Annotated in this window: 55 protein-coding genes and 1 pseudogene (1 of these 56 cut by a window edge); 22 read left to right on the top strand and 34 right to left on the bottom strand. The window is 66.7% G+C overall.

Annotation, left to right across the window (positions count from 1 at the left end; translation table 11 throughout):
* From EV652_RS32595 to EV652_RS32585, 3 genes are all read right to left on the bottom strand, one after another.
* Window positions 1-293: the 5' portion of a hypothetical protein gene (locus EV652_RS32595; protein WP_132213136.1), read on the bottom strand. The gene continues 61 nt to the left of window position 1, outside the view; 293 of the gene's 354 nt are visible here — the first part of the coding sequence; it begins with the start codon at window positions 291-293; its stop codon lies off the left edge, out of view.
* Between the two features lie 495 nt (window positions 294-788).
* Entirely contained in the window at window positions 789-1,640 is an 852-nt protein-coding gene (locus EV652_RS32590) for a rod shape-determining protein (RefSeq protein ID WP_132213135.1), read from the bottom strand.
* Between the two features lie 385 nt (window positions 1,641-2,025).
* Entirely contained in the window at window positions 2,026-2,340 is a 315-nt protein-coding gene (locus EV652_RS32585; RefSeq protein ID WP_132213134.1) for a TraR/DksA C4-type zinc finger protein, read from the bottom strand.
* Between the two features lie 482 nt (window positions 2,341-2,822).
* Between EV652_RS32585 and EV652_RS32580 the strand changes: the two genes are divergently transcribed.
* Together EV652_RS32580 and EV652_RS32575 are read left to right on the top strand one after the other, a co-directional pair.
* Window positions 2,823-3,251, top strand: coding sequence for a TraR/DksA family transcriptional regulator (locus tag EV652_RS32580; RefSeq protein ID WP_132213133.1), 429 nt, complete (start codon window positions 2,823-2,825; stop codon window positions 3,249-3,251).
* A gap of 139 nt (window positions 3,252-3,390) precedes the next feature.
* The gene (locus EV652_RS32575; protein WP_242002142.1) at window positions 3,391-4,335 is read left to right on the top strand and encodes a slipin family protein; all 945 of its coding nucleotides are present in this window, start codon (window positions 3,391-3,393) and stop codon (window positions 4,333-4,335) included.
* Between the two features lie 265 nt (window positions 4,336-4,600).
* On the opposite strand, the gene EV652_RS32570 is transcribed toward EV652_RS32575, so the two are convergent.
* Window positions 4,601-5,569 (bottom strand): universal stress protein, encoded by a 969-nt coding sequence (locus EV652_RS32570; protein ID WP_132213132.1) that lies wholly within the window; start codon window positions 5,567-5,569, stop codon window positions 4,601-4,603.
* A gap of 325 nt (window positions 5,570-5,894) precedes the next feature.
* Between EV652_RS32570 and EV652_RS32565 the strand changes: the two genes are divergently transcribed.
* From EV652_RS32565 to EV652_RS32550, 4 genes are all read left to right on the top strand, one after another.
* A complete protein-coding gene (locus tag EV652_RS32565; RefSeq protein ID WP_132213131.1) occupies window positions 5,895-6,602 on the top strand; it encodes a hypothetical protein in 708 nt (235 codons plus the stop codon).
* Between the two features lie 526 nt (window positions 6,603-7,128).
* Window positions 7,129-7,887, top strand: coding sequence for a DUF6345 domain-containing protein (locus EV652_RS32560; protein WP_132213130.1), 759 nt, complete (start codon window positions 7,129-7,131; stop codon window positions 7,885-7,887).
* A 23-nt stretch (window positions 7,888-7,910) separates the two neighbouring features.
* On the top strand, window positions 7,911-8,735 hold the full coding sequence (locus EV652_RS32555) for a hypothetical protein (protein WP_132213129.1): 825 nt from the start codon (window positions 7,911-7,913) through the stop codon (window positions 8,733-8,735).
* A gap of 403 nt (window positions 8,736-9,138) precedes the next feature.
* On the top strand, window positions 9,139-9,648 hold the full coding sequence (locus EV652_RS32550) for an FAD-binding protein (protein WP_199238518.1): 510 nt from the start codon (window positions 9,139-9,141) through the stop codon (window positions 9,646-9,648).
* A gap of 294 nt (window positions 9,649-9,942) precedes the next feature.
* On the opposite strand, the gene EV652_RS32545 is transcribed toward EV652_RS32550, so the two are convergent.
* Window positions 9,943-10,254, bottom strand: coding sequence for a TraR/DksA family transcriptional regulator (locus EV652_RS32545; RefSeq protein ID WP_132213128.1), 312 nt, complete (start codon window positions 10,252-10,254; stop codon window positions 9,943-9,945).
* Between the two features lie 343 nt (window positions 10,255-10,597).
* Between EV652_RS32545 and EV652_RS32540 the strand changes: the two genes are divergently transcribed.
* The 4 genes from EV652_RS32540 (at window position 10,598) to ctaD (ending at window position 14,813) form a co-directional block, all read left to right on the top strand.
* Complete coding sequence (locus tag EV652_RS32540; protein ID WP_132213127.1) at window positions 10,598-11,554, top strand: HAMP domain-containing sensor histidine kinase; 957 nt, start codon at window positions 10,598-10,600, stop codon at window positions 11,552-11,554.
* Window positions 11,551-12,216, top strand: coding sequence for a response regulator (locus EV652_RS32535; RefSeq protein ID WP_132213126.1), 666 nt, complete (start codon window positions 11,551-11,553; stop codon window positions 12,214-12,216). Before EV652_RS32540 ends, EV652_RS32535 begins: the two co-directional genes overlap by 4 nt.
* Window positions 12,217-12,453: 237 nt before the next feature.
* Complete coding sequence (locus tag EV652_RS32530) at window positions 12,454-12,963, top strand: TraR/DksA family transcriptional regulator (protein WP_132213125.1); 510 nt, start codon at window positions 12,454-12,456, stop codon at window positions 12,961-12,963.
* Window positions 12,964-13,118: 155 nt separating this feature from the next.
* Window positions 13,119-14,813 carry an aa3-type cytochrome oxidase subunit I gene (gene ctaD / locus EV652_RS32525; protein ID WP_439649107.1) on the top strand — a complete coding sequence of 565 codons (1,695 nt, stop codon included), beginning with the start codon at window positions 13,119-13,121 and terminating at the stop codon, window positions 14,811-14,813.
* Window positions 14,814-14,870: 57 nt separating this feature from the next.
* On the opposite strand, the gene EV652_RS32520 is transcribed toward ctaD, so the two are convergent.
* The gene (locus tag EV652_RS32520; protein WP_132213124.1) at window positions 14,871-15,563 is read right to left on the bottom strand and encodes a helix-turn-helix transcriptional regulator; all 693 of its coding nucleotides are present in this window, start codon (window positions 15,561-15,563) and stop codon (window positions 14,871-14,873) included.
* An 88-nt stretch (window positions 15,564-15,651) separates the two neighbouring features.
* On the opposite strand from EV652_RS32520, the gene EV652_RS32515 reads away from it, so the two are divergent.
* Window positions 15,652-16,083, top strand: a complete 432-nt coding sequence (locus tag EV652_RS32515; RefSeq protein ID WP_132213123.1) for a DoxX family membrane protein — start codon at window positions 15,652-15,654, stop codon at window positions 16,081-16,083.
* A 37-nt stretch (window positions 16,084-16,120) separates the two neighbouring features.
* The gene (locus EV652_RS32510; protein ID WP_132213122.1) at window positions 16,121-17,353 is read left to right on the top strand and encodes an NAD(P)/FAD-dependent oxidoreductase; all 1,233 of its coding nucleotides are present in this window, start codon (window positions 16,121-16,123) and stop codon (window positions 17,351-17,353) included.
* Between the two features lie 10 nt (window positions 17,354-17,363).
* Here EV652_RS32510 and EV652_RS32505 read toward each other — a convergent pair whose 3' ends face one another.
* Together EV652_RS32505 and EV652_RS32500 are read right to left on the bottom strand one after the other, a co-directional pair.
* Window positions 17,364-17,741, bottom strand: coding sequence for a hypothetical protein (locus tag EV652_RS32505; protein WP_206752105.1), 378 nt, complete (start codon window positions 17,739-17,741; stop codon window positions 17,364-17,366).
* 108 nt (window positions 17,742-17,849) lie between these two features.
* Window positions 17,850-18,554, bottom strand: coding sequence for a helix-turn-helix transcriptional regulator (locus tag EV652_RS32500; protein ID WP_132213120.1), 705 nt, complete (start codon window positions 18,552-18,554; stop codon window positions 17,850-17,852).
* A gap of 95 nt (window positions 18,555-18,649) precedes the next feature.
* Here EV652_RS32500 and EV652_RS32495 point away from each other — a divergent pair, with 95 nt between their 5' ends.
* Together EV652_RS32495 and EV652_RS32490 are read left to right on the top strand one after the other, a co-directional pair.
* The gene (locus EV652_RS32495) at window positions 18,650-19,375 is read left to right on the top strand and encodes a DUF2249 domain-containing protein (RefSeq protein ID WP_132213119.1); all 726 of its coding nucleotides are present in this window, start codon (window positions 18,650-18,652) and stop codon (window positions 19,373-19,375) included.
* Window positions 19,368-19,775, top strand: a complete 408-nt coding sequence (locus EV652_RS32490; RefSeq protein ID WP_199238517.1) for a hypothetical protein — start codon at window positions 19,368-19,370, stop codon at window positions 19,773-19,775. Before EV652_RS32495 ends, EV652_RS32490 begins: the two co-directional genes overlap by 8 nt.
* Window positions 19,776-19,821: 46 nt before the next feature.
* Here the strand turns inward: EV652_RS32490 and EV652_RS32485 are convergent, their stop codons facing one another.
* From EV652_RS32485 to EV652_RS32410, 16 genes are all read right to left on the bottom strand, one after another.
* Window positions 19,822-20,187: a DUF488 domain-containing protein gene (locus tag EV652_RS32485; RefSeq protein ID WP_132213118.1), complete on the bottom strand. Its 366-nt coding sequence runs from the start codon at window positions 20,185-20,187 to the stop codon at window positions 19,822-19,824.
* Window positions 20,184-20,621 carry a MarR family winged helix-turn-helix transcriptional regulator gene (locus EV652_RS32480; protein WP_132213117.1) on the bottom strand — a complete coding sequence of 146 codons (438 nt, stop codon included), beginning with the start codon at window positions 20,619-20,621 and terminating at the stop codon, window positions 20,184-20,186. The genes EV652_RS32485 and EV652_RS32480 overlap by 4 nt, the downstream gene beginning before the upstream one ends.
* A gap of 153 nt (window positions 20,622-20,774) precedes the next feature.
* Window positions 20,775-21,806: a TerC family protein gene (locus EV652_RS32475; RefSeq protein WP_132213116.1), complete on the bottom strand. Its 1,032-nt coding sequence runs from the start codon at window positions 21,804-21,806 to the stop codon at window positions 20,775-20,777.
* Complete coding sequence (locus EV652_RS32470; RefSeq protein WP_132213115.1) at window positions 21,806-23,224, bottom strand: V-type ATP synthase subunit B; 1,419 nt, start codon at window positions 23,222-23,224, stop codon at window positions 21,806-21,808. Before EV652_RS32470 ends, EV652_RS32475 begins: the two co-directional genes overlap by 1 nt.
* Complete coding sequence (locus tag EV652_RS32465; RefSeq protein WP_199238516.1) at window positions 23,221-24,957, bottom strand: V-type ATP synthase subunit A; 1,737 nt, start codon at window positions 24,955-24,957, stop codon at window positions 23,221-23,223. Before EV652_RS32465 ends, EV652_RS32470 begins: the two co-directional genes overlap by 4 nt.
* 56 nt (window positions 24,958-25,013) lie before the next feature.
* Complete coding sequence (locus EV652_RS32460) at window positions 25,014-25,355, bottom strand: V-type ATP synthase subunit F (protein ID WP_158441334.1); 342 nt, start codon at window positions 25,353-25,355, stop codon at window positions 25,014-25,016.
* 28 nt (window positions 25,356-25,383) lie between these two features.
* Entirely contained in the window at window positions 25,384-26,391 is a 1,008-nt protein-coding gene (locus EV652_RS32455; protein ID WP_132213113.1) for a V0D/AC39 family V-type ATPase subunit, read from the bottom strand.
* Window positions 26,388-26,951 (bottom strand): V-type ATP synthase subunit E family protein, encoded by a 564-nt coding sequence (locus EV652_RS32450; RefSeq protein ID WP_132213112.1) that lies wholly within the window; start codon window positions 26,949-26,951, stop codon window positions 26,388-26,390. Before EV652_RS32450 ends, EV652_RS32455 begins: the two co-directional genes overlap by 4 nt.
* Entirely contained in the window at window positions 26,951-27,175 is a 225-nt protein-coding gene (locus EV652_RS32445; protein WP_130383213.1) for an ATP synthase subunit C-like protein, read from the bottom strand. Before EV652_RS32445 ends, EV652_RS32450 begins: the two co-directional genes overlap by 1 nt.
* A gap of 13 nt (window positions 27,176-27,188) precedes the next feature.
* Entirely contained in the window at window positions 27,189-29,126 is a 1,938-nt protein-coding gene (locus tag EV652_RS32440; RefSeq protein ID WP_132213111.1) for a V-type ATP synthase subunit I, read from the bottom strand.
* A complete protein-coding gene (locus tag EV652_RS32435) occupies window positions 29,123-29,503 on the bottom strand; it encodes a hypothetical protein (protein ID WP_132213110.1) in 381 nt (126 codons plus the stop codon). Before EV652_RS32435 ends, EV652_RS32440 begins: the two co-directional genes overlap by 4 nt.
* Entirely contained in the window at window positions 29,500-30,168 is a 669-nt protein-coding gene (locus tag EV652_RS32430; protein WP_132213109.1) for a V-type ATP synthase subunit D, read from the bottom strand. The genes EV652_RS32435 and EV652_RS32430 overlap by 4 nt, the downstream gene beginning before the upstream one ends.
* A gap of 179 nt (window positions 30,169-30,347) precedes the next feature.
* On the bottom strand, window positions 30,348-31,064 hold the full coding sequence (locus EV652_RS45510; protein ID WP_242002141.1) for a hypothetical protein: 717 nt from the start codon (window positions 31,062-31,064) through the stop codon (window positions 30,348-30,350).
* 112 nt (window positions 31,065-31,176) lie between these two features.
* Window positions 31,177-32,121 carry an NAD-dependent epimerase/dehydratase family protein gene (locus tag EV652_RS32420; RefSeq protein ID WP_132213108.1) on the bottom strand — a complete coding sequence of 315 codons (945 nt, stop codon included), beginning with the start codon at window positions 32,119-32,121 and terminating at the stop codon, window positions 31,177-31,179.
* A gap of 25 nt (window positions 32,122-32,146) precedes the next feature.
* Window positions 32,147-34,876 (bottom strand): pyruvate dehydrogenase (acetyl-transferring), homodimeric type, encoded by a 2,730-nt coding sequence (gene aceE / locus EV652_RS32415; RefSeq protein WP_132213107.1) that lies wholly within the window; start codon window positions 34,874-34,876, stop codon window positions 32,147-32,149.
* Window positions 34,873-35,847 (bottom strand): universal stress protein, encoded by a 975-nt coding sequence (locus tag EV652_RS32410; protein WP_255512659.1) that lies wholly within the window; start codon window positions 35,845-35,847, stop codon window positions 34,873-34,875. The genes aceE and EV652_RS32410 overlap by 4 nt, the downstream gene beginning before the upstream one ends.
* 195 nt (window positions 35,848-36,042) lie before the next feature.
* Here EV652_RS32410 and EV652_RS32405 point away from each other — a divergent pair, with 195 nt between their 5' ends.
* The 3 genes and pseudogenes from EV652_RS32405 to EV652_RS45880 form a co-directional block, all read left to right on the top strand.
* Window positions 36,043-37,287: a PucR family transcriptional regulator gene (locus EV652_RS32405; protein ID WP_132213105.1), complete on the top strand. Its 1,245-nt coding sequence runs from the start codon at window positions 36,043-36,045 to the stop codon at window positions 37,285-37,287.
* Between the two features lie 258 nt (window positions 37,288-37,545).
* Complete coding sequence (locus EV652_RS32400) at window positions 37,546-38,226, top strand: hypothetical protein (protein WP_132213104.1); 681 nt, start codon at window positions 37,546-37,548, stop codon at window positions 38,224-38,226.
* A gap of 53 nt (window positions 38,227-38,279) precedes the next feature.
* Window positions 38,280-38,675: pseudogene (locus EV652_RS45880) on the top strand (transaldolase family protein); the annotation flags it as partial.
* Between the two features lie 15 nt (window positions 38,676-38,690).
* Here the strand turns inward: EV652_RS45880 and EV652_RS45500 are convergent.
* The 6 genes from EV652_RS45500 to EV652_RS32365 are packed head-to-tail and all read right to left on the bottom strand — an operon-like array spanning window position 38,691 to window position 43,656.
* On the bottom strand, window positions 38,691-39,701 hold the full coding sequence (locus EV652_RS45500) for a cyclase family protein (protein WP_132213103.1): 1,011 nt from the start codon (window positions 39,699-39,701) through the stop codon (window positions 38,691-38,693).
* Window positions 39,695-40,024: a hypothetical protein gene (locus EV652_RS32385; RefSeq protein WP_132213102.1), complete on the bottom strand. Its 330-nt coding sequence runs from the start codon at window positions 40,022-40,024 to the stop codon at window positions 39,695-39,697. The genes EV652_RS45500 and EV652_RS32385 overlap by 7 nt, the downstream gene beginning before the upstream one ends.
* Window positions 40,021-40,839 (bottom strand): ABC transporter permease, encoded by an 819-nt coding sequence (locus EV652_RS32380; RefSeq protein ID WP_158441330.1) that lies wholly within the window; start codon window positions 40,837-40,839, stop codon window positions 40,021-40,023. The genes EV652_RS32385 and EV652_RS32380 overlap by 4 nt, the downstream gene beginning before the upstream one ends.
* Window positions 40,840-40,853: 14 nt before the next feature.
* A complete protein-coding gene (locus EV652_RS32375; RefSeq protein ID WP_132213100.1) occupies window positions 40,854-41,687 on the bottom strand; it encodes an ABC transporter permease in 834 nt (277 codons plus the stop codon).
* Window positions 41,684-42,547 carry an ABC transporter ATP-binding protein gene (locus tag EV652_RS32370; protein WP_132213099.1) on the bottom strand — a complete coding sequence of 288 codons (864 nt, stop codon included), beginning with the start codon at window positions 42,545-42,547 and terminating at the stop codon, window positions 41,684-41,686. The genes EV652_RS32375 and EV652_RS32370 overlap by 4 nt, the downstream gene beginning before the upstream one ends.
* Window positions 42,548-42,561: 14 nt before the next feature.
* Window positions 42,562-43,656 carry an ABC transporter substrate-binding protein gene (locus EV652_RS32365; RefSeq protein ID WP_132213098.1) on the bottom strand — a complete coding sequence of 365 codons (1,095 nt, stop codon included), beginning with the start codon at window positions 43,654-43,656 and terminating at the stop codon, window positions 42,562-42,564.
* A 176-nt stretch (window positions 43,657-43,832) separates the two neighbouring features.
* Here EV652_RS32365 and EV652_RS32360 point away from each other — a divergent pair, with 176 nt between their 5' ends.
* From EV652_RS32360 to EV652_RS32345, 4 genes are all read left to right on the top strand, one after another.
* Entirely contained in the window at window positions 43,833-44,711 is an 879-nt protein-coding gene (locus EV652_RS32360) for a fumarylacetoacetate hydrolase family protein (RefSeq protein WP_132213097.1), read from the top strand.
* A gap of 135 nt (window positions 44,712-44,846) precedes the next feature.
* Window positions 44,847-45,740, top strand: a complete 894-nt coding sequence (locus EV652_RS32355; RefSeq protein ID WP_132213096.1) for a beta-keto acid cleavage family enzyme — start codon at window positions 44,847-44,849, stop codon at window positions 45,738-45,740.
* Between the two features lie 85 nt (window positions 45,741-45,825).
* Window positions 45,826-46,614 (top strand): IclR family transcriptional regulator, encoded by a 789-nt coding sequence (locus EV652_RS32350; RefSeq protein ID WP_132213095.1) that lies wholly within the window; start codon window positions 45,826-45,828, stop codon window positions 46,612-46,614.
* A 34-nt stretch (window positions 46,615-46,648) separates the two neighbouring features.
* Window positions 46,649-49,474 (top strand): FAD-binding and (Fe-S)-binding domain-containing protein, encoded by a 2,826-nt coding sequence (locus tag EV652_RS32345; RefSeq protein ID WP_132213094.1) that lies wholly within the window; start codon window positions 46,649-46,651, stop codon window positions 49,472-49,474.
* Here EV652_RS32345 and EV652_RS32340 read toward each other — a convergent pair.
* Together EV652_RS32340 and EV652_RS32335 are read right to left on the bottom strand one after the other, a co-directional pair.
* On the bottom strand, window positions 49,468-50,544 hold the full coding sequence (locus tag EV652_RS32340; protein WP_132213093.1) for an SDR family oxidoreductase: 1,077 nt from the start codon (window positions 50,542-50,544) through the stop codon (window positions 49,468-49,470). The two genes, EV652_RS32345 and EV652_RS32340, sit on opposite strands and share 7 nt — an antisense overlap.
* 51 nt (window positions 50,545-50,595) lie before the next feature.
* Window positions 50,596-51,492, bottom strand: a complete 897-nt coding sequence (locus EV652_RS32335; protein WP_132213092.1) for a carboxymuconolactone decarboxylase family protein — start codon at window positions 51,490-51,492, stop codon at window positions 50,596-50,598.
* Window positions 51,493-51,616: 124 nt separating this feature from the next.
* On the opposite strand from EV652_RS32335, the gene EV652_RS32330 reads away from it, so the two are divergent.
* On the top strand, window positions 51,617-53,041 hold the full coding sequence (locus EV652_RS32330; RefSeq protein WP_206752104.1) for an amidohydrolase family protein: 1,425 nt from the start codon (window positions 51,617-51,619) through the stop codon (window positions 53,039-53,041).
* A 39-nt stretch (window positions 53,042-53,080) separates the two neighbouring features.
* On the opposite strand, the gene EV652_RS32325 is transcribed toward EV652_RS32330, so the two are convergent.
* Both EV652_RS32325 and EV652_RS32320 read right to left on the bottom strand, forming a co-directional pair.
* Window positions 53,081-54,112, bottom strand: a complete 1,032-nt coding sequence (locus EV652_RS32325) for a nuclear transport factor 2-like protein (RefSeq protein ID WP_132213090.1) — start codon at window positions 54,110-54,112, stop codon at window positions 53,081-53,083.
* Window positions 54,109-55,122 (bottom strand): 2-hydroxyacid dehydrogenase, encoded by a 1,014-nt coding sequence (locus EV652_RS32320; RefSeq protein WP_132213089.1) that lies wholly within the window; start codon window positions 55,120-55,122, stop codon window positions 54,109-54,111. The genes EV652_RS32325 and EV652_RS32320 overlap by 4 nt, the downstream gene beginning before the upstream one ends.
* Window positions 55,123-55,357: the final 235 nt, after the last annotated feature.

Below are 55,357 nucleotides of genomic sequence, written 5' to 3'. Positions count from 1 at the left end.
AGTTCCGTCTGCTGGTCAAGATTTCCGAGACGGACAATGCCGAGTTCCAAGCGTGCTACAGCCAGACCTCCGTGTGGGCACGCCGCCATGACAACCATCCCGAAACGATCTACACCCCGCCGACGGTCGACGAGCTGGCTGATGCCCTGAAGAAACCCGAGGCTTGGAGACAGCGGGTCAACAAGTATCGCAACTAGGCGACTCCATACCGGCTCGGCCTGTAGCACTAGGAACAGCCTCGTCCCGAAACGTATGTACGCCGTCTCGAAGGCCGTGAACAACACGAAGAACAACGGCTCCGAGTTCCTCGATCGTCTCCCGCTGATTGATCGATGATCGGTCGGGTGTGCGGGTGCCAGGCTTGCAGGCAGGTCAAGAGACCATTAGACGCAGGACAGCCTGGATCGGATCTCCACATTCACTGTCCTCGGCGGAGAGAACGATCTGGATTCGACCAGCACGGCGGAGCGAAATGAGGTGTAGCGCGGGCAGACCCGGTTGGACCTGGAACGTCGAGACTGGGCGTCTTTCCTCGAGATCGGTTCCGGCGGATTCCTCGGCCTCGGAGACAAGAAGCGCCTCGTGCCGGCCGATGCCATCAGCCGGGTGGACGACGACGTCGTACAGATCACGGCGGCGCGCACGCGCATTGCGGGCGGTCCGGCGCACGACCCGGAGGTAGTACCCGAGGCTCAGTACTACGAGGACGTGTACTGGTACTACGACTTTCCGCCGTTCTGGGAGCCGGGCTCAGATATCCGGGGTCCTCTCGCGGTGTCCAAGTTGATTCAGGGGCCTTGGTGGCGACGTGATAGGTCGGTGGAAACGACGTCGCATGCATCGAGCCGCCTGTCCGGATGGAGCGCGGTACTCGGGTGGCGGTCGGCGGCGAGTACGGCCCCGCACGCGCCGCGGACGGCGACGGTTTGTGGTGCCGGCGCTGTTTGGATTGGGGTGGATAGTCGTTTGGCGATTCGGTAGGTGATGGCCGGGCGCATAGCGCCGCCGCCAACGAGGAGGGGGCCTCTGTCGAGTGCGTCGACGACCTGGGGACCACAATCCTCGCGCAAGAGGTCGGTCACCATTTCGCCAATGGATGCGACGAGATCGTCGACCGTGATTGAGCTGCCGAAGTCGCTGATGCCGAGCGGGGCTCGACGCGCTTGGACCAGCGAGCCGTTGCTCAGGACTGCCACCTCGGTCAGGTCGGCTCCGAGGTCGACGACGAGGAGCGGTCTGACGAAGTCGGCACCGGCTCCGAGAGCAGCAGCTTTGACGCTCTCGATGGTCAGTACAGTGCGCGGCTGGAGGATTTCGACCGCGGTCAGGGCGGCGCTTCGATCAGCCTCGGCCGATAGGACAGGAATGGTCATGACGACGAGCGCTGGTCGATACCCGGGAGTGCTGCGGCTGTTGACTAGGCGATCGAGCATGCGCGTCGCGCCGGCGACGTCGACGATGCTGCCCCGATGAACGGGATAGCCGACCTCGGTGGGCGTGATGGTGGGCGCGTCAAGGACCAGGCCGAGGTTGGGCATCCACGCGCGGGTGCGCGCACTGCCGAGGTCGAGTGCGAGGCATGAGCGGCTGGACGGGCCGCCATAGCGTCGCCTTGTTCCGAGCTGCAGACGCCCGATCATGGTGTTGCTCTCATGACCTGGTGACAGTGGGTGCAATAGGCGGCCTGCGGGTAGCTCCACAGGAGTTGGATGCTGATGGCGTGACCGCACCGACTGCACCTGCCGTACCGTCCTGTGTTCATTCTGGCCAGTGCAGCCTCCGTTGCTTCGAGTGCCGTACGTGCCGCCGCTGCGAGTTTCTGGCTGACTTCGATGTGCGCTGGGGAGTCCACCCCAGCGGCCCCCTCGGTGCCTCCTCGGGCGATGTCGCGGAGCTGTTGGAGCCGGAACCGCCGATGATCTTGCAGGCTCGCACGTAGCGCAACCAGGTCAGCGTCCCCAAGGAGCTGGTTGTCTGCAAGATTCACATCTACGCCCTCTGTAGAGACAGTGGGGGAGTTGATTGTCATATCGCGCGTTCCTGGCAGGCGACGCAGAGGGCGACGTAGGGGAGGATCTCCAGCCGTTCGACCGGGACGGCCCTTCGGCAGCGCTTGCACGTTCCGTAGGAGCCGTGCGCAAGGCGCTGCCCTGCTGAGTCGATCTCCTCGAGAACGCGTTGGATCGACGCGGTGTGCGCCGGCTGCAGCTCATCTTCTGTGTGCGGCGCGCCGTCTTCGATCGCTCGGAGTTGGGTGAGTCGTGAGTTGCGCTCGTGTTCCAGGCGCTGTCGTGCCTCGGGCTCGGAGGCGTGCTGGGTCCGGCCCACATCCGTGGTCATCTGGATCCGGGTCCTTTCGACTGCTAGGAATGATGACAGCCGGCGTGCGCCTAGGAGGCATCGCGCACGCCGGCTGAGTAGGACGCTGGTCGGTCTGGGTGACTGCGTCTTACCACCACGATGACCGAAGCTTTGGGTGGAGACCATCGGGCCTGACACCCATTTGTGCAGGGCCAGGGCGGCCACGCACCGGACATCGAACCTTGCCGGACGGCGCAGACGGCGAGACCCAGCCCTCGCACCCAGCCGCACTCGACCAGTGCGCCGTCGCAAGCAAGGCTCGCTTCGACAATATGTCGTACTACGATAGAAACCAACGTCTCCCAGCGAGATTGCCGCTACTCGGCAACCAGAGCGTTCGACATTGGCCGACCGGACCCGTACTGAGTCCGTGCGTTCGGCGCGATGGTTGGCTTTGTACAGACCGGAAGCTCGTCACAGGTGTCCGCGGCTCAGCGATCTGTCGCCCCGAGGAGGTTTCGATGAGTCATCTGGATCAGGCAGCGCCGCCCAGCGGACCACGTGGCCGACACGCCATCGATGTGCAGTGGTTCCGCAAAGAGCTCGAGCAGCAACGTGGATTTCGTCTCGACCAGCTCACCGACCTGTCGTACGAAGCGGCAGGCGTTGCTGACGATGTCCAAGGCGAGGTGATCACAGCGCTGATGACCGGAGCCCGAACCGCCCTGGCGGACATCGATGCTGCTCTGTTCCGCCTCGCGATCGGTGCCTTCGGCGTCTGTCAACGCTGTGGCCGCGCCATCCCCGCAGACCGGCTGGAGGCCATCCCGATGGCCGGCCTCTGCCTGCCGTGCCAGTACGCCAAGGAATCTCACCGGCCGGCCCCGGACATCGTTGAGGTGTGGGGCATCGACTCCTTCCCGGCCAGCGACCCGCCGGCGAACTGGTGAGCCGACGCCTGGAGGCATCCAGGCCAACGACGATCCGCGTAGTCCGCCGACGTGCAGCGACCAGTGGAGGAGTCGGTTCGCAAACGCCCGCGGGCTTGGCGGTGACCGCACCGCGGGTGCCTCATCTAACGGAGCAGAAATGATCGTCATGAATGTGGTGTTGGTTGCGTTGGTCGTGGGCCTGGTCGCGATCGCGTCGAGTGTGCGTGTGGTCAGGCAGTTCGAGCGTGGTGTTGTGTTTCGGTTTGGGCGGGTGCGTCCGGAGGTCCGGCGGCCTGGTCTTGCGTTGCTGGTGCCGGTCGTGGATCGGTTGCAGAAGGTGAACATGCAGATCATCACGATGCCGGTGCCTGCGCAGGACGGTATTACTCGGGACAACGTGACGGTTCGTGTTGACGCGGTGGTCTACTTCAGCGTGATCGATCCGGTCCGCGCGGCCGTCGATGTTCAGGACTACGTCTCGGCTATCGGGCAGGTCGCGCAGACGTCGCTGCGCTCGATCATCGGTAAGAGCGACCTGGATGATCTGTTGTCGAACCGGGAGCGGCTGAATCAGGGGATGGAGTTGATGATCGACAGTCCGGCGTTGGATTGGGGTGTTCATATCGAGCGGGTGGAGATCAAGGATGTTGCGTTGCCGGAGTCGATGAAGCGGTCGATGTCGCGTCAGGCCGAGGCGGAGCGGGAGCGTCGGGCTCGCATCATCACCGCGGACGGCGAACTGCAGGCATCGGAGAAGCTGGGCCAGGCGGCCGAGGTGATGTCGGAACACCCAGCAGCTCTGCAGTTGCGGCTGCTGCAAACGGTCGTCGAGGTCGCCGCGGAGAAGAACTCGACTCTGGTGCTGCCCTTCCCGGTCGAGCTGCTCCGGTTCCTAGAACGATCAACTCCGCCGGAGACCGTCAGGTCGTCTGCCGCCAACGTGCCGGAGACCATCGAGCCGGCGGCCGACAACGCAGTACTGGCCACGACGATCACAGCACACGGAGCGGCATTGGCCGCCTCCCCGAAGACGGCCGGGTCGGCACAACCACAGTGGGTCGCACTACCCCCAGGTTGTGCCGACCCGGCGTGGCAACCCTGACGGGGGTCGTCCGGCTCTCGTTGCCTGGGGCAATGAGAGTCGGCTGGTGAACCTCTAGAGCTGAGCTGCGGTACTTGGCCAGCTGGTCAGTACCGGCAGCGGCCTGGTGGCCGAGACTCCCCTCGAGGGGGCTTGAGGTCATCAGCCTGGGGTGGTCACAGATGCCGGCATCAGTCTGGCGACGCTCGGCGTCGCCCCGAGGATCACGCGGGAGTCCAGGGCATCCTCAAGCTGCGGGGGCGCAGCTCAACACGCGACGTAGACGTCATGGCAGATCCTTGAGATCCGGCAAACGCTGGGATGTAGTGAGTTGGAGCTGCGGCCCGCGCGCGGGCAGGCGGTTGACGCTCGTCACCGGGCGGGGGCGGACAACGGCTACTGGACAGTCGGAGTGGTGCAGCACGGCCTGGCTTACCGAGCCGAGCAGCAGGTCGGCATTGCCGTCCGAACCGACCACGACCAGTCCAGCGCCGGCCGACGCCTCGATCAGCGCCTGAGCTGGATGAGCGTGCACAAGCCTTGTCTGCAAGTCGATGCCGGACACTCGCATGCGATCCAGTGACTCGGCGAACAGTTGTTGGTCGATCGCTTCGGCGACGCGGGTAGGACACCGGTGCCGACGCGGTGGCGCCACGGCGTGCACGGCGGTGACGCCGACGTGGCGACGTGCCGCCTCCTGGAGCGCGAACCGGATTGCCGCGGTCGAGACGTCAGAGCCGTCGACGCCGACCACGATCCGGCCTGTCGGCGTGGCCGGGAATGCGCTGCCGTCGGGTCGGGGCCGGACGACGATCACGGGGCACGGAGCGTGCGCGGCTACCGCAACGCTCACGGACCCGACGAGCAGACCATGGAACCCGCCGAGGCCACGGCTGCCCACGACCACGAGTTCGGCATCACGCGCCTCGCGCAGCAACATGGGTGCGGCGGTGGCTACGAACATCTCACCAGTGATCCTGATGCCGGGAGCCAGTCGCCGCGCATAGTCCTCCGCCTCCCTGACGATCCATTCGGCCGCCGACAGGACGCCCTCGTACACAGGTCCGACGAAGGCCATGTCCACTGGACTGCTGGTCGTCGGCGAGCTGAAGGCGTGGACGATGCGCAACGAACTGTGCCGGTACGAAGCCTCCCCGGCGGCCCAAGACAGTGCGCCCTGGGCGGACACAGAGCCGTCGACTCCGACGAGGACCGCACGACGGCCCTGATTCCTCCCTACAATTCTGCTCGCCATGCCGCCTCTCCGCGTGCGTGCTCGCTACCTGAGGGCACCGACCGTGTCATCCGGGCTGGCTGACGAGTAGTGGCGCGCTCGGCGAACCTGTGACTGGCCTTGTGGCCGACCACCGGCAACGTTCGTCTACTCGCAACCGTCCCGAGCTCGCATCTGTCCAGCACGGACGGGAAGCGGGTCCGTGACATGCCTGGCTGAGGTGGTCTGGTTTGCCGGGTGTCGGCAGCCAGAGCGGCCCTGGATTGGCCGGTCGTGGCCGTAGGCTCCGGCGCTCAACAGCGGCACAGTGGTAAGGACACGAAGATTGGATGCGGAAGGACGAGCGATGAGGGCGTACCGGGTTGCGTGGCTGGGCTTCTGCGGCATCGTCGGGATGACAGGTGCCCTGGCCGCGTCCACTTGGTCGGTTGCGACGATCGCCTTCTTCTTCGGCGTCGGAGCCTTCACCGGCAGCTTCGCTGCCATGGTCGCGCTCACGCCCAAAGACGAGTCCCCGCTCGGGCGGGATCGGTGGAGAACAGTGTTCAAGAGCACGGTCCTTGCCGGAGCGGGGACGGTCGCGTTCGGCGGCCTCGGGACGTTGCTCGGTGCACCGATGGCGGTGCTGGTGCTCGTGTTGACGGCCGGTGGCTCGCCGTACGTCGCTCGCCGCTGGTTCGGCTGGCTCAGAGATCACGAAGATCTGCCACATCCCGCGAGCGCTGGTGAGCGCAACATGGTGCCCACCCATGAAGCTGCGATCCGCGAGTTGGCGTCGGCTGTCGAGCCGGAGGTCGAGGCTGCTGAACTGAGCGACGACGCCTTGTGCCTGGCCTGGAGGGCCAGCTTCTCTGCCCTGCAGAGAGCCAACTCGCCGGCAGAACGCTCACGTATCGTCGAAGCGCGCCTTGCGTATCTCGTTGAACTGGAGCGGCGCAATCCGCACGGAGTCGCAGCCTGGCTTGCTTCAGGAGCCAGAGCCGCCGGCGACCCGAGCAGGTTCGTCCTGGGAGACGCCGCCTCGGGCCGCTCATCTATCGATGGAACGGTCTGATCCAGGGCACGGACAAATAGGTTCGCGGCGGGGCCCAAGGCGATGCCGCCGATGCGCATCTGCTTCCGTTGCGTGCTCCGCTGGCAGCTATTGCCCCACCTTGGTACACCCCAATCCTGGGGCGCGTGTTTCTGCGTCGGCCGCTTGATCGACTGGGATGTGGACGCGCGTCGGCGTTGATGCAGCGATTGATGGCGATCGCGCTTAGTTGTACTTGGCCCGGACGATCCTGAGCGTGGCTTCTTCGTGCCCGCGGTGGCCAGCGCCGGGAGCCATTCGGAGACCAATGTGACGCCGCTCGGATGAGCTACCTCGAACTCTCGAGAGACGCTGGCGGTTGGTCCAGCGCGTTCTGCTCGTCCGTCTGCGCGGGTGTGCGTTGTCAGGCGACGCAGTACAACTCGGATGGAGACGCGCATCGCCTAGGAGGTCTGGATCCACGACAGAGTCCAACGGAGCGGATGGTCTCTTGCGCCGTTGTGCTGTGGGCGTGATGCTGTGAGAAGGGCAGCATCTGTGGGGAGGCATGATGCGCTATTCGACCGGGGGTGTCCGGGACTACGTTCCCAACGGGTGTGGTGGTCCGGACTTGCCTGAAACGATTACCGAGGTGCGTGCGTTTCAAGCGTGGTACGGGCTCGCTGGTCACTCGTCGGTGTCCACATGGGAGAACGGCGACGTGTGGGGGTCGGATTTCCGCGATGACGGCGGAGACCTTGATCCTTCCGGGGGGAGCGAACTCCCTGATGTGTATCTCTTCGCGGGGCACGGCAGCTGCCAGAATCCGCCGGCCGCGACAAGCCCGGATTTCCTTGTTGTCTGTGGCAACTTCGGTACGCCGAACACCGTCAATATCGGCAACTCGTCGCGGTGGGGCAACGGCAGGGGCACCCTGCAGTTCATGTTCGTCGATGCTTCGTGCCCGATGGACCTGGTGTCCTTGGCGAACAATTGGTTTCCAGTGTTCCAGGGTCTGCATGTGGCGACGGGGCATTCAGGGACGTCGAGGGCGGATGCACTCGACAGCGCCGCCCGCGGGTCCCAACTGGCCGCTCGGACGGCCGGACTCCCCGGGGTCCTGTCCTGGCTGTTTCCGCAGCAGAGCGTGGGAGACGCCTGGATGGACGTTGGCACAATCGACGTCCAGTCCGGCTGCTCGGCGGTGGCGCTGGCGGTCGGTGCCACGCAGGCCGACGCCATCGACCGTCGCGAGAACGAGCGGGTGACCGACAACAGGGCAGACCCGGTGGCGAACTGGGCCGCCTGGCGATGGCGTACTGGCTGAGATCGGAGAGTTCGATGCCTGACATGACCGCTCAGCAGCGACGTTTGTCTCGAGTGGTCCGGACGGACCTAGTGGATGCCGCTGCCTCGATTGCCGGCTTCAAGTTCGCTCGTGCCGAGTTCGGCTCGGCAGCGAATATCTCCGGGATTCGCTCCAAGAATCTGACGTTCAGCCAGCGACACGACAGCCGGACGTTGTTCGCCACGGATACACGGTATGGTCACCTGCGCGCGTTGGGCGCCTGGACAGGCGCAGACCGGACGCCGATTGCCGCTTGCCGTCGCGTGCTCCGCGCGGCGGAGATTCCGCTGCGGGAGATCGCGAGCCTCGAGATCCTTGCGGAGTACGGGCAAGTGGCAGAGCGTGTTTCAGATGAAGAGTTCCGTCTCCATGACCCGTTGGTGATCCGGAAGTTGGCGCGGGCGAGGCGCACCGTGGACGGCGTTGTGGTTTGGTCGTCTCATGCGACCGTTGGCCTGACCGCAAAAGGTGACATCGGCAATGTTGAGGTGCATTGGCCGGAACTGTCCGTGGCCGTACTCAAAGAGGCGCAGGTCCTGGGCAGCCTGGTACGACGAGGCTTCGAACCGCCTGAGTTGCCGGGCGCACGGCCTGAGTTCGCTGAAGCGGGAGTCATCCACTCACCTGCGATCGGCCTCTTCATGGATGTCGTCGCGGCCGTACGTGTCGTCTATGCCAGCGAGGATCCGAATCTTGGCCGCAAGGCAACCCTCTACCTCGACCGCCACGGCGAGCCGGTGGCACGACCGCGCGACATCGAACCAGCCAAGCCCGACACGGTCGACCGTCCCGAACCAGAAGCAACGCCAGCCGTTCGCGGCGCTTGAGCGAACCTTCGCTGCTTGACCATGATTCGGACGTCTGCGGCCTGGTGCGGCCGACGACGTAGAGAACCGGCGACAGGCCCGCTGCCTCCCGATGGGTCGGTTCACCGTGCAACTTCGTTGCTGGATCAAGCATCGAGTGGGTGACGACCTTTCGAAGAGGTTGTCCCTCGGTCGACAGTGCTGGGGCTCAGGCCCAGGTTTTGCCGTACCACCGTTACGTGCTGACGGTGGCCAGCACAGCAAGGAGTTGACGTGAGTGATCAATACGGGGCGGAACAGCCTGGCTATCCTCGGCGTCCCCAGCAAGTGTGGCAGCCGTCCCAGCCGTTTGCGCGGCCGCCGTCCCAGCAGTTCCCGCAGCCGACCGGATGGCGTCCGGTCGAGCCACCGCCGCCGTTCCACCGTGCCCAGGTTCGATCGCTACTTCGGTGCCTTCTATCCCCGGCTGGGCAAGAACTCGCCCGACGCGCGGTTCCCCGCTGCCACCGCGAAGGCTCGGATGGGCATAGCCGCGGTGATCGGACCGGTCGCGAGCAGGCTCGCGGGACGGGTGGCGAGAAAGAACGATCCCGAGCGCGTGCGTTCCATCGTGGTCGGGCCCCTGGCGAAGATCATCCGACCTGTGCTGAAGAGCCCGAAGTCGAGCGTGCTGGGGCCGGTCGACACCGCGCCGTACTACGCGCTCAAGGTCGCGGCCAGCGCGCTCGGTACTGTGGGAGGTCCGAAGACCGACGCACTCGGGCGCGCGCTGGACACCGAGGGCGAGGTCATTCCGGGCCTGTACGCCGCCGGCAATGCGGGAGGGGCACCCACCAAGGGGTTCTACGGAGGTGTTGGAGCGACGATCTCGCTGGGGCTGGTGTTCGGCTACCTGGCGGGACGGGAAGCAGCGCGGCTGCAGGATGACAATTGACTCATCTCGTTGGTCACCCCGACCGTGAGAAATCGGGGCCGAGCGGCCGCGGGGACGGAACTGCACCCACTTGGTGAACCCGCTCAGCCCTGCATGGCGAGGAATTGTTGACACCGCGTGCAGTAGCGCGCCTGCGGGTGGACGGATAGGCATTCGAGGCTCGTGCACCGACCGCACCGACCGCACCGACCGCACCGACCGCACCGACCGCACCGACCGCACCGACCGCACCGACCGCACCGACCGCACCTGCCGTACCGCCCCGCGTCCATTCGGACCAGGCGGCGTGGGTGGTCACGCTTGTTGCTGGCAGCTGACACAGAAGCGCACATAGGGCAGGATCTCGAGGCGTTCGACGGGAATAGCGGTTCGGCAGTTGACGCACGTCCCGTAGGAGCCGTCTGCCAAACGACTTCCGGCTGCGTCGATCTCTTCGAGCACCCGTTGAATCGCGGCGGTCTGCGCGTCCTGCAAGCCTCGGTCCGCATGTGGCGCGGAATCCTCGATCGCCCTGAGCTGGGCGAGGCGGGAGTTGCGCTCGTGTTCCAAACGCTGGCGAGCTTCGTGCTTTGTGAGTTGCTGGGTGCGGCCCATGTCGGTGGTCATCTGAGTCGGGTCCTTTCAAGGGGACGGCAAACGGGAGGCCGGCGTACGTCCTGGGAGGTCACCTGCGTACGCCGGCTGCCTGCGTCGCCCGTCTTGAGGCTCGTGATTAGGTTCTGTCTCCACCATCGGCGATGCTGCGATCGAAGACCATTGGGCCTGACACCCATTTCGGGTCATGGCGGGCTGCATGCGGCGGTTGGTGGATGAGGGTCAGGCCGGATCGACTTGCGGTGGGGGAGCAGGCAGTCTGGATGGCGTGCACCATCTACCGGCCGCTCGCGCATCATCCGCTCTGTATCTGCCGGGCCAGGAAACCGCTCCGGCGAAGAAAGGGGGGCTTGCGGTGCCATTGTTCTGGCGCATCTTCGCGCTGAATGCGGTGGTGCTTGCTGCTGCGACAGCTTTGTTGCTGTGGGCGCCGGTGACGGTCTCTGTTCCAGTGGTGTTCACCGAGGCCCTGGTGCTGCTCGGCGGATTGGTGGTCATGCTGGTCGCCAACGCCGTACTGCTGCAAGTAGGGCTGGCGCCGCTGGACCGCCTGAGTCGCCGGATGGCCACGGTCGATCTGCTGCGACCCGGGCAGCGCCTGCCGGTCGCCGGGCAAGGCAGTGTCTCGCAGTTGATCAGCGCCTTCAACGACATGCTGGCCAGGTTGGAGGCTGAACGTGCGGCCAGTAGCACCCGAGCCCTGTCGGCCCAGGAGGCGGAGCGCCGACGGATCGCCCAGGAGCTACATGATGAGGTCGGGCAGAGCCTGACCGCCGTCCTGCTGGAACTCATACGCGCGGCCGAACGGGTGGATGACGCCGACCTGCGCGCGGACCTGCACCATGCTGAGCAGACGACCCGGGACAGCCTCGACGAGGTACGCCGGCTGGCGCGCAGGCTGCGGCCGGGCGTGCTCGAGGATCTCGGTCTGGTCAGTGCGTTGACTGCGCTGGTCACCGATCTGTCCACGCATACCGGCCTCGCGATACTTCACGAATTCCAGCCTGGCCTACCGGCGTTGGACGAGCAGACCGAACTGGTCATCTACCGGGTCGTCCAAGAGGGACTGACCAACGTCGCCCGCCACGCCGAAGCTACCCGCGTCGAGATCACCTTGCGGCACAGCGAAGGAGTTGTAGGCCTCCGGATCCGTGACGACGGCCGAGGCCTCGGCCTGGCCCACGAGGGAGCCGGCATTCGTGGCATGCGCGAGCGTGCCCTGCTGGTCGGCGCCACACTCGATCTCGGTGCCTCGCCGACTGGTGGTACCGAGGTGAACTTGTGGGTGCCTCTCGACCGGAATGGAGCATGAGAGTGGCTGCACCGGAAGCGATCCGCATCCTGCTGGCAGACGATCATGCGCTGGTACGGCGCGGCATCCGGCTGATCCTGGACAGCAAACCGGGCCTCAAGGTGGTCGCCGAAGCAGGCGACGGCAAGGAGGCCGTCGACCTGGCTCTGTCCACCGAAATCGACCTGGCGATTCTCGACATCGCGATGCCGCGGATGACCGGTCTGCAGGCTGCACGTGAGCTTTCGGCACGCCGGCCGGACCTGCGGATCCTCATGCTGACGATGTACGACAACGAGCAGTACTTCTTCCAAGCGCTCAGGGCAGGAGCAGCGGGATATGTACTGAAGTCCGTGGCCGACCGAGACCTGGTGGAGGCCTGTCATGCCGCGATGCGTGGGGAGCCCTTCCTCTACCCGGGCGCGGTGAATGCACTGATCCGCAACTACCTGAATCGGGCGCGGCTCGGCCAGACCATCCCAGAGCAGGTCCTGACGACCCGCGAGGAGGAGGTCCTCAAACTTGTCGCCGAGGGCCATTCTTCCAAGGAGATCGCAGAAACGCTGTTCATCAGCGTCAAAACGGTCGAGCGACACCGGGCGAACATGCTCCAGAAGCTGGGGCTCCGCGACCGCTTGGAGCTCGCCCGCTATGCGATCCGGGTCGGCCTGATCGAGCCTTGACCTACCGGTAAGCCCAGCGTGCGGGAGCAGCACCTGCCGAACTCGTCGGACGGCGAGAGAGCTGTGAATCGCCAGTGATTCACGGACCGCCGACAGTTCTGCGGCGTTGCCGATACCCGGCAAAGCCCGGGCTCGACCTTGGCCGGGCGTGTACCTATCCGGCCCTCAGGTGAGGTGGCATCGTCCGCACGGAGGGGAAATCACGGTGCCGCGGTCCGTTGCGACGAGGAGGCTTCGATGACAGATCTGCATCAGGTGGCGCCGTCCAGCGCACCACGTGACCGGCAGACCGTCGACTTGGGCTCGTACCGCACGGAGCTCGAACATCAGCGCAGGTTTCGCCTCGATCAACTCACCGAGCTGGCGTACGAGGCGCCGGCAGCATCGGCGGGTGCACAGGGCGAGGTGAGAGCCACCCTGATGAGGGGCGCCAGGACTGCGCTGGCAGATATCGACGCCGCTCTGTTCCGGCTCGCGATCGGCCGCTTCGGGATCTGCCAACGGTGTGGTCGTGCCATCACAGCAGACCGACTGGAGGCCCTCCCGATGGCCAGTCGCTGCCTGCGATGCCAGTACTTGAAGGATTCGGAGGACCCGCACGTGGAGCCCGGTAGGGACGAACCCCAGTGCACCGCAACCACGGGGCCGGCATCGGCTTCGCAATGTCCGGATCCAGTGGCGCGGGACATCGTCCAGGTCTGGGGCGAGGATTCGTTCCCGGCCAGCGATCCGCCGGCGAACTGGTAAGCCGGCCAGTGGAGACCACTCAAGCCGGCGACGACTCGCTGAATGAGCAGCTGACTCATGTCGGCGCCCACCAGGACCGTCCGTGGTCAGTGGCGCACAGGGCCGGACCCGCCCAACACGCAGCATCTCCGCGCCGCCGACTTGGTGCGGTCGCCGTGAAGTGGCTGACCACCACCGACCACAAACTGATCGGCCAGCTGTACCTGATCACCTCGTTCGCGTTCTTCCTGATCGGCGGCGTCATGGCGCTGCTGATCCGGGCCGAGCTGGCCAAGCCGGGTCTGCAGATCGTCAACGAAGAGGTCTACAACCAGCTCTTCACCATGCACGGCACGATCATGCTGCTGCTGTTCGCGACGCCGCTGTTCGTCGGCTTCGCGAACGTGATCATGCCGATCCAGATTGGTGCCCCCGACGTCGCCTTCCCACGGCTGAACATGTTCAGCTACTGGCTGTTCCTGTTCGGCGGACTCATCGCGTTCAGCGGTTTCCTGACGCCCGGGGGCGCTGCGGACTTCGGCTGGACGGGCTACGCCCCGCTGTCCAACGCGGTCCGCTCGCCGGGCATCGGGGGCGACCTGTGGATCATGGGCCTGTGGATGGCGGGTCTGGGCACCATTCTCGGTGCGGTCAACTTCGTCACCACGATCATCACCATGCGCGCACCGGGTATGACGATGTTCCGGATGCCGATCTTCACCTGGAACATCCTGGTCACGTCGATCCTCGTCCTGATCGCGTTCCCGATCCTGGCCGGCGCGCTCTTGATGCTCGCCGCAGACAGGATCCTCGGAGCACACGTCTTCGATGCCGCGAACGGTGGGCCGTTGCTGTGGCAGCACTTGTTCTGGTTCTTCGGGCATCCAGAGGTCTACATCATCGCGCTGCCGTTCTTCGGCATCGTGACAGAGGTCCTGCCGGTGTTCAGCCGCAAGCCGGTCTTCGGCTACATGGGTCTGGTCGGGGCCACCCTCGCGATCGCGGCGCTGTCAGCCACCGTGTGGGCGCACCACATGTTCGTCACCGGAGCGGTGAACCTACCGTTCTTCTCCTTCATGTCATTCCTGATCGCGGTCCCGACCGGGGTGAAGTTCTTCAACTGGATCGGCACCATGTGGGGCGGTTCGGTGTCGTTGGAGACGCCGATGCTCTGGTCGATCGGCTTCATGACCACCTTCCTGTTCGGCGGTCTCACGGGGGTCATCCTGGCCTCGCCGGTCCTGGACTACCAGGTCACCGACACCTACTTCGTGGTCGCGCACTTCCACTACGTCGTCTTCGGCACAGTGGTGTTCGCGATGTTCGCCGGGTTCTACTTCTGGTGGCCGAAGATGACCGGCCGGATGCTCGACGAGAAGCTCGGCAAGATCCATTTCTGGCTGCTGTTCATCGGCTTCCACACCACGTTCCTGGTGCAGCACTGGCTGGGTGTCGGAGGGATGCCGCGGCGCTACGCGTCGTACGGCGCGAACGAGGGCTTCACCACGCTGAACCAGGTGTCCAGCGTCGGTGCCTTCATCCTAGGTGCCTCGACCCTGCCCTTTCTCTACAACGTCTACAAGTCGCGCAAGGCGCCGCTGGTGGGTGTCGACGACCCGTGGGGCTGGGGCCGCTCGCTGGAGTGGGCGACCAGTTCGCCGCCGCCGCGGCACAACTTCGATCGGCTGCCGCGGATCCGGTCCGAGAGCCCGGCCTTCGACCTGCACCACGCGGACCTCGCGCTGGCGGAGTACCCGGACAACCAGGCCTCGAAGGACAACCTGCTCGACGCCGGTGAGGACCAGGGCCGGGTCGAGAACCTGAAGGAGAACGCCGCTGCTACCGAGACCGAGGAGGAGGACAAGCCATAGCGGTCCAGAGCGTCGTCTGCCGGCACCGAGCGGCAGAGGTCTGGTCCCCAGGGCTCATCAGGCGGATGTCCCGACAGGCTCTATGCGGACGCAGCACTGGCCGGGCTCTGGCTTGAGGTTGGCCTGCAGTTGGGTGGCGTCGAGCCCTGCCAGTACGCCATCGAGCAGGCAGAGGTTCATGGCACAGACCAGATCGGTGTGTTGTTGGGCAAGCGTGTGGAACGGACAGTTGCCCAGCAGGATCGCGTCCTCGTCAGCCCGGGGCTCGAAGCCGTGCGCTTCGAGGACGCGCATCACGACCTCAGGGCTGTTCTCCGCACCGGTGCGGGCCGCGGCGGCGAGTTCGTTGCCCAACTGGCGGGCGCGTCGGTCGAGCGCTTCTCGGGGCGATTCACCGCTGTCCTCGGCGTCTTCGATGGCAGCTGCCAGCAGGCGTCCGGCCAGGTCGTAGCGATGTTCCGGCAGGGACACCTCGACGTGCCAATCCGAACGCCGGTACAGCTTCGATGGCCGGCCGGCTCCGGGACCAGAGCGGCCGGTGCGACGCTCGAACACCACGTCCAGGAGACCCTCATCGGCAAGCCGGTCGAGATGGAACGCGGCAGTGGCACGAGGCAGACCCAGCGCTGTCGCCGCCTCGTCCCGGGTCACCGCGGCCGTCTGCCGTACGACGTGGTCGTACAGCCGTCGCCGCGTTGGCTCTTCCAACGTGGCGACCGCCAAGATCCGTGCGTCCCTGGTGTCGTCCACACCTCGCAGTCTAAAGCTAACTCCCATTGACGAAAACCCAGCTCGCTTCTAAAGTCAAGATATATCTTCTTTAGAAGGAGTGAGAGTCATGACAAGTGATGTGCACGGACCTCGGGCACCAGGCCGGGAGACACTGTCCGACCCGGCGTACCAGGCCTTCCTGATGCTGCGAACGGTCTTCACGGTCGCGCCGATCGTGTTCGGCCTGGACAAGTTCACCAACCTGCTCACCGACTGGCCTGGCTACCTGGCGCCGTGGATCAACGACATCGTTCCGGGCTCCGGTCAGGACGCGATGTACGCGGTAGGCGTGATTGAGATCGTCGCCGGCATCGCAGTCGCTCTGATTCCAAGGTACGGCGGACTGCTGGTCGCGGCCTGGCTCGCGGGCATCATCGTCAATCTGCTGACGATCCCTGACTTCTATGACGTCGCGCTCCGCGACTTCGGCCTGCTGGTCGCGGCTCTCGCACTGTCGCGCCTCGCCATCAAGTACGCGCCGGGCCGACACGGCTCCTGAACCTCGACCGCGAGCCCGAGTACTCAGAAAGGTGATCATGAACGTGCAGTCCACCTGCGTCATCGTCGGCGCGAGCCTGGCGGGAGCGACGGCGGCTCAGACCCTGCGAGAACAGGGTTTCGCAGGACGGATCGTCCTGGTCGGCGACGAGACTGAGCTGCCCTACGAGCGGCCTCCGTTGTCAAAGGGCTACCTGCTGGGCAAGGACGAGCGAGCGAAGATCTATGTGCACGAGGAGCGCTGGTACGCCGAGCACGCGGTGGAGCTGGTACTTGGCCGGCACGTCACGTTGGTGGACCGCGAAGCCCACGAGGTCGAACTCGACACTGGAGACCGGATCGGCTACGCGAAGTTGCTGTTGGCAACAGGTGCGTCGCCCCGCCGGCTCCGTGTGCCAGGCGCGGAGCTCGAAGGCGTTCACTACCTACGGCGAGCTGAAGATTCCGATCGGTTGCGCGAGGCGATCAGCGCCGGCGGTCGGATCGTCATCGTGGGTGCCGGGTGGATCGGTCTGGAAGTCGCAGCCGCAGCCCGGGAGTCGGGCTGCGACGTGACGGTCGTCGACCCGCAGCCGGCGCCGCTGCTCGCTGCCCTCGGTACTGAGATGGGTGCATTCTTCGCCGGACTGCACCTACGCAACGGTGTCGACCTCCGGATGAGTCACACCGTGACCGGGTTCCAGGGGACCGGTCGCGTGACGAGTGTCCTGACCGACGCCGGCCAGTTCGAGGCGGAGGCCGTTGTCGTCGGAATCGGCGCGATCCCGAACATCGAGCTTGCGCAAGGGGCGGACCTCAGCTGCGACAACGGAATCGTGGTCGACGAGTCGCTGCGCACGCAGGACGAGGACGTTTACGCGGCAGGCGACGTCTCGAATTCGTACCATCCCTTCTACGGTGGGCATCTGCGAACCGAGCACTGGTCCAACGCGTTGCGTGGGGCGCCGATCGCGGCCAAGGCGATGCTCGGGCAACAGGTCGCCTATGACCGGTTGCCGTACTTCTTCACCGACCAGTACGACGTCGGAATGGAGTTCTGCGGCTGGATCGGCCCGGACGGCTATGACCGGGTGGTGACCCGCGGCGACGTTGATGGTCAGGCATTCCATGCGTTCTGGCTGACAGGCGAGTGCGTAGTCGCGGGCATGCACGTCAACCGATGGGACGACGGCATTAGGCCAGTAGAGGACCTGATCCGCAGTAGGCGATCGGTCGACCCGGATCGGCTTGCGGACACCTCGGTGCCACTGGCCGCGCACGTCCTGGTCTAGCGGCGGGAAGTCAGCCAGTCATCAGGAGGCGGATTCCGAGCACCACCAGGGCGATGACCTTCGCAGCCTCGAGGCCGACGTAGTAGAGGTGAACGGTCGAACGGGGCAGGTTCTCCCCGGCGAGCACTCGGTCTGAGCGCCTGTTGAGCCGCGGGCGGACGACCGTGAGTTGTCCGGCCAGAATGGTGATGATGGCCGCGGTCAGGCCGGCTGTCACGCCGGAAGGCCGCACGATGACGATCGCTGCGAGCGTCACCGCCGCCAGCGCGATCTCGACGCGATTGAGCGCCCGGAACACGATGCGTCCGATGCCAAGTCCCACGGGGACGGCGACACCGGGTGCCCGGAACTTGAGCGGAGCCTCAAGGAAAGAGATCGCCAGCACCATGCCGAGCCAGACGAAGACGGTGGCCGTTGCTACGGCAGTTGCGGTCGCGTTCAAACTGTTTTCTCCCGGTACGCCGGTTGCAAGTGTGATCAGCCGGGGGGGGGGGGGTCAGGTGCTTCTGTTGCGTTGATGCGAGCGGGTGCCCTGGCCGGGGCTGCGGCGGCGGGAGAGGTGAACGATGCAGGCATCGGGCTCGGCGAACGGCTCGAGCCTGGTCGCCGTGATCGGTGCGCGGATCTCGGTGAGGGCACCTTGCATCAGGCCAAGATGCAGCGGACACAAGGTGGACGAGTTTTCCTCCGCGAGCTCCAGGAAGGGGCAGTGCCGCAGTCTGATGCGCTCGGCTTCCTCGCCGTCGGGTTCCGGCGCAAATCCCAAGTCGGACATCATCGCGCTCAACCGCTGGGTGGCCTCGGCAGCGCCGGGCTGATGGGACGGGGCGACGTGCTCGATCAGATAGCCGCCCCAGTTGCGTCCTGCGGCCTCGGCTGCGGCACCCGCATCAGGGCTCGTGGACAACTGACCGAGCAGGATCTTGGCCAATAGTTGGTACTGGCGCTGGCCCCCTCGGTCCATCCCAGGATGCGGTGTGTGCACTGTCCGAGGCCTGCCCCGCCCACTGGGCTCCTCGAGTCTGCGGTCGACCAGCCCTTGCGCCACGAGGGCGTCGAGGTGGAAGCGGACCGTGTTGGGGTGGATGCCCAGCCGTTCGGCGAGTTCAGTGATGCCCAGCGGATTGTCGGACGCTCGCAGGGCTTCGAGCACAGCCTGTCGGCGCGGCTGCTCGCCCTGGGGTCGGTCGGTTCTGCTCATCGTGTCAGCTTCCCTGATCCTCACAGGCACTTGTAATTACTACAAATATCACATGTAATAATTATTGAAAACATCGAGGTGAGGGGAGTGGAAGCATGTCGGCTTCGGAGATCTTCATCGAGGCGACCGAGACCGATCCGGACGTCATCGCCCGAGGTACGGTCCGTGAGGCTCACGAGCGGTTGCGATCCGGCTTGGCGGAGCTCACTGCGGCGCATCCAGGTGTCGGTGGTGCTCGACCGCGGTCCGCCGAGTTGGTGGACTTCTGCCTACATGAGGTGCGCCGGTACTTGGTCACCGCGGATCAGGACATGTACGCACCCGCTTCCGTGGATGATGAGACCCGGCTACTCGTCGATGCTCTCCGGCTCGGTGCCGCGGCACTTGATGCCCAGATCGAAAAGTTGGCGGCTGCGGACTCGGTCGAAGCGGCCTGGCTCGGCGTAGTCATCGCGTCGACCTTGGATCTGCACCTCCGGATCGAGGAGTCGGTGTTGCTCCCTGCGCTCGCCGGCCTGCCTGGCGTGGACCCCTTGCTGTTGGCCACGGAGGTGCGGGCATATCTCGAGGGCAAGCAGGTCGAACAGCCGACGGTCATCGACGTGCGAAACATCGCGCGAGGTGGGCGTCACCCACGTGTTTTCGCCCGCTACGCGCGCCTTGCGCCCGGAGAAGCGTTCATCCTGGTCAACAGCCATGACCCCAAGCCGCTACGCCGAGAGTTCGAAGCCATCCACCGTGGCGCCGTCAGTTGGGACTACTTGCAGACAGGGCCTGAGGAATGGCGAGTCCGGATCGGCAAGGTCGCTGTTGATGCCTGAGGCGTCGTCGGCCGTTCCAGGCGACCCGGTGCCTGAGCAGCCGACGGTGCGGGTCCTTGCCGACGTGAACGAACTCGTCCATGACTCGCCCGTAGTGTCGGGCGCCCGGTGGACGCTCGCCGAGCCGGGGCGCCAACTCGACGCGAACCTCATCCACCTGCCTGCCGGGCAGCGTGTGGACACCCACACCGAGCCCGATCTCGACGTGGTACTCGTCGTCGTCGCGGGTCGCGGGACCGTCGCTACACCAGGCGGCGAGCAGGTTGTTGCCGACGGCAACATCGTCTGGTTGCCTCGTGGCTCCACCCGCAGCGTTGCCGCCGGCAACAACGGCCTGTCCTACCTGACCATCCACCGGCGCCGTCCCGGCCTGCAGATCAGCAAACGCCCCGGCCTTTAGCCCGCAAGCCAGCCCGCCATGCCGATAATCCCGGGCGGCAGCAACGTCAGAGTGGCTCCCTCAGCAGCCTGGCCAGGACCGCGGCCTGGCTGTGGTCCACGTCCCTGGTCGCCGTCAACAGGGTCACAGTGTCGCGTTCTGCCAGCGTGCGCACGTGGTTTAGCGCCGTCCGTGCGGTCTGCGTTGCCAGCTCGTCGCGGTAGCGCGCCTCGAACTGCGCGAACCTCTCCGGGACATGGCCGTACCACTTGCGGAGCTCCGTGGACGGTGCGACGTCCTTGGCCCATTCATCGATGGCGGCTGCTTCCTTGCGGATCCCGCGGGGCCACACGCGATCGACCAAGACCCGGATGCCGTCCTCGGACGCGGGTTCATCGTAGATTCTGCGGACCCGCACAGATCGGCGCGTCATAGTTCACCGCCGGCGGGCTCGCCCCAGTCGGGCAGCGTCAGAACGGTGCGTACCCGCCGAAGCTCGTCGCGGTGGAGCGCACCTAGCTGGGCCATGGTCCGCTCGGCGTGCGGCGTCAGCTCCACCCGGACGGCGCGGGCGTCCGTCGGGTGGGGAGCCCGTCGGACCAGCTCTTGGGCCTGCGCACGGTTCACGAGTTCCACGACGCTGTGGTGACGCAACTGGAGGCGGTCGGCCAACTCGGTCAACGTTGCCCACTCGCGGCCGGGAAAGCCCTTCAGCGCCAGCAGTAGTTGGTACTGCTGGGGGGTCAGCCCGTGACCGCGGACGGCCTGCTCGCTGAAGCGCAAGTACCGGCGAATGCCGAAGCGGAAACTAGCCAACGCCTCGAAATCCGCCTTTGTCAGTGGCTCGGCCACCTGGCCGTCGTCCATCGTGTCAGGCTGCATGTAGTCACGCCCTCAATATGCTCGCGGAACGGGCTCGGACAAAGTATGTCGTGATACGACACGAATGCGCGGATTGTCGCGCCGCCCGCCAATCAGCCGGAGCGTCCCTGAGGGTGCCGCACAGAAGGACGGGATCAGTCATGGCCGGCCGGGCCGGTGCCTTTGCGTCTTGTCGTGGGATTCGCGGGCGTGGTGCTCCGCTCGCGCGGCTGGGACCTGGACGCTGACCAGTGAGGCGATGACGGTGATGACCAGGACGCTGGCGATCACGCTCAATGAGGTGGCTGTGCTGATTTCGGGGACGGGGAGAGGCTGAGCGTCGTTGACGAATGGGAGGTTGTTCTCGTGCAGTGCGTGCAGGACGAGCTTGACGCCGATGAAGCCGAGGATTGCGGCGAGGCCGTAGGACAGGTAGATGAGGCGGTCCAGTAGTCCGTCGATGAGGAAGTAGAGCTGCCGCAGCCCCAGCAGGGAGAACGCCGTGGCGGTGAACACGACGAAGACACTCTGGGTGAGGCCGAAGATCGCCGGGATGGAGTCCAGCGCGAAGAGGACGTCGGTTCCACCGATGGCCACCATGACCAGCAGCATTGGCGTCATGACCCGGCGGCCCCGCTCGATGGTGAACAGCCTGTCGCCGTCGTAGGTTTCAGAGGTGCGCAGGAACCTCTTGGCGAGGCGGACGATGACGTTGTTCGCCGAGCGACCCTTCGCACTCCCGGGTTTGAGCATCTGGCCGGCGGTGACAAGCAGGATCAGTCCGAAGATGTAGAACACGAAGGCATAGGAGTTGACGAGCGTGGCGCCGAGGACGATGAAGGCGGTGCGCGCGAGGAGAGAGAAGACGATGCCGAAGAGCAGCGCCTTCTGCTGGTCGGCGCGAGGTACTTTGAAGCTGGCCATGATGATGAGGAACACGAAGAGGTTGTCGACCGACAGGGCCTTCTCCGTGATGTAGCCGGCGAAGTACTCGCTGCCCAGCGTCGCTCCGCCCAGGATCCAGACGCCGACGCCGAACGAGACGGCGATGCCTACGTAGACGCCCGACCAGACTGCTGCCTCCCTGAGGGTCGGGAGGTGAGCGGTGCGCACGTGGAAGAAGAAGTCGAAGAGCAACAGCGCAAGGATCCCGAGGATCGTCAGCGCCCAGACAAGTGGGGAGACGTCCATCAATCATCGGTCGCTGTCGCGGCTGCCTCGTGGTGGTGGCGCGCCACCTGTTCAGTGCTGACACGCTTCAGCTCGGCCGCCGGGAACGGTGACAGCAGTTGCCACCCCACCTCCAGGGTGTCGGTCAGGGTACGACGATCTGGTCCTTGATCGAGGTAGGTGCGTTCGAAGGCCGCGGCGAAGGCAAGATAACGCCGGTCCTCTACGGGCAGTCCACTCTCACCGACGATCGACATCAGCCGGCGTACCTCGCGGCCGCGGGCGTAGCAGGCGTACAGCTGGTCCGCCAGGCCGCGGTGGTCGTCGCGGGTCTTGCCGGCGCCGATGCCCGCATTCATCAGGCGGGACAGCGACGGCAGCACGTCGATCGGTGGCTGGATGCCTTGCCGGTCGAGGTCACGCGACAGCACGATCTGGCCTTCGGTGATGTAGCCGGTGAGATCCGGGATCGGGTGGGTGATGTCGTCGTCGGGCATGGTGAGGATCATCAGTTGGGTGAGCGATCCGCTGCCGTCCCGGACCCGACCGGCCCGTTCGTACAGTGAGGCCAGGTCGGTGTACATGTAGCCGGGGTAGCCGCGGCGACCCGGCATCTCCTCCCGGGCGGCGGAGATCTCGCGCAGCGCTTCGCAGTAGGCGGTCATGTCGGTCATCACGACCAGGACGTGCCGATGGTGTTCGAAGGCCAGGTATTCGGCCAGGGTCAGCGCGACCCGGGGCGTCAGCAGCCGTTCGATGGTGGGATCGTCGGCCAGGTTCAGCAGCAGGACGCTGCGGGAGGCGGCGCCGCCGGTCAGGAACTCGCTGCGGAAGAACTCCGCCTCCCGGCGGGTGACGCCCATGGCGGCGAAGATCACGACGACCTCGGCGTCATCACCGGGCACGCGCGCCTGGGCGGCGATCCGGGCGGCAAGGCTGTTGGCGGGAAGCCCGGCGCCGGAGAAGATCGGCAGTTTCTGGCCTCGGACGAGCGTGACGAGTCCGTCGATCGCAGAGACACCGGTTTCGATGAACTGGTCGGGGTGGGCGCGGGTGATCGGGTTGAGGGGGAGTCCGTTGACGTGGCGGTAGTCGTCCGGAACGGGCTGCGGGCCGCCGTCGCGTGGGCGGCCGGCTCCGTCGAGGACACGGCCGAAGTAGTCCGCGCCGACGCCGGTCCTGGCGGCGCGGCCGCGGGTGAGAACGGAGGTTTCGCGGCGTCCGATTCCGACGGTTCCACCGAAGACCTGGACGACTGCCAGTGACCGGTCGAGCTCGAGCACCTGGCCTTCCCGGACCGGACCGTCGCCGGTTTCGACCTCGACCAGTTCGCCATAACCGACGCCGTCCATCCCGTCCACGATGACGAGCGGCCCGGCGACCCGGGTCAGTGTGCGGTGGCCGACGGTGAAGGGCGATTGGGTTTGGGTGGTGGTCACAGCGAGCTCATTTCTTCGGCTATCCGCCGGCTGAGGCGCGTGGCGGCGTCGTCGACGTTGTCGGCCGGCCAGCGGCGCATCCGGCCGAGCTCGGCCAGCACGCCCGCGGCGGTGATGGCGGTGATGTCGACGCCCCGCTGGAGCGCTGAGCTCATCGCGGCGCCGGCCTCGTGGATGACGCGCACCATGGCCAGCAACCGTTGTGGTGGACAGGAAGCGTCGAGGTCGTCGAACGAGGACTGTTGGAGCAGGTCTTCTCGCAAGGCTTGCCCGATGCGAAGGGTGATCCGTTGCTCGGCGGCCAGCGCTTCGACGCCGAGCAGCGACACCACCTCCTGCAGGGCACCTTCGTCCTGCAGCGAGGCCGCCGCCCAGCGGCGCAGCGGCGACCAGTCCGAGCCGATCTCCCGGTCGAACCATTCGTCGAGGCCGTACTGCGAGAAACTCCGGAGCCAGTTCACCGCGGGGAAGTGACGCTGCCGGGACAGTGCGGTGTCGAGCGCCCAGAAGCAGCCCGCGAGCCGCAGGCTGTTCTGGGTGATGGGCTCGGAGAAGTCACCGCCGGCCGGCGACACGGCTCCGACGATCGTCACCGACCCGGTGCGTTCCGGCGTGCCGAGGCATTGGACCGCTCCGGCCCGTTCGTAGAAGCCGGCCAGTCGCGTGGCCAGATAGGCGGGGTAGCCGTCCTCGGCCGGCATCTCCTCAAGTCGGCTCGACACCTCGCGCAACGCCTCGCCCCAGCGGCTGGTCGAGTCGGCCATCATGGCGACGTCGTAGCCCTGGTCCCGGTAGTACTCGGCGATCGTGATCCCGCTGTAGATGCTGGCTTCCCGGGCCGCGACCGGCATGTTGGACGTGTTCGCGATCAACACGGTGCGCTCCATCAGTGGGGCGCCTGTGCGCGGATCGGCCAGTTCCGGGAACTCCTCGAGCACCTCGGTCAGTTCGTTGCCACGTTCGCCGCATCCGACGTAGACGACGATGTCTGCGGTCGAGAACTTGGCGAGGGCCTGTTCCAGCACGGTCTTGCCGGTCCCGAAACCGCCCGGGATGATGGCGCTTCCGCCCCGGGCGACAGGGAAGAGCAGATCGAGGATTCGCTGGCCGGTGATCAGCGGCACGGTGAGCGGAAGCCGGTTCGCGACCGGGCGGGCCTGGCGCAACGGCCACCGGCGCGTCATCGCCACCGGGTGCCCGTCGATGTCGACGACCGGATCAAGGATGGTGGCCGGCCCGGGGCGGACTGCGGTGACGACCCCGGTGATGCCCGTCGGCACGAGGATCCGGTGATCGATGGCGAGCCCCTCCGGGACCGATCCGAGAAGACCACCGGGTTCGACCCGGTCCCCGACCTCGACGGCGGGCCGGAAGTCCCAGCGGACGTCTCGGTCCAGGCGGGGCGGGTCCGCGCCTCTGGCGATGTACAGGTCGCCGTCCGCGCTCAGGCTCTGCAGCGGTCGCTGGGTGCCGTCGAGGATCGAGCCGAGGAGCCCGGGACCGAGTTCGGCGTACAGCGGTTCGCCGGTTGCAAGGACCGGTTCGCCGACCTGTAGACCGGTGGTGTCTTCGAAGACCTGCATGACCGCCACGTCGCCCTCGATCTTGATGACCTCTCCGAGGAGTTGATCGACGCCCACCCGCACCACGTCGAACAGACGGGTATGGGGCAGGTCGATGGCGCTGACCACGGGGCCGGAGATCCTCACCACGCATCCGGTGTCAGTGGTCACACGCCTGCTTCCAGCCACGGATCCCGGCTGCGCGGGCCTGGTGGGTCCGGTCATGGTCACGTGGCGCCTCCGCTGGGCGTGAAGGTGATCTGGTAGCCGACCGCGCGGGCCAGCAGGTCCCGGAGCGCCGCGTCCTTGGCGGCGGACACGTCGCCGTCCTCGTCCGGGAGGCTGAGGATGAGTGGGGTGGTCTGCCTGGCCCAGGCGGCGCGAACCTGCGGTGGGACGGTTGACCAGAGTGCCCCGTGGACGGCAACGACCGCGGCACGGCCGTCCGCGATCGCTGCGGCGACGGCGGCGACGGTTTCGTTGGCATCGACGGCCGTGATCGTCCGTGCACCGCCGAGGAGATAACCGATGGCGGTCATGGGGGTTGCGATGACGAGCGCGTCACTCATGGCTGGTCCTTTCCGGTCGGTGTGGTGGTCATCGGACGAGCAGGTCTCGGAGGTCGTAGCTGGGGGCGAGGCCGGCGAGCAGGAGCCGGACAGTGCGCGCCTCGGATTCGGTGGCCAGCACATAGCCGACGGGGATGTGCGCATCGAGGGGGTCGCCGCGTCGCAGCCCGCGCACGGCCTGGCGCCACACGGCGACGTCCAGGTCCCATTCGAGCGCGGTGAGGTCTTCGTCGCCTAGGTGCCGTTCAAGAGGTTGCCGCCAGCCGGGGCGGGCGGCCACCGCCGGCTGCGGGTCGCCCCGCCGGGCGGCCAGCAACGCCGATTCGGGCACCAGACCGGTGGGGAGGAGCCGTGGCATCTCCAGCGCCGGGTCGCGCAGTACGGCGAGAAGGTTGGCCCGGTCGCACTCGGCTTGGACAACCTCCAGGACGGGGCGGGCGGCCCGGCCGACCCACTCCAGACGGTCGGTCCAACCGTCGATCGCGGCTGCCGCGATGGCGGTCTCGAACTCGTCCGGGTCGCCGTGCAGCTCATAGTGCTCCCAGGCCGACGGCAGCGCCCGGACGGTCACCGGGTCGGGGATCCGATGGGTGGTCAGCCGCAGGACTGCTGTCGCGCCGTCGGGTGCTGCGGCGATATCGGCGGCCGTTCGGTGGTCGAGCGCACCAACACCCATCACTGCGGTCAGCCGGACGTCGGCAGGCTGCCCGGTCCGTGCTCCCCGCAGCAGCGCGAGGGTGTCGTGCAGGTCGTGCCGGGCCAGTAGCACCCCGACCGCGATGCCCGCCGCGCCGCCGTACAGTCCACGGACTCCGCGCAGCAGGTCCCGCAGTCGGCGTCCGGCCGCTTCGAGGAGTTGGCGGTCGCCTACTTGGTCGCGGTTGAGATAGGGACGGTAGGTCGACGCGGCGAGCCGTTCGGCGGCCGCCTCGCGGGAGACGCCGGCGAGTTGGTCGTAGTCGACCGGTCCGAGCAACGCGGACAGCCGCGCTCTGAGCCGGGTGTTGCCGGCGATGAAGTCGGGCCGGGGGGTCATGAGTCCTGATTCCAGGAGTTGCTCAGTCCGGCACGGATCTCCGGCCAGGTGTTCGCCAGCCGGGTGAGATAGGTGTTGTCGATGTAGCGGCCCTGGTCGTCCTCGGCAATGGCGCCGCCGTGTTCGAGGTCGGCGACGACCGGGACCGTGGTGTCGGGCCTCAGCGTCGCGGCGTCGGCCGGGTGAACGCGCACCGTCGTCGCCTGCGGCATCACCGCGACAGCTTCCTCCACGCAGGCGGCTGCCATTGCCGGGCCGTCCGGGCTGCCGGGCAGAGCCTCCAGTTGCCGGCGTACCTTGTCGAGGACCTCCTCCAATGCGTCGTCGCGCGCGGTCCGGACGGCCCGGCGGGCCCTGAACCGAGCGGTGATCAACAGATCCTCCGCCTCCTGCCGGGCCGTGGTTTCGGCCTCTGCCACGCCGTGCTGATGGATCTCGGCGGCCCGCTCCTGGGCGTCGACGAGAAGCTGAGATGCTTGCCGACGCCTGTCCTGCTGAGCCCGCTCGTGCTCTGCTGCGCCCTCTTCCTCCAGTGCGGTGAGCAGATCGCGCAGCGCCATCACTTGCCGCCGAGGAGCAGGATGATCATCGCCGAGACCGCGAACCCGAGGATGACCAGCGTCTCCGGGATGGCGACGAGCAGGATCGCGCGTCCGGTCAGTTCAGGCTTCTCCGCTACCGCGCCCATCGCGGCGGCCCCGATCCGCGCCTGGGCGTAGCCGGTGGCCAGTGCGGACAGGCCTACGGCGAGCCCGGCGGCGAGGGCGATCAGTCCGAGTTCCATGATGTTTGTCCTTTCAGACGGGAGCCCCGGCCGGGACCGGCTCGGGTGAGTTGGTTGTGGCGGAGGGCAGGGAAGTGACGCGTTCGGACTCGGGACCCCGGACAACGGAACCGCCGAGAGGTGCGAAGAGTCGCCCGCCGCCTTCGTAGAACTGTCCGAAGAACTCGACGTAATGCAGCCGAAGTGCCTGGATCGTCGGGCTGAAGGCCGCCAAGGCGAGATTCAGCGCGTGGAACAAGGTGGCGACGAGGACTCCCAGCAGCAGGGGCCCCCTGGCGCCGAGCTGATTGGCGACCTCGGCCAGGTACGTCGAGGCGAGCCCGACGGCCGCCAGCCGCAGGTAGGACAAGACGTTGCCGAGGGCACCGAGCAGATCGAGGGGGCCCAGCAGCAGCCCGAGCGCGCCCTGGGACACGCAGGCCACGACCACACCGACCACAAGTGCGGCAACCGCCGGGGTCAGGACCTCTGCCGGGAATCCTGCGGCGGCTACACCGGCCACCCCAAAGAGCCCGCCCAGTACCAGAAGTGTTCCGACTTTCGAGGCCAGATGCCGGCGGTGGTGTCCGCGAGCGGCTGTCCAGACTCCCAGCAGCAATCCCATGACGACATGGACGAGGCCGATGGCCAACGAGAACAGCAGCAACGGCTGGAGCGCGGTCGGTCCACCTCGGTAGAACCAGAGCGCCGGCATACCGATGCTATGGCCCAGGCTGCCGAGCGCCTCGCCGTAAAGGAGGCCGAACAGGACCGTCCAGGCGCCGCCGAGCAACATCACCCGGCCGACTTCACTGAGGGTGCTCTTCTTGGCCCAGTGCGATCTGAGCCACCACCCGGCGGCCAGCAGGAGGGTGCCGTACACGATGTCGCCGACCATGACGCCGAAGAAGAGCGGCAACGCCAGGGCCGTCAATCCTGTGGGGTCCAGGTCGCCGCGCGCCGGCCAGGACAAGAGCCCGACCAACTGCTGAAACGGCTGCCAGCCGGTCCGGTTCCGCAGCAGGACCGGTTGATCCTCGGCTTGTCCACCGGTGTCCAGACGCTCGACGGCAACGGCCCGGCCGAGCCGGTCTACCAGCGCCTGCTCGACCACCGCGGTCTGTTTGGCCGGGACCCAGAGCCTGAGGACGAACGTGCGCGAGGACAGGTCGGCCTGCGTGGCTGCGACAGCGCGTTCGGCGCGAGCCCGCAGGGCGGCGATAGTGGCGTGCAATGATCCCGCGACCGGCCTGACCGTGGCGGCCAGGTAGGCCCGCACGCGGTCGCGTTCGCCAGGCAGCGCGGTGAGGCGTTCGCGCATGGCGTCGACGGTCGCGCGCAGCGACTTGCCGGCGTAGGCGGCGGGGACACCGACCTCGACGATGCGCTCCGTGCCGAGCAGTGCGTCGACTTCGGGAAGGTCGCCGCGACGAAGAATCAACAGACAGCCGACGGGGCTGCCGGGCGTCGCCGCGGAGGTGACCATCAAATGTCCTCGGCCGAGCAATTCGGCGAGTTGCCGGGCCAGCTCGGGGACGACCCGCAGGTCCGGGTCGTCGAGGACGAGCGCCATGCTCGCCAGACCCAGGTTCGCCAGTTGCCGGTCATCCAGCCGACCTAGCTCGGGCACCAGCGGCTGTAGGGCGTCAAGGGCCTCGATGGACCGGGGCAGTGCCTCGGCCTCGCCGCGCAGTTGCTCCTCTTCTGCCAGCAGCTTGGCCAGTGGGGGCTCGAGCTGGTCGAGGGTGGTCCGCAGGGCGTCATTGCTCAGCACGGTGCCGGTCCCGGACCGGTCGACGAGCGCCATCACGGCGTCGGTCCGGGCGATGAGGTCAGCGAGGTCGGGCGGGGTCTCACCGGGATCGACGATCGTCACGACTTCGGCCAGGCGCAGCTCCTGCAGGGCTGTCAGGGCGTCGTCCAGGCGCGGTCGGAGGCCGACGACCTCGAGCAGCGTGAGCGGGACCCTCACGGTCGGCTCACCTCTTCCCGTGATGAGCCGGTCGGCTGCGGCAGGACCGCGGCGACGACTGTTGCGACGTCCTGGTCGCGTCGCCGGGCGGCGACTGCGGTCAGGTCGGCCGCTCGGCGGATGCCGGCCTGGGTCAACCGGGCGGCCTCCGCGCGGGCGGCGGACAGGATCGCGGCTGCCCGATGCCGCGCCACCTCCGCCGCCTGCGCTTCGGCCTCGGCGATGAGGTGATCCGCCTGCACTTGCGCTAGTGCCACCTCATCGCGGGCTTGGTCCGCCGCGGCCAGCCTGGCGGCGATCGTGTCTTCAAAGTTCCGCACCAACTCGCGCGGCGTCGCACGGCCGGTGGTTTCGCTACCGTCGTAGGTTCGGCTCATGCCGCGCTCCACGTGCGGTTGGGCCCGGTGCCGGCGGCGTCACGGGCAGCCCTGCGAGTACGCGCTCGCCTGAGCCGGGCGTGTTCCTCGCGTTCGCGCTCGTCGAGTGTCAGCGTGATCCGGCGCGCCTCGTCGTGCAGTTGCGGGAGCACGATGTTGTCCAAAGCATTGACCTGTTTGGTGGTCCGTGCGATCTCCGTGGCCAGACGGCGCACGCTCAACTCCACCGCACACAGGTCCAGCAGCCACTCGAGCTGCTCCTCGTAGGCCAGCGCCACGCTGTCGAGATGGGTCGACACCAGGGAAGGTGCCCAACCGCGAGTGGCTGGGTTGCGACGGACGGGATCGTGGCGCAGCTCGAACACCTGGACCCCTGCGACGCTGCGGGACTGCAGGTCCGCGCCGATCCCGGTCGCGGCAGCCAGACCACCCGACGCGAGAGCCTCCGGGCCGCACACCGCAGTGGCCTGGTCGAGTCGCTGGTGGGCCTGGACCGCGAGATTCCGCAGCTGTGCGAGCCCGTCGAGGAGCTCGGTACGGTGGTGCCGGAATTCCCGCACGAGGGCGGTTCTCTTGTCCTTGAGCAGATCGCGGCCCTGAGCGACGAAGACCGCCCGTCGCCGGCGGTCGAGTAACTCACTTCGGGTGGCGATAAGGGACTCCATGGCACACTCCCGGATCCTTGAACGGATACCTCAGACCTTGCCGCTACGCCCTCTCCCCCGGGTAGTGGCACCTCCGGCGAAGGTCGCCTCACGTTGGTTGCCGGGAACCGGCAACCATGACTGCGCCGATCGGGCACAGGACGTGGGAGTGTTGCTGGAAGCAACAATCGAGGTCGAGGTCAGGAGCGGTGTCGGGCCGGCGCGTACTTGATGGCGAGGCGTGACAGTGCGAGGGCGGCGATCAGGAGGCCGAAGTCGCGGAGGGCGACGTCGTAGAAGTCTGGGATGGTCAGGAGGTTGACGATGATTCCTGCGAGCCAGGCGGCAACCAGGAGTCCGCCGTAGCGTGGGATCAGTGCGACCGCGATGCCTGCGACGATCTCGATGATTCCGATGACGTACATCGCGTCCTGGCCGGAGCCTGGGACGAGGTCGTTGATCCATGGGGCCAGGTAGCCCGGCCAATCGGTGAGCAGGTTGGCGAACTTGTCCAGGCCGAACACGATCGGCGCGACCGTGAAGACCGTTCGCAGCAGCAGGAATGCCTGGTAAGCCGGGTCGGACAGTGTCTTCCGGCTTGGTACGCGGTTGCTCGGCACCTCAGTCGTCATTGCTTCCACTCCTTCCAGAGTGTTGATCTCCTTCCATGCTTGCCTGGTGGCGACGTACTGGCACCGGCCCTCGTCGGCCGACTTCGACGGCAGCTTGTTGCCGATCACCGGCATCCAGAGGTGGGGCCTCAGCGTTGGGAGGTGCGGGTCAGCTCCGCAGCGAATCCCTGTCGCCAGGACACGTACGGCGGGCGGCTCTTCCAGTTCTCGCAGCGCGGCGAGGACGGGCACGAACTGGCTCGGTGGGTTACGCCGCCACGGCGAGGCCTCGGTGGCCGTACCCATCTGTGCGGGTCGTAGATGCAGGTCAGACCTTGGGTGATGACGCGTTGGGTGCCGGGCTGTTCGGCGACGTACAGGAGGTTGTTCCTCCAGGTGGGTTCCGTTGTGGCCGCGGCTACGGACTGCCGGCATGAGCCAAGTCAGCCTCGAACCCTTGCCGCCACGATGGGTACTTCGGGCTCCAGCCGAGGACGCGTTTGGCGTTGGAGTTGTCGGCGCCGCGCAGTTCGGTCAGGAAGGCGACGCCCCAGCTACCGAAGGCCAATCGGGCCATCGGGGGCAGAATGTGCGTTGGCGGAGGTGCACCCAGTAGGTGGGCCAGCACCGGAAGCCACTCGCGGACCTGCGCGGGCTCGTCGTCGACCACGTTCAGTGCACCGGCTGCGGTGTTTTCGAGTGCTGCCACGATGGCGCTCGCGGCATCATCGATGTGGGTGAAGGAGAACGTACCGGTGCCCTGCCCAACGATGGGAACGTTGCGGTTCTGAACCTGTTGGACGAACGACCCGCCGGGCGCGTAGGTCGTGCCAGGGCCGTACAGATGACCGATGCGCAGAACGAGTCCGCCCGCTTCCGCCGTGAGGGCCTCCAGTTCCCGGAGGGCGTCGAGCACGGGACCAAACTCGGTCGGTGGGCGATGCCAGAAGGGCACGTCCTCGGTGGCCGGGTCTGGGCCATTCGGTTCGTAGACATAGGCCGAGCCCTGGGTGATCACCCGTTTCGCGCCGGCTTGGGCCGCCGCATCCACCAGGTTGATGGTGCCTTGAGTACGCAAGCGGTTGGTCTGGGCGAGGTCACGGGACAGCCGCTTCGGATTGATCCGCGCTGGGATCGCTGTGAGCAGGTGGACTACGGCGTCGGGCGCGGCGACTCGCACTGCGCGGCGCATCGCTGCGTGGTCCAGCGCGTCGGCGTGTACGACGTCGGCGCCCAGGCGCTCCAAGCCGGCGCCGGCATCCTGCGACCGTGCAAGACCGATGACGTCGTGGCCGGTCGAGAGGAGCAAAGGCACCAGTCGGTTACCGATGACGCCGGTTGCCCCGGCGACGAAGACACGCATCATTCCTCCAGGTCAAGTACGACGATTACGACGCTGGGTCGGGATGGCCATTCATGTAGTAGGCACGTTGTGCCTCGCAGGGCACAGACGAATCCAGCTCACCGCTGTCGGCGAGCTGTTGCAGTACCCGAACAGCGATGGCCGGGGCGTCGACACCGAGGTGGCGCCGCAGAGCGGCGCGGGTGTCGGACCGGCCGAATCCGTCGGTGCCCAGCGAGGCCCAGGTGCCTGGTACGAACGGGGCGATCTGATCGGGGACGGCGCGCATCCAGTCCGACACGGCGACCACCGGACCGGGAGCGCAGCTCAGGCGTCTGGTGACGTAGGGGATCCGGGTGGGTTGGTCGAGGTGCGCCAGGTTCCACTCTTCGGTAGCGAGTGCGTCGCGGCGCAGCTGGGTCCACGACGTGACCGACCACACGTCTGCTTGGACGCCCCAATCGTCCGCCAATAGGCGTTGTGCGTCCAGCGCCCACGGCACCGCGATGCCGGAGGCAAGGATCTGTGCCTTCGGACCGTCGCCGGCTGGGGCAGGGGAGTAGCGGTGCATCCCGGCGAGGATTCCGTCGATGTCGACGTCCGCGGGCTCGGCCGGCTGGGTGATCGGCTCGTTGTAGAGGGTGAGGTAGTAGAAGACGTTCTGGTCTTCGCCCGGCCGCGGTTCGCCGTACATGCGCCGGAGGGCGTCGGCGGTGATGTGGGCCAGCTCGAACGCATAGGCGGCGTCGTACGCGATGCACGCGGGATTGGTCGATGCCAGCAGCAACGAATGGCCGTCTTGGTGCTGCAGGCCTTCACCGTTCAAGGTGGTGCGGCCGGCGGTGGCGCCGAGCAGGAATCCCCTGGTCAGCTGATCCGCGGCCGCCCAGAGCTGGTCTCCGGTGCGCTGGAACCCGAACATCGAGTAGAAGATGTACAGCGGGATCATCGGCTCGCCATGGGTGGCGTACGACGTACCCGCAGCTGTCCAGGACGCGGCAGAGCCGGCCTCGGTGATGCCCTCGTGGAGGAGCACACCGCGGATGTCCTCCTGATAGCTCAGCATCTGGTCCCGGTCCACCGACAGGTAGTTCTGTCCGTGCGGGGAGTAGATCTTCTTGGATGGGAACAGCGAATCCAGCCCGAAGGTGCGGGCCTCGTCGGGAATGATCGGCACGAACCGGTGACCGATCTGCCGGTCCTTCATCAGCTCCTTGAGTAGCCGGACGAACGCCATCGTGGTGGCGACCTCCTGACGGCCTGAGCCGCGCCGTGCGGTCGAGTACGCCGCCTCGTCCGGCAGCGGGAGCGGCTTTGCGGTGAGCCTGCGGGCCGGCAGGTAGCCGCCGAGGGCGCGGCGGCGCTCGTGGAGATATTCCAGTTCCGGTGCGTTCTTCGGTGGCCGGTAGTAGGGCGGCTTGACCGCGTCGAGGGCGGTGTCGGGGATGTCCAGGAACAGGCGGTCGCGGAAGGCTTTGAGATCTTCGAGGGTGAGCTTCTTCATCTGGTGGGTCGAGTTGCGGCCCTCGAAGTGGGAGCCCAAGGTCCACCCTTTGATTGTCTTGGCCAAGATCACCGTCGGCTGCCCGGTGTGTTCGGTCGCGACCCGGTACGCGGCGTACAGCTTGCGATAGTCGTGTCCACCGCGCTTGAGGTTCCAGATCTCGGTATCGGACAAGTGCTCGACCATCGCCGCGGTGCGGGGATCGCGGCCGAAGAAGTGCTCGCGGACGAACGCACCGGACTCGGCCTTGTAGGTCTGGAAGTCGCCGTCGGGGGTGGTGTTCATCAGGTTGAGCAGCGCGCCGTCAGTGTCGGCGGCCAGCAGGGGGTCCCATTCGCGGCCCCAGATCACCTTGATGACGTTCCAGCCGGCGCCGCGGAAGTACGACTCCAGTTCCTGGATGATCTTGCCGTTGCCGCGGACCGGGCCGTCGAGGCGCTGCAGGTTGCAGTTGATGACGAAGGTCAGGTTGTCGAGCTCTTCGCGGGCCGCCACGCCGATCGCGCCGAGGGATTCGGGTTCGTCCATCTCGCCGTCGCCGAGGAACGCCCACACCCGCTGGTCGTTGGTGTCCTTCAGGCCGCGATGGTGCAGATAGCGGTTGAAGCGGGCCTGGTAGATCGCGTTGATCGGGCCCAGCCCCATCGAGACCGTCGGAAACTCCCAAAAGTCCGGCATCAGCCGCGGGTGCGGGTACGACGGCAATCCGCCACCCTCTCCGGCGTGGGATAGTTCCTGGCGGAAGCCGTCGAGTTGGCTGTCGGTGAGTCGTCCTTCCAGGAATGCCCGCGCGTAGATGCCCGGGGAGGCATGGCCCTGGAAGTAGACCTGATCCCCTCCACCGGGTGCGTCGTGGCCGCGGAAGAAGTGGTTGAAACCGACCTCGAACAGTGCTGCGGCGGAGGCGTAGGTGGAGATGTGCCCGCCGACGCCGATGCCGGGCCGCTGCGCCCGGTGGACCATGACCGCCGCGTTCCAGCGGTTGTAGGCCCGGATCCGCCGCTCGATGTGCTCGTCGCCCGGGAAAGCCGGCTCGGCATCGGGAGCGATCGTGTTGAGGTAGTCCGTACTGCGCAGATTCGCAACGCCGACGCGCCGGTCACGCGCGCGCTGCAGGATGCTGAGCAGCAGGTACCGGGCCCTGTTCTGCCCAGCATGGTCGACTACTTGGTCGATCGACTCCAGCCACTCCTGGGTCTCTGAGGGGTCCAGGTCGAGCAGCTGGCTGTGCAGCCCGAGGCTTTCGGGCAGGCCTTGCGGCGTCGGTGTCATGACTGCTCCTTCAGGTCCGAGACCTCGTTCGGTGACGCGGCCGCACAACGGAGCTGGCCTGCAGATGAGGGTGTGATGGACGCGGTTCGGTGCGGACGGACCACAGCGACGGGGCAGGCAGCGTGCTGCAGGACAGCCTGACTGACCGACCCCAACAACATGCCGGCGAAGCCTCCGCGGCCGTGCGACCCGACCACAACCAGTTCGGCGCCGGCCGACGAATCGATCAGCGCCTGGGCCGGGTGGCCGTGCACGAGCTTCGTTCGGACGTCGATGGCCGGGAAGAGCACGCGTTTGCTCTGCATTGCTTCGGCGAACAGCTGCCGGTCGATCTGGTCGACGATGTGTGCGGGAACGCTGAGTGTCGGGTGCTGTCGGCTCCGCATCGCGGCGTGCACAGCGATGATTCCGATGTGGCGGCGTGCTGCCTGCTGGAAGGCGAACCGGATCGCCGCGGTCGAGATCTCCGACCCGTCGACGCCCACAACGATCTGCCCGATCGGCGACGCAGGGAACGCCGAACCGTCTCGGTGGGGGTGGACGACGACCACAGGGCACGGGGAATGTGCGGCCACGGTGGCGCTCACCGACCCCACCAGCAGGCCGCGGAAGCCACCGACGCCACGGCTGCCCACGACGACCAGGTCGGCACTCTGTGCCTCGTTGAGTAACGTCGGCGCAGCCGGACCGACGAATAGGTCAGCGATGACCTTGATGTTGGGGGCCAGCTCGCGCGCATGCGCCTTCGCCTCGGTGAGGATCCACTCGGCGGCTGACTGCAGGCCGATGTTCAGGTCCCCGGCGAAGGTCATGCCCAGGAGGTTGCCGGTCACCGGCCAACTGAAGGTGTGGACGATCCGCAAAGGACAGTGCCTCGACGACGCCTCTGCGGCGGCCCAGGCCAGCGCGCCCTGCGCGGACACTGAGCCGTCAACCCCGACCAGAACTGGGCGACGACCCCGATTATTCACTGCAGTTGCCTTCGTCACGTCGCCGCTCCGCTTCAGCTCTGGGTGCCCTGCGGCTTCGACTGTGCCGTTCCAGCGGTGCGACAGGTAGTGCGGTGATCGGCGAACCTGTGACCAGGCTTATGGCCGACGTCCGGCAACGATGCTCTACTGAAGCGTGGCCCAACGCCTGCATCGATGGGGCGTGAGAGGAGTGGCATGAGCGAGTCGAGAGGCCTGCGCTGGCCGGGCTCGGGCGCCGCGAACAGCGCGGATGAAGCATGGCTGACGGCGATCGCGCAAGCGGCTGCCGGAGATTCTTCCCAAGCGCCGCTGGAGCTGCTGGTCGAGTACCTCACCCTCCTCGCGGACGCCGCCATCTCCGGGAGGCGGCCCCATGAACACGAATTGGCGATCGTCCGTGAGCTCGGCCGTCGCGCCGCCGAACAGGGCATCCCTGCCGGACGGGTCGTCGACCTCTACCTGTCCGCGGCCTGGCGGATGTGGCGGGACCTGCCCGACGTCGTTCCGTACCGCGACCGCGACACCGTCCGCGCTTCGGCACAGGCGGTACTTCGCGCTGTCGGTGAAGCGACCGCCGTCCTCGTCGACAGCTACCAGGCCGCCACCCAGCATCTGATCCGGCAGGAGGAATCGCTGCGCCGCGAACTGGTCGACGACCTGCTACGCGGCGACCCCGATGTCGCCGGAATCGTCGAACGCGCCGAACCCTTTGGGCTCGACCTCGGCCGGCCGCACCAGATTGTCCTGGCCCGCCCCGCCGGCGGTCTCCCGGAGGGCGACACGAGCGTCAACATGCTGGAAGCCTTCATTCTCGACCGATTCGGGGACCGAGAAGTGCTCGTCGCCACCAAAGAAGGACTCCTCGTGGTGTTGATCCCGGCGACCGCCCCCAGCACGGCCCCGCGGACCGTTACCCAGGGCGTGGGGACGCTGATCCACGACGCGTTGATCCGGCATCGCTCGGGCCGCGAATGGCGCGTCACGACAGGCCGGCCCTACCCGGGTTCGTACGGCATCGCCCGCTCCTACGAAGAGGCGCGAGAAGCGCTGACGCTGGCCGACCGTTTGCGGCTCGACGCCGCGGTCGTCGACGCAGAGGACATGCTGGTGTACCGGGTCCTGGTCCGCGACCAGGCCGCCATCGTCGATCTCATCCAGGCCGTGCTCACCCCGTTGACCGAGGCTCGCGGGGGCGCCGAGCCGCTCCTGCAGACCCTCGAGGCGTATTTCGCGACCGGCGAGGTCGCGACGGACGCGGCGCGGCGCCTGAACGTCTCGGTCCGCACCGTCACCTATCGGCTGACCAAGGTCAAGGAACTCACGGGCCACGACCCGGGTGATCCTGGTCAGCGGTTCATTCTGCACATCGCCGTTCTGGGCGCACGGCTTCTCGATTGGCCCTCGCGTGACCTCCCTCGCGGTGCGGACGCCCACTCCTAGACGTCCCAGCGCCGTGTTCCGCTGATGACGCCCGTCGTTGCCGGGCCTCGGCGATCAGGACGGCCCCAGTTCGCCGATCGGCGCCGTACCTGTCGCAGCCCGGCAGCGGCATAGTCGTAGCAGCACGAAGAGGGAGGTTGTCGTGGATCAATCAGCCTTCTCCGGACCCGACGCCACGGTGCAGGAGGACACGCCATGAGGGCCTATCGGGTTGTTTGGGTGCTCTTCTGTGGTGTGCTGGGCGCCCTTGGTGCAGTCATGGCCTTCACCTGGTCACTCTCGAGCGTCATTTTGATGGTCATCCTCGGCGCCCTCACGGGCGGAGTCGTTGCCATGGTGGCTTTGACGGACCCCACCGGCCCCACTCGACATCCGCGGGATCGACGACGGATCGTGGCCACCAGCACCGCCCTCACCGCGGGTGGCACGGTCTCCTTCGTCGGCCTGGGCACTTTGCTGGGTGCTCCGACAGCGGTGCTTCTGCTGGCAATCATCGTCGGCGGATCCCCGTACGCGATTCGTTACAGCGTTCGCTGGCTCACCGAACACGGCCACGTGGCCAGCCCGGCACCTCGGCCTGATCGTGCCGAGCGCTCGCCAAGGCCGGCGACCGCGGTCGTTGTGGGAACCGAGCTGGACCAGCCGTCCAAGCCTCCCGTCGCGCCGGATGCTCTGAGCGACGAAGCCCTTTGCCGAGCATGGCGTGCTAGCTTCTCGGCTCTGCAACGGGCAGGTTCGCCGACGCAACAGTTGCGGATCGTCGACGAGCGCCGGGCGTATCTCGACGAGATCGAGCGCCGCACCGCCCACGGCATGGCCGCGTGGCTGGCATCGGGAGCCAGAGCAGCTGGAGACCCCAGCAGGTTCGTCCTGGGAGACGGCGCGGCAGGTCGTGCCCGCATCGACTGGGACGACCTGCTCCTCGACACGGACAAGTAGACAATCACAACTCGACAGCGTTTCCTGGCGGATGCCAGGAAACCGAGTACGGGATGACCAAACTGCAACACCTCTACGCCGACCATGGCCAGAGCCCGTGGCTGGACAACCTCACCCGCGCCCCGCTGCGCGACGGCACCCTGGCGCGAATGGTCGACAACGGGATTCGAGGTGTCACCGCGAACCCGACGATCTTCGCCAAGAGCATCACCGGTTCGCACGACTACGACGAACAGTTCGCAGAGCTGATCAAGGCCGGCAGATCGGTCGAGGAAGTGTACTGGGAACTCGTCATCGACGACGCCGATCGGGCCCTCGCCGTACTGCGGCCCCTGTTCGACGCGAGTAACTCCGCTGATGGATTCGTCTCTGTGGAGGTGTCTCCCGAGCTCGCCCACGACGCACCAGCGACGGTCGTCGCGGCGCGATGGCTACGCAAGCGCATCAACCAACCCAACTGGCTATCACTTGATAGCCAGGGCGTTGGGTGGGGAGCCGACGCCGCCGAGGATGTTGAGTGGTTTTGCGGTGAGGAGGAACTCGTAGACGCCATCGGCCGCGCAGTCGTCGGCCAGTTCGTGCAGTCTCCAGAGCTCGCCGAGGTGGATGCCGAGCAGGGCGATGAGGTCCGGATGCATCATCCGGCCGACGTTGCCGTGGAACGGTGAGTCGGGGACGCTCGGCATGACCTCGATGGCGACGGTGTCGCTCGCCACCATCGAGAGGTGGTGGTCCCAGATCCAAGCGAGGGTGTCGCGTGACTGTTCCAGGCCACAGAATTGGCGCGTGGATGAAAGCGCCGTTCGCTCGTCCGCTGTGAGATCTTCGATCGCGTGTCGGGCCCAGCCGGTGTGGATCAGCAGGATGTCGCCCGGCCGCAGCTCGACGTCCTGCGCTGCTGCGACGTCGTCGAGCGTCTTGGTGCTGATGGCCTCGGCGCGCCGCAGATTGAGGGGCCGGCCGGTGGCGGTGAGGTGGCGTGCGACGTCCAGGAGCACACCTCGGCCCACGACGCCTTTCGCGGCCGCGTGCTGGATTCCAAGTGCCGGTGAGCCGACTGCGACCTCCTCATCGCTGACGCCGCCGTAGAACCCGTGGACGGGATGCCGATGGTGGCGGAGGCCGTCGATCTGGGAGCTCACCTGGAGGTAGTAGCTGTCGAGCCGGTCGTCGCGGACGCAGCCGTCGTGGCGGGAGAACATGGTGTGCTGCGCCGGCCGCCGGTTGGGGGAGACGGGTGGCGTGAACGCGTTCGCCTCGTAGTCCAGGTTGAAGGCCGCGCCATGGCGTACCAAGCCCGCTGCAACGCGGGCCTGGTCCTGACCGAGCAGGTTCAACGAACCCAGGTGGTCGTCCGGACCGAACACGCCCCACGACGAGCCTGGTGGCCGCCCGTCCTGTCGCTCGAGCAGTTGGGCGTACGTCGGAAGCGACGTGGCGTCCACGGAGGACGGCCTCTCGCTGGACGTCAGCATCCGTCCTCCGTGTCGACTCGATCGACCCAATAGAGCTGGGAGAGCAGCGTCACGTTCTGCGCCGGCACGTCGAGGAGTACGACGCTTTGCAGGTCGCCGCGGCTGCCGCCGTACCGCCCGTACCGCTGGAGATCCTCGAGCTGTGTCGGTCCTGGTACGTAGGACAGCTTCACGACGACGTTCTGCGGACTCGTGGTGCCGACGAGACAGTCGGCCAGCTTGTCGGCCGCCGTCGCGCGGCCGTAGAGGTGTGGACCGCCGAACAGGAGGGCCAGGAGCAGGATCCCGAAGATGATGCGGGACAGAGCCATTCGCCTGGTCATCGTCCGCCCCTTCCGCTCGCGTCGGTGATGGTGCCCCACTTGACCACGGTGTGCTTGGCGATCAGGGACACCGTGACGCGTTCAAGGAAGACCCCCAGTACGGCGACGGTGATGCAGCCCGCGAGGATCTGGTCGGACCGCTGGTTGAGAGCGGCCCGGTTGATCCACTGTCCCAAGCCTTGTGGTGCGCCGAGCAGTTCGGCGGCGATCAGGGCGCGCCAGGCGAAGCTCAGGCCGACGCGTACGCCGGTCAGGATGTCGGGCAGTGCGCCGGGGAGGATCACGGTCCGTAGGACCTCCCACCATCCGCCGCCCATGGTCCGTACGGACTGCACCAGCGATGGCTGCACTCTGGAGACACCCAGCGCGGCGTTGGCGAACACGACGAAGAACACGCCGTTCCAGATGACGAACGTGGACATCGCGAGGCCGGTGCCGAACCAGGCCAGGGCCAGCGGGATCCAGGCGATGCCGGCGATTCCCGACATCGCGTTGACCAGCGGTTCGAGGGACACCCGCACGGCGCCGCTCAGCCCGGCCAGCACGCCCAGGACGATCCCGGTCGAGATCCCCGCTGCGCCGCCGAGTAGTAGCCGGGTCGCGCTGACAAGGATGTCGGAGAAGAGGCCACCACCAGAGGCCGCTTCCCACCAAGCACTCGTCACGGCTGCGGGCGAGGGCAAGGTGAAGGCCGGAACTCCCAGGACAGTTGTGGCCAGGATCCACAGGCCCAGCATGATCAGCAAAGACGCCGCGGTCCGCGCCCAAGCCGACCGTCTGACGGCCGATGAGACGTTCACGAAAGTCGCACTCATGGTTGCCATACCCCCTAAAGCGATGACCATCGGCCGGCGACGATCTGTTCCCAGGGGAAGAGGAACAGCCGGTCGATGACCAGGAAGAGGATGCTGATGACGATCATCACGGCGATGATCTCGTCGATCTGGTTGGTCGAGCGTGCGCGGGAGAGCATCTCGCCCAGGCCACCGCTGCCGATGATGAGTTCGCCGGCGACGACGGAGCGCCATCCGTAGCTGAACGCGAGCCTGATGCCGACGACGATGCCGGGTGTCGCGCCGGGCAGGTAGACGGCGCGGATCGTGTGCAGGGTGCCCGCGCCCAGAGGCTTCAGGCCGTTGACGTAGACCTGCGGGATCTTCTGTACGCCGGTCATGGCGGAGAACAGCAGTGGGATCGCCGCGGTGTAGACGAGGGTCGCGTACACCGCTCTGTCGGTGAAGCCGAACCAGACGATGAACAAGGGGATCAGGGCGATGGCGGGGACATTGCTGATGAACCGAACCATCGGCTGGATCAACCCGGCGGCCGTGCTGTTCAGTGCGAGCAGGATTGCCAGCGGCAACACGACCGCGATCGTGAGGCCGGTACCGATGAGCAAGGTCGTGAAGCTTCCCTGCGCCGCGGCGGGAAGGATTCCCCGGGTGGTCAGTTCGGCGGCGGCCTCGGCCACCTGCGCGGGGCCGGGAAGGATAGTGTCGTCGCCGATCCTCTCGGCGGCCAGTTGCCATAGCGGGAGCAGGACGGCGAACGGGATCGCCTGCAGGAGCCAGATGCGCGGTCGGCCGGACAACCGGAACCGGTGCACCGCAGCTTGGTGCCCACCTCCACCTCGCGTGGTCAGAGGTGCGGTCGTCGCTGTCATCGCTCTGCCTGCGTCCCGGCAGCCCGGCCGCGCACCAGTTCGAAGACGTGGGAGACGATCTCCTGGAGACGGGTGTCGGTGGCCATCGCCTCCCAGGTCCGCTGACCGGGCGGGTGGTTCACCGGGACGATCTCCAGTACGCGCCCGGGCCGTGCGGTCATCGCGACGACGTAGTCGCCGAGGAAGACGGCCTCGTCCACGCTGTGCGTGATGAAGACGACCGTGCGCTGTGTCGTCTTGGCGAGCCTGATCAGCTCTTCCTGGAGGGTGAGGCGGGTGATGGCGTCGACGGCCGCGAACGGTTCGTCCATCAGGATCACCGGTGGTTCGGGCGCCCAGGTCCGTGCGACTGCGACGCGCTGCCGCATGCCGCCGGACAGTTCACGCGGGTACTTGCTCTCGAAGCCTTCGAGCCCGATCAGCTTGACCAGCTCGGCGACCCGTCGGTTGCGCTCGGCCTTGGGGACGCCGGCGATCTGGAGTCCGTGGGCGATGTTGTCAGTCACTGTCCGCCAGGGGAGTACGGCAAGTTCCTGGAAGACCATTCCCCGCTCCCGGGACGGACCGTCGATCGGTTTCCCGTCATAGAGCACTTGGCCCCGGCTCGGCTTGATGAGTCCCGCGAACATGCTGGCCAGGGTGGACTTGCCGCAGCCGCTGGGTCCGACGATCGTTACGAAGTCGCCTTCGCGGATGGTCAGGTTGACATCGTCCAGCGCGGTGACCGTGGAGCCACGCACTTCGTAGTGGTGACTCAGGCCGATCGCCTCGAGGAGCGGCTTGTGCTCAGAATCGGACGCCGGCACCATGTCGGTCCTTTCCTGTCTGGTCGGCTCCACCAGCTGCGGCTGTCGAGTCATCGCCGTACCCCCGCTCATTTGCACTCGGACACGTTGGCGGGCAGCGGCGCCAGGCCCTCGGCGAGGCCTTCGTCGTCCGCGAGCAGACCCTTGATGAAGTCGGTGGCGACGATCTTGTCGTACGGCAGCGGCTTGGCGAGTTTCATGCTGTGGTCCGCGATCAACCTCGCCTGTTCGCCCATGACGGCCTTCTCCGTGCAGGGCGAAATGCGTGGGTCGAACTCGGTGCGCATCTGTTTGAGCCCCGAGGTGACGTCTTCGACGTTGACCCCCGAGATGTAACGCTGCGCGAGAGCCGCTGCCTCTTCAGGGTGCTCCCGGGTGAACTTGACACCCTCCCAGACTCCGAGGACGTACTGCTTGACCACGTCCGGATGCTCGGCCAGGTACTTGTCGGTGACCATGACACCGACGACGCTCGAGCCGTACGGTCCACCTCGCTGCAGGACGATCGTCGCGTCGCCCATCTTGCGGATGGTCTCGCTGACACCTGGCTCCATCGGGACGACCACGTCGACGTTGCCCTGCGAGAGAGCAGTCGGCATGTCCTGATAGGCCATGTTCACGGGCTTGATGTCGCTCATCGACATCCCGTGCGCCTGCAGGTAGGCCCGCAGGTAGTTCTCGTTCGTGTTTCCCTCGGTGACGGCCACGGACTTGCCGATCAGCGAGCGCGGATCGCCGGCGCGGACGCCGGAGTCCTTCCCCGCGATGATCGCGACCCGCTCGGTGCCGGCGACCACCAACGGGTTGTTGTGGTACGGACCGACCAGCACGAAGTCGTTGCCCGCGGCACGCGACAGCGGAACGCTCGACGTGGCGTTGCCGGCACCGATGTCGGCTGCGCCTGTGACGAGGGCAGTGGCGATGGCGGACCCGGTGTCGAGCACCTGGACGGTGACGTCCAGCCCTCGCTCGCGCCAGTAGCCGTTCTCGGCAGCCACCATCATCGGCACGTTGTTCGAGGCACTCGCGAAGAGGCCCTTCACCTTCACCTGCTTGACCGCACTGCTTTGAGCTGTAGGGGCGACCGGCTGGCTGCAGGCGCTCGCTGCGACCGCGACCGCAACAAGAGTGCCGGCAACACACGCCCAGCGAGATCGGACCATGTCGTCGTTCCTTCCAAGACCGATGGGGAGAAGTCCCCGACTCTTGCCCCGGTGTCCCGATTGCCGGGACGCTGTCCCACAACGTATGGTTCGGGTCACACGGCTGTCAAGAGGTCGTTACGTGGCTGTCAAAGGGGTCCGTCCCGGACCGTGACGAAGGTGGAAGAGGTGGCGACATGGGGTTATCGCTGGTGCGGTTCGTCGACAGCGGGCAACCGGAAGTCGGGGTGCTCGACCGAGGTCAGGTGCTGCGGACTGGTCTCGGCGACGAGTCCTGGGGCGAGTGCCTGGAACGCTGGGCACGGGGCGACGCGGACTTGCCCGCCCTGGGTCGGCCGATTCCGGCCCAGCGCGTGTCGCTGCTGCCGCCGATCACCGACAGTGCGCGGGTGTTCTGTGTAGCGCAGAACTACCCGGCCCATGCGGCCGAGGCGGGAGGTGCCAGCCCACCGCGGCCGGTGATCTTCCTGAAACCGCCGTCGGCGTTCGTCGGGCACGCGTCGACGGTCGACCTGCCGGCGACTTCGAGCTTCTTCGACTACGAAGGAGAGCTCGCTGTCGTCGTGGGAAGACGTGGCAGGTCCATTGCGCCGGAGGCTGCGAGTGCGTACATCGCGGGTTACACGATCGGGAACGACGGATCCGCGCGGGATCTCCAGCCGTCGGTCCTGGCCAACCGCTTCCAGGTGGACTGGTTCGCCGCCAAGGCGTTCGATCGCGGCTCGGCGCTCGGGCCGGGCGTTGTACGGCGATCGGATGTCCCTGAGCCCGGGCAGCTCCGGATCCGCACCGCGCACAACGGCGAGTTCGTCCAGGACGACGTGGCCGCGTCGATGTACCACCCGATCGAGGAACTGATCGCCTTCGTCTCCCGTGTCGTGGCCTTGCGGCCCGGCGACGTGATTCTCACCGGTACGCCGGCAGGGGTCGGCAAGGCGCGAGGTGTGGCGCTTGCCGATGGCGACTCGGTGGCCGTGGTCATCGACGGTCTCGGTGAGCTCAGTACGTCGTACTCGGCGGCCGCTGCATCGGAAGCGACTCTCGCAGCGTGGTGAGTCAGGGGATTGACGAGTCAACGATGGCCAAGCTAACGTCATGGGACATCGTCCCGCTGAGCGGGACATTGGTTACTCGGGACAGCGCCACCTCGGTCGGGCGACGAGGAACGATTCAGAGGACAGAAGGAACCCATGGACAAGCTGATCATCACCGCCGCGTGTGACTCCCGGGTCTCGTATCCGGCGAACCACTACTGCCTGCCGTCGACCCGCGAGAACGCGGTGGCCATCGCCGACGAGTACGTGCGTTGTCTCGACGCGGGAGCGTCCATCGCTCATCTGCATGGCATCAGGGCACTCGAGGCCGAGATCCAGGAGGACGGTAAGAAGCTGAGCCGTCTCGACGTCGACGGATGGCAGGAGATGACCGCCTCCATCCGCGACCGGTCGGACGGCATCATCCAGTACGGCATCGCCGGTGCCCGGCTCGAGGATCGCGTCCCACTGATGAAGCTCGGGCCGGACATGATGTCGGTGGCGTTCAACTCCCACGACGAGTACTTCCAGCCGGATCCCTCGTACCCGCCCAATGCCATCTACTCGCTGCACCCCCTGGAAGAGTTGCGCGAGTACACGACGGTGACCGCCGAGCACGGCGTGAAGATGGAAGTGGAGTCCTTCCACTCGGGGGCGTTGTGGAACCTTCGACGCCTCCAGGACGAAGGCCTGCTGCCGGGGCCGGTGTGGACGACGCTCTTCATCGACTGGGATGGCGGGTCGTGGACACCACCGGAGGAGCGGGCGCTGCAGTTCATGGTCGACTCCCTGCCGGCTGGCGTGAACTGGAATGTCAGCGTGATGAGTCCGGAGCGGCACTGGAACCTTCTTGCCATGGCCATCGGTATGGGTGGGCACATCCGGGTCGGCTACGAGGACAACCCCTACCTGAGCCCGGGGGAGCTGGCGGACAGCAACGCGCGCCTGGTCGACAAGGCCGTGCAATTGGCCACGTTGCTGGGCCGGGAGATCGCGACGCCCGCCGAGGCGCGCGAGATCATCGGACTGCACACCCGTGTGCCAGCATGAGATGACACCGTGATCACCGGTGCGCCGGCTGGCGGCAGATACAGTGCGCGCTCTGGGGACAGCACTAGACGAGCAAGGACAGCCAATGACGACGGACCAGAACGGCGAGGAGAAGGGCGGCCAGTCCGTCCCCATCTCCCAGCGTGTCACCGACACCTTGTACGCACTGACGCAGAGCTCTGGGGTGCTCAGTGTCCGCACGATCGCCGAAGCCACCGGAAACAGCCGCAGCTCGACTCACCGGATCCTGCAAGCGCTGGCGGACAGTCAGTACGCCGAACAGCGCGAGGACGGCGGTTATACGGTCGGACGGCGTCTGGTCGAGCTGGCGGCGCGGGTCTTCGGTGTGGTTCCAGGGCTCAAGATCGTGGACGACATCATGACCGCGCTCGTCGCCCAGGTCGGGGAGACCAGCTACCTGGCGACGTACAACGAAGGCGAGACCTTCGCGACGTTCGTCCACCGGGTCGAGAGCAACCATTCGGTCAGGCACGTGCAGGCCCTCGGCACGAGACTTCCCTTGCACGCCGGTGCCGTCGGCAAGGCGATCCTGTCCGCAGCTGACATCGACCTCGACAGCCTGGACCTGACGAAGTTCACCCCGCAGACCCCAACCACTGTCGCCGCTCTCAAGAAGGACGTCGAATCGGCGAGGCAACTCGGATACGCCACGTCGTTCGAGGAGCGCGTCGTCGGCGTTGACGGCGTCGCCGCTCCGCTCTTTTCCGGTGACACCGTCGTCGGCGGTCTCACCGTTGCCATACCCACCTCACGCGCTCCCGAGGGCGGTTTCGAAGCCATCGGGGACATCGTGCGCGAACGAGCGCACGAGCTGTCGTCGGCCCTCACCGCTATGGGGGTCAAGCACATCTAGTCGCGGGTGCGCGTGAATCGAGAAAGGTTGACGTGTGCCTTCGATCGCAGCACGGTTGCGTGCGGCCGGGCTCCGGGACGTGCGAGACGACAACACCGCGCGGGCGGCCTACTCGTCCGACGCCTCGTTGTACCGCGTCGTTCCTGAGGCTGTCGCCTGTCCCTCCTCAGCGGCCGAGGTCGCGCTGGCGCTCGGCGCGGCCCGTGAGCTCGGGGTGCCGGTGACCGCCCGCGGCGCCGGCACCTCAGTGGCCGGCAATGCCATCGGGCCGGGCCTCGTCCTCGACCTCAGCCGTCACCTGGGTCGCATCCTCGAGCTCGATCCGGCCGCCGGTCTCGCGCGCGTGCAGCCCGGGGTGGTGCTGGCGGATCTTCAGCGCGCCGCAGCCGTTCATGGTCTGAGATTCGGGCCGGATCCCTCGACGCACAGTCGATGCACGATCGGTGGGATGGTCGGGAACGACGCGTGCGGGTCACGAGCGCTCGGCTACGGCCGGACCGCCGACAACGTGGCAGCCCTGCGACTCGTCACCGGAGCTGGTGATGACCTGTTCACCAGTCGCGGCGACGGCTCTCACCATACGGATGGCTTTGCCGATGGTATCGCCGGTCTGCGGTCGGTCGTGAGCGACGGCCTGGCCACCCTTCGCACCGAATTCGGCCGGTTCGGACGGCAGGTCTCGGGCTACGCGCTGCACAACCTGCTGCCGGAGAACGGATTCGACCTGACTCGTGCCCTGGTCGGGTCGGAGGGGACGCTCGGCGTACTCACCGAGATCACCGTGCGCCTCGTCGCAGAGCCGGCGGAGCGGGTGTTGGTCGCTCTCGGCTTCGACGACATCGTCGCAGCGGCGGAAGCGACACCGACAGTTCTGAAGTACAGCCCCACAGCGTGCGAGGGCATCGATGCCCGCATCGTCGAGGTGGTACGGCGCAGGCGGGGTGCCGCCGCCGTACCGGAGCTTCCGCGCGGAGCGGCCTGGCTTCTCGTGGAGTTGCCCGGTGATTCCAAGGTCGAGGTGCTCGACCGCGCGCGCGACCTGGCGATGTGTGTCGACGCCCTCGAAGCGCGGGTGATCGACAACGTTCGAGAGTCAGCGGCGCTGTGGCGGATCCGGGAGGACGGCGCGGGACTGGCCGGCCGGGCGCCATCGGGTGCACCCGCCTGGTCCGGTTGGGAGGACGCCGCGGTGCCGCCCGCGGCTCTGGGGGAGTACCTCCGGGAGTTCGAGGAGCTCGTGAGCAGGAGCGGGTTGACCCACATGCCGTTCGGTCACTTCGGCGACGGCTGCGTGCATACCCGGCTGGACTTTGCACTCAGGGCCGAACACGGCGCAGACCGTATGCGTGAGTTCCTTGTCGAGGCTGCCGGACTTGTCGTCCGGCATGGCGGTTCGCTGTCAGGCGAGCACGGCGACGGGCGGGCACGAAGCGAGCTGCTGCCGATCATGTACTCGAGCGACGCGCTGCGAATCATGGCCGCGGTCAAGCACGTGTTCGATCCGGACGGCGTACTGAATCCTGGCGTTCTCGTCGAGCCGGCTCCGCTCGAGAGCGCGCTCAGAATCACCTCTTCACTGCCGTTGCTGCAGCAAGTCGGTTTCGCCTACGCCGAGGACGGTGGTGACTTCTCGGAGGCGGTGCACCGCTGCACCGGGGTAGGGAAGTGCCGGGTCACCGCGGGTTCGGCCGGCACGGTGATGTGCCCTTCGTATGTCGCCACCCGAGAAGAGAAGGACTCGACCCGCGGTCGCGCGCGCGTCCTGCAGGAGATGGTGAACGGCGAGCTGGTCGACGGTTGGCGCAGTCCGGCGGTCCATGACGCGTTGGATTTGTGCCTGTCCTGCAAGGGATGCGCCACGGACTGTCCCACTGGCGTCGACATGGCGACCTGGAAGTCGGAGGTCCTGCACCAGACCTACCGCCGACGCCTGCGGCCCCTCACCCACTACTCGCTTGGTCGACTGCCCCAATGGGCTCGGATGGCGAGTCGCGCGCCCGCGGTGGCGAACCGTCTCAGCCGTGTGCCCGCGCTCCGGCGACTTCTCTTCGCGGTCGCGGGAATCGACCCACATCGGAGCGCGCCGAGCTTTCCGGCCGAGACGTTCCGCAGCTGGTTCCAGAACCGCGCCGGTGCGAACGGGGGAGAGGCCGCCGAGGTGTTGTTGTACGTCGACAGCTTCACCGACCTGTTCACGCCGGAGGTCGGCAAGGCGATGGTGACCGTTCTGGAGGCGGCGGGATATCGCGTCGGTCTGACCCCGCGCGAAGCGTGTTGTGGCCTCACCTGGATCTCGACCGGACAACTCGACCACGCCAAGCGGAGCCTGGAGCGCACGATCGACTCGCTCAGCCGGACCTCCGGCGCGCTGCCGATCGTGGGCATCGAACCGTCGTGCACCGCCGCGCTTCGGCACGACGCGGTCCGTCTCGTTCCAGGGGATGCCACTCGCCAGGTCGTCGGGCGGATCGTCACGCTCGCCGAACTCTTGGCTGAGCACCCGACATGGACACCGCCGGACCTGTCCGACCTGCGAGTGGTGGCACAGCCACATTGCCATCACCACGCGGTGATGGGCTGGGACGCCGACGCCGCATTGCTGGCGCGAGCCGGCGCCCACGTCGATCGGGTGGGAGGGTGCTGCGGGCTCGCCGGCAACTTCGGCATGGAGCGAGGCCACTACGACGTATCAGTGGCAGTTGCGGAGCAACAACTCCTGCCCGCCATCGCGCGATCGGAGCAGGACGCCGTCGTACTTGCTGACGGGTTCTCCTGCCGCACCCAGGTAAATGACCTCGCACACCGGCCCGCCCTGCATCTGGCACAGCTCATCGCGCAGCGCCTGGCCCGTCCTCAGTAGGACGGGATGACCCTCTCCGCTTGGAGGCGGCGCAGCCAATGAAGGACCGCGTCCTCGGTGTCCATGCAGCCCGGGAACCCTGCCTGACGCAGCTTGACCGGGCTCATCAGGCGATCGAAGGGGCGCTCCTTGCCGAAGCCGAACGTCAGGTCCGCGGTCTGCCACGAGGACCCGACCACGTCGTGCATGCTCCGCGGTTGCAGGTCGTGCTTGGCCACGATGTCGTCCCACACGGCGGACTGCCGTGGCATCTCCTCGGCCAGCCGCATCGGGGTGTGTTCGCCGGCGGGCATGTCGAAGTGGGCCGCGACCGAGGGCCACAGGTCGCGCCACACGATGGCGTCGCCGTTGACCACGTTGTAGGTCTCGCCCGACGCTGCATCCGTGGTCGCGCAGAACTCGACCGCCTGCGCGATGAGGCGGCTGTCACTGCACGCCGTGACGTAGATCCCGCCGCCGGGGAAGTCGAGCGGCCGTCCGAGCTCACGCAGTACGGCGGCATAGACGCCGATCGCCGAGATGATGTTCATCGGACTCGATGTCGCACGGCCCAGGATCAGCTGTGGGCGCAGGATGTTGAACGACCACCGCCCTGCGGCGGCGCGCTCGCGGAGCAGGTCCTCCTGCTGCCAGTAGAAGATCCGGTGCGGCATCCGGGGCCAGCGTTCCTTGGCCGGCACCGGCACGCGGCCGAGATGGGATCCGTACGCCTTCCCGCCCTGGAGGATGGTGACGTGCTCCAGGGCCCCGCCCCGTTCAACTCCGTCGAGCAGGTGGCGGAGCATGGCCAGGTTGGTCTGCTGCTGTTGATCGCTGCGCCAGCCGGCCTCCAGATCGTCTTCTTCCTGCAGTGCCGCGTACAGCACATGGGTGATCGGCGGTCCTGGGCGAAACGCCGCCGCGCAGGCGTCCTGGTCGGTGAGATCGACCTGGAGATGCGATCCCGTCCAGCCCACCGGTGGCCTTCGCGACAGTGTCACAACCTCCCAGCCGGGTCGCTCGGCGAAATGTTCGGTTGCCGCTGCGCCGACCAGTCCGGTCGCGCCCACGACCAGGATGCGTCCCTGCATGTTCCTGTCTCCTCCTCGACGTCCGGTACTGCGTCCCCCGCGCGGGAGGGGTCAGAAGAAGTTCGTGCCCTCGTCCTCGACGATCGCGACGAGGTCGCGGATGCGCTCCGGTACGACGTTCGGGTGGCCGACCACCAGCACCGACTGGAAGAGGACTTCGAGCACCTCGCGTGGTGAAGCTCCCTGGCGAATCGCTGTGCGCATGTGGTGTCGGGTCTGGACGATCTCGCCGATCGCGAGCGTGTTCCCGACCATGCACAGCAGACGCGTCCGGTGATCCAGGACGAGCCGGCCGTACATGTCGTCGTACCCGAGGTCGTAGAAGGCCTTGGTGAATCCCTCGTCAAGGCTGTCGAGGAACTGCGCGTTGTCGAGCGTGTGCCTCGGACGGAGAACGAGCGCGCTGCTGATGCCTTGCCATCCATACTTCTTCACGAGCGCGTCGGCTCGTGGGTCGGCGGCGTCCTCGGGGTGCCACCGGGTGCGCTCCTCGTCGAGATCACGCTCGCCGGCGCGCTGCCCGACCTGGAGGCCGCGACTGCACACCTCGTCGAGCAGGTCAGCCTTTTCGAGCTCGTCGGCGAAGATCGACAACGCCTCGTCGATCAGCGGCTCTCCTCCGTAAATCGCGCACTGGAAGATGACCTCGAGAACCTCCTTGAGGTCGAGGGATTCAGCGATCGCGGCTTGGACCGTCTCCCTGAGGCGCTCGTGCCGGCGCGACATCGTGAACTGCCCGGTCATCACCAGCAACCGGGTTCGGGCATCGAGGCTGGGTCGGCCGAGAAGCCGGGCAGCGTAGCGGAGCCAGGCGTATGCGAAGGCCGGGTCGAGGCGAGCGCGCTGCTCGAGTCGGGCCCGGATCCCGGGCTGGTAGCGAGCGACGACGTCCAGGTCGGCCGAGTACTCGGCGGCGATCTCGTCTGTCACCTGTGATGGTTGCGTCATCGGGCAGTTCCTCTCGGATGGATCTCTTGACGCCTTCGAATGGCGTGCAACACACTGGGACAGTGTCCCATGTATCGGGACAGAACTCTACATCAAGTCCGTTCAGTCGAGAGCAGGAGTGATGATGACGAACCAGGTGACGACAATCCGCGGAGGCTTGGTGATCTCGGCCGGAGCAGGATCGGCGACGGTGGATCACCTGGATACTCGCTTCAGTGCCGACGGCTGGATCACCGAGGTCGGGCCGAGTCTCCCGCCCGTGGCGGGTGAGAATGTCATCGATGCGAGCTCGATGATCGTGATGCCGGGGCTGGTCGACTCGCACCGGCATCCGTGGCAGGCGCTCATGCGGTGCATCAGTACCGACCAAACCGTGGTCGAGTACCGATCGCTTGCCCGGGGGCGTCTCGCGGCACGTTACCGACCCGAGGACGTCTATGCGGCGATCCTTCTCTCTGATCTCGAGGCGATCAACGGCGGGGTGACTGCCGTCTCGGATCTCGCGCACATCATGAACTCACCCGAGCACGCCGATGCGGCGATCCAGGCTCATGCGGACAGCGGACTGCGGGTCCTGTTCTGCCATGGCGAGCCGAACGATCTGGAAGTGGATGCCTGGTACCACAACAGCAGCCGCAAGCACCCGGATGACGTTCGTCGGCTGCGGAACGGTGTTCTGCATGACGACGACGCCCGGGTCACGTTGGGCATGAAGGTGCGACCGCCCTTCCTGGTCACGCCGGAGGTCCTGCGGTACGACTTCGAACTCGCCCGGGAGCTCGACCTGCACGTCGCGATGGACGGCGGGCTCGGCGGCGGCTGCTGGACCGGTGCCCGCTGGGGCGACGACGGCCTTGTCCCGATCGAGGACATTCAGACGATCGGGCAACTCGGCCCACATCTGACGCTGGTTCACTGCAACAACCTGACCGACTCGGACTTCGCCCTCATCGCCGAGACCGGGACGCATGTGTCCATCTCTCCCGACCACGAGATGCTCTGCGGCCACGGGCTTCCGGCAACGATCAGGATGCGGCATCACAACCTCGAGGCGGCGCTGTCGACAGACAGCCTGGTAGCGGTCAGCGGCGACATGTTCGCGGCTATGCGCAGCCTGCTCACCGCGACGCGAGGAGGCATATCCGATGCCGCCTACCGTTCGGGCGAGGCCGTCTGGTCCTGGGACATTACGTCGGCGGATGTCTTCCGGTCGGCGACATTGTCGAGTGCCGCGGCCTGTGGGCTCGGCGACAAGATCGGTTCGCTCGAGCCGGGGAAGCGGGCCGACATCGTCCTGCTGAAGTCCGACCCGCTCAACCTGACGCTGCTCAACAATCCGATCGCCAACGTCGTGACGTCGGCCCACCCGGGCAACGTGGACACCGTCATCATCAATGGCGAGGTGATGAAGTCCGGAGGCGCGCTCAAGTTCCCGGATGTGGACGCGGTCGTCGACGCCGCCGAACGCAGCCGGGCTCATGTCCTTGCGGAGACCGATCTCGCCACCATCAAGAAGCCCCACGTCGACAACTGGGCGATGTTCGCCTGAGCGACCTGGTTCTCGCCGCACCCTGAGTCGCGGTTCAGGTCATTGTTCGATTGCATTCCGCGCAAGTGCGGTGAGCAACGCGTCGTCGGCAAGGGCGCCGTTCCACACGGCGGTGAATCGCTCGATCTTGCCCCAGGCATCGAGTTCGAGGGCGGTGATGCCGCGAGGCACCGGGCTGTCGGCCGCGGTCCACTCGTAGCCGCCACCGACGTTGTTGCCGAGCACGTGGCGCACTCTGGTGCCGGGGCCGATGTAGGGCACGACGGATGCGGCCTTGGTGAAGTAGCGCTGGATGCTCGACTGACTGGTGATCTGGAGGTGTGCCGCCGCGTCTTCGAGTACGGCGTCCGAGGAGAACAGCTTCATGGCTGCCGCAATATCGTTCCTGCGCAGGGCATCGGCGAGGCCCGCGACGACGCGGCGCATCAGGGGAGAAGCGGTTTCTCCGACGGTCGACTCCCGGAAGTTCGACGGCCACTGGGCGGGAGTGTCCTGCTCCTTCTGCCATGCGGCTACGCCGAACTGCCTGGCGTCCCAGTAGTCGACCCAGCGCTCGATCTTTCCCTGGCGGTTGAAGTTGACCGCGCCGGCGTTGCGGACCTGGCCTGGGCCGAACATGCCTGGGGTGTCGGTGAAGAGCAGGATCGCGCTCGTCGTGTCACCCAGAATCCGGGTGGGATAGGACTTGCTGTCCTTCGGCCAGGTGGGATACCACTGGGCCAGCGCGTCGTGCAGCGCCTGCCGGCTGTACCAGTGCCACCCCAGGATCGCGTCGATGTAGGTGAAGAGCCGGCCCGAGAAGTACGACGTCTGCCAGTCGAGATTCTTGTCGCTCTTCGCTTGGAAGTAGCCGCGGATGTGTGCGGCGAGGGCGCTGGTGGCGTGGGACGTGTCGGGGATGACATCGACTCCTCTGACGTACTGATTGCCACCGGCCTCGCGAGTCTCGGCCCAGGCGCTGGGCGCGTTGAGAAGGGACGCGGAGGCCGCGATCGCCGAACCTCCGATCCCTGCGGCTCGCAGCAACTGGCGCCGGCTGAGGCCGCTGCCGGCCGTGGTGCCGTGGTTCATCGTGGATCTCCGTTCAATGGTTGGGGTGTGATGTAGTCGTCCGGCCGGACGATCCCGGCCGGGGACTGGCCTTCGAGGTAGCGGCGCACGTTCTGCGCTGCGTGCCGTGCCGCGGATGCGTGCGATCCCGCCACGATCGCGGAGTTGTGCGGTGAGCCGAGGACGTTGGGCAGGTCGAAGAACGGGTAGTCGGTCCGGAAGTCCTCACCCAGCGGTGGCTCGTGCCACCACGTGTCGATACCGGCGCAGAAGTCCGGGTTCGCCCGCAGGTGTTCGTACAGTGCGGGTTGGTCGATGATGCCCGCCCGGGCCACGTTGACCACGATGGCTGTCGGTCTCATCAACGCCAGTTCGCGGTCACCGATGATGCCGCGCGTCGTTCGGGTCAGCGGCAGGGACAGCACGAGTACGTCGGCGACGGCCAGCACCTTGTCGAGATCGGCGAGAGTGCCGACGTACTCGACCTGCTCTGTCGTGCTCCCTGAGGTGTTCACCGCGTGAATACGCGCGCCGAACGCGCGCATCAACTGTGCGGTGCGGTGGCCGATCCCGCCGAAGCCGAGAATGGCGCACACGGCGCCGTCCAGGGTGAGCGATGGCGCCTGCTGATCGAACTCGCCGTTGCCCAGGGCGGCGTGGCGCTGAGGAAGCCGCTTGGCCAAGCTGAGAGTCATCGCCATGACGTGCTCGGCCATCGGCCCCGCATACGCCCCGGCATTGCCGGTGATGACGATTCCTGGCGGGATCGCGGTGAAGTCGACGCTGTCCACGCCCACCGACACGAACTGGATGAGCCGCAGTCGGGCGGCATGTGCGAATTGGTCCGGTGACACTTCGCGGTTCAGCCGCCAACCGATCAGCGCTTCGGCCCGGCGAAGAGTCTCCATTCGCTCCGTCGGCCGTTGGTCCTGCAGGAAGACGACGTACGAGGTATCTCCCAATGCGTCGAGGATGGCGACGCGGCTCTCATCGCTGACGGCGTAGCTGATCGCAACCACGGGGTCTCGCATCGCGGTCCCTCCGTTTCGTGACCGTGCACCACTGGTGGCTCTGAATGGACGGCAAACTAACTATGAAGTGATAACTATCAAGGCATAGTCAGTATGCGCACATAACTATCCGCCGACAACCATCCAGGCTGAGATGTGACGAAGACCGCTTCGGCGAGGGCGTCTCGTGGGTTTGAGCGTCGGGTGGATCCGGCATTCTGGAGTCGGATGCTCGCGGCTGGTGTGCGAGGAGGAT

Origin of the sequence: Kribbella steppae (assembly GCF_004342025.1) — a bacterium.
GTDB lineage: Bacteria > Actinomycetota > Actinomycetes > Propionibacteriales > Kribbellaceae > Kribbella > Kribbella steppae.
Note: the sequence above shows the minus strand (reverse complement) of the source record. Positions and strands in the feature narration are given on the sequence as shown.

Bases quoted from the DNA above. Each gene is read 5' to 3' on its own strand.
- EV652_RS32320 (WP_132213089.1), bottom strand. From the start codon at position 55,122: ATGCGAGACCCCGTGGTTGCGATCAGCTACGCCGTCAGCGATGAGAGC.
- EV652_RS32575 (WP_242002142.1), top strand. From the start codon at position 3,391: ATGATCGTCATGAATGTGGTGTTGGTTGCGTTGGTCGTGGGCCTGGTC.
- EV652_RS32495 (WP_132213119.1), top strand. From the start codon at position 18,650: ATGTCGGCTTCGGAGATCTTCATCGAGGCGACCGAGACCGATCCGGAC.
- EV652_RS32445 (WP_130383213.1), bottom strand. From the start codon at position 27,175: ATGGAACTCGGACTGATCGCCCTCGCCGCCGGGCTCGCCGTAGGCCTG.
- EV652_RS32585 (WP_132213134.1), bottom strand. From the start codon at position 2,340: ATGACCACGGATGTGGGCCGGACCCAGCACGCCTCCGAGCCCGAGGCA.
- EV652_RS32485 (WP_132213118.1), bottom strand. From the start codon at position 20,187: ATGACGCGCCGATCTGTGCGGGTCCGCAGAATCTACGATGAACCCGCG.
- EV652_RS32340 (WP_132213093.1), bottom strand. From the start codon at position 50,544: ATGCAGGGACGCATCCTGGTCGTGGGCGCGACCGGACTGGTCGGCGCA.
- EV652_RS32515 (WP_132213123.1), top strand. From the start codon at position 15,652: ATGACAAGTGATGTGCACGGACCTCGGGCACCAGGCCGGGAGACACTG.
- EV652_RS32480 (WP_132213117.1), bottom strand. From the start codon at position 20,621: ATGGACGACGGCCAGGTGGCCGAGCCACTGACAAAGGCGGATTTCGAG.
- EV652_RS32500 (WP_132213120.1), bottom strand. From the start codon at position 18,554: ATGAGCAGAACCGACCGACCCCAGGGCGAGCAGCCGCGCCGACAGGCT.
- EV652_RS45500 (WP_132213103.1), bottom strand. From the start codon at position 39,701: ATGCTGACGTCCAGCGAGAGGCCGTCCTCCGTGGACGCCACGTCGCTT.
- EV652_RS32580 (WP_132213133.1), top strand. From the start codon at position 2,823: ATGAGTCATCTGGATCAGGCAGCGCCGCCCAGCGGACCACGTGGCCGA.
- EV652_RS45510 (WP_242002141.1), bottom strand. From the start codon at position 31,064: ATGGGTACGGCCACCGAGGCCTCGCCGTGGCGGCGTAACCCACCGAGC.
- EV652_RS32535 (WP_132213126.1), top strand. From the start codon at position 11,551: ATGAGAGTGGCTGCACCGGAAGCGATCCGCATCCTGCTGGCAGACGAT.
- EV652_RS32335 (WP_132213092.1), bottom strand. From the start codon at position 51,492: ATGACGCAACCATCACAGGTGACAGACGAGATCGCCGCCGAGTACTCG.
- EV652_RS32450 (WP_132213112.1), bottom strand. From the start codon at position 26,951: ATGGCGCTGCGCGATCTGCTCACCGCACTGGAGGAAGAGGGCGCAGCA.
- EV652_RS32475 (WP_132213116.1), bottom strand. From the start codon at position 21,806: ATGGACGTCTCCCCACTTGTCTGGGCGCTGACGATCCTCGGGATCCTT.
- EV652_RS32490 (WP_199238517.1), top strand. From the start codon at position 19,368: ATGCCTGAGGCGTCGTCGGCCGTTCCAGGCGACCCGGTGCCTGAGCAG.
- EV652_RS32370 (WP_132213099.1), bottom strand. From the start codon at position 42,547: ATGACTCGACAGCCGCAGCTGGTGGAGCCGACCAGACAGGAAAGGACC.
- EV652_RS32510 (WP_132213122.1), top strand. From the start codon at position 16,121: ATGAACGTGCAGTCCACCTGCGTCATCGTCGGCGCGAGCCTGGCGGGA.
- EV652_RS32325 (WP_132213090.1), bottom strand. From the start codon at position 54,112: ATGAACCACGGCACCACGGCCGGCAGCGGCCTCAGCCGGCGCCAGTTG.
- EV652_RS32385 (WP_132213102.1), bottom strand. From the start codon at position 40,024: ATGACCAGGCGAATGGCTCTGTCCCGCATCATCTTCGGGATCCTGCTC.
- EV652_RS32570 (WP_132213132.1), bottom strand. From the start codon at position 5,569: ATGGCGAGCAGAATTGTAGGGAGGAATCAGGGCCGTCGTGCGGTCCTC.
- EV652_RS32455 (WP_132213113.1), bottom strand. From the start codon at position 26,391: ATGACCCCCCGGCCCGACTTCATCGCCGGCAACACCCGGCTCAGAGCG.
- EV652_RS32380 (WP_158441330.1), bottom strand. From the start codon at position 40,839: ATGAGTGCGACTTTCGTGAACGTCTCATCGGCCGTCAGACGGTCGGCT.
- EV652_RS32545 (WP_132213128.1), bottom strand. From the start codon at position 10,254: ATGACCACCGACATGGGCCGCACCCAGCAACTCACAAAGCACGAAGCT.
- EV652_RS32590 (WP_132213135.1), bottom strand. From the start codon at position 1,640: ATGATCGGGCGTCTGCAGCTCGGAACAAGGCGACGCTATGGCGGCCCG.
- aceE (WP_132213107.1), bottom strand. From the start codon at position 34,876: ATGACACCGACGCCGCAAGGCCTGCCCGAAAGCCTCGGGCTGCACAGC.
- EV652_RS32375 (WP_132213100.1), bottom strand. From the start codon at position 41,687: ATGACAGCGACGACCGCACCTCTGACCACGCGAGGTGGAGGTGGGCAC.
- EV652_RS32400 (WP_132213104.1), top strand. From the start codon at position 37,546: ATGGCCTTCACCTGGTCACTCTCGAGCGTCATTTTGATGGTCATCCTC.
- EV652_RS32430 (WP_132213109.1), bottom strand. From the start codon at position 30,168: ATGGAGTCCCTTATCGCCACCCGAAGTGAGTTACTCGACCGCCGGCGA.
- EV652_RS32435 (WP_132213110.1), bottom strand. From the start codon at position 29,503: ATGAGCCGAACCTACGACGGTAGCGAAACCACCGGCCGTGCGACGCCG.
- EV652_RS32355 (WP_132213096.1), top strand. From the start codon at position 44,847: ATGGACAAGCTGATCATCACCGCCGCGTGTGACTCCCGGGTCTCGTAT.
- EV652_RS32365 (WP_132213098.1), bottom strand. From the start codon at position 43,656: ATGGTCCGATCTCGCTGGGCGTGTGTTGCCGGCACTCTTGTTGCGGTC.
- EV652_RS32530 (WP_132213125.1), top strand. From the start codon at position 12,454: ATGACAGATCTGCATCAGGTGGCGCCGTCCAGCGCACCACGTGACCGG.
- EV652_RS32505 (WP_206752105.1), bottom strand. From the start codon at position 17,741: ATGGTGCTGGCGATCTCTTTCCTTGAGGCTCCGCTCAAGTTCCGGGCA.
- EV652_RS32420 (WP_132213108.1), bottom strand. From the start codon at position 32,121: ATGCGTGTCTTCGTCGCCGGGGCAACCGGCGTCATCGGTAACCGACTG.
- EV652_RS32405 (WP_132213105.1), top strand. From the start codon at position 36,043: ATGAGCGAGTCGAGAGGCCTGCGCTGGCCGGGCTCGGGCGCCGCGAAC.
- EV652_RS32350 (WP_132213095.1), top strand. From the start codon at position 45,826: ATGACGACGGACCAGAACGGCGAGGAGAAGGGCGGCCAGTCCGTCCCC.
- EV652_RS32460 (WP_158441334.1), bottom strand. From the start codon at position 25,355: ATGAGTGACGCGCTCGTCATCGCAACCCCCATGACCGCCATCGGTTAT.
- EV652_RS32560 (WP_132213130.1), top strand. From the start codon at position 7,129: ATGATGCGCTATTCGACCGGGGGTGTCCGGGACTACGTTCCCAACGGG.
- EV652_RS32330 (WP_206752104.1), top strand. From the start codon at position 51,617: ATGACGAACCAGGTGACGACAATCCGCGGAGGCTTGGTGATCTCGGCC.
- EV652_RS32555 (WP_132213129.1), top strand. From the start codon at position 7,911: ATGACCGCTCAGCAGCGACGTTTGTCTCGAGTGGTCCGGACGGACCTA.
- EV652_RS32565 (WP_132213131.1), top strand. From the start codon at position 5,895: ATGAGGGCGTACCGGGTTGCGTGGCTGGGCTTCTGCGGCATCGTCGGG.
- EV652_RS32360 (WP_132213097.1), top strand. From the start codon at position 43,833: ATGGGGTTATCGCTGGTGCGGTTCGTCGACAGCGGGCAACCGGAAGTC.